This is a genomic window from Pseudomonas sp. XWY-1 (assembly GCF_002953115.1).
GTDB lineage: Bacteria > Pseudomonadota > Gammaproteobacteria > Pseudomonadales > Pseudomonadaceae > Aquipseudomonas > Aquipseudomonas alloputida.
This window is the reverse complement of record NZ_CP026332.1, coordinates 5,581,621-5,637,424: the sequence shown is the minus strand read 5'-3', so window position 1 is coordinate 5,637,424 and position 55,804 is coordinate 5,581,621. Positions and strand designations below refer to the sequence as shown.

The window sequence follows — 55,804 nt, the reverse complement described above, 5'->3', positions numbered from 1 at the left end:
CTGAGCCCTGTGGGGCAGGGGTATCACAGCCTTCAGGGTTGTGCTGAGCCCTGTGAGGCAGGGGTATCACAGCCTTCAGGGTTGTGCTGAGCCCTGTGGGGCAGGGGTATCACAGCCTTCAGGGTTGTGCTGAGCCCTGTGGGGTAGGGGTATCACAGCCTTCAGGGTTGTGCTGAGCCCTGTGGGGCAGGGGTATCACAGCCTTCAGGGTTGTGCTGAGCCCTGTGGGGCAGGGGTGTCACAGCCTTCAGGGTTGTGCTGAGCCCTGTGGGGCAGGGGTATCACAGCCTTCAGGGTTGTGGGGAGCCCTGTGGGAGCGGGCATGCCCGCGAAGGCTCCAGCACCGATTCAAAGCCATACCGCATCCCAATGTGGATAGTCCCTGATACTTCTGACCAATCCAGCCCTCAAGGGATTGGCAACAATGTACCGGGCTACATGAACCACACACTCTTCCCGCCGCAGCGCATGGTCCTGGTAACCCGGTTGCCATATCGGCTTGTGCCCGACACCGGCCTTGCGCAAGGCAATCGCTGTGCGTGATTTGAACTTGCGCATCAACGTTCCCAATGTCACTTCTTTCAGCTCAATCAGCCAATGCAGATGGTCCGGCATCACTACCCAGGCCAACGATCGGCAGTCCTGAATGTCATCTGAGACCCGAAGGTGTTTGACCACCAAACGGGCATGGTGGAAGTCGCGGAACAGTGGTTTGCGTTGATGCGTGATGGTGGTCAGCATGTAGAGCCGGCCGGGCTCGGAGAAGCGCCCACGGCGCAATCGGTGGGATTCGGCTAACGGCATTTTGATCTTCCTTGAATGTGAGCCTCCCCGTGAAAGGTAGCGGTTGGAGCGGGGATGGCCGATGCCTGATGGTTTCTGGATATGGCAGATACTGATACATGGCTGTGGAGGCCTCTTCGCGGGCACGCCCGCTCCCACAGGTACCGCGCAAGTCTCAGATAGTGCGCTCTCTCTGTGAGAGCGGGCGTGCCCGCGAAGAGGCCCCCGCAGGCACCAAAAATGCCAGCATGGCCCCCGCCAGTGATGTTTATCGAACCCTGAACTACGCTCACAGTCGCATCCCACAAATCATTTGTGCACAAGCAAGGAGCCAGCATGGCGTTGATGCGTCCGCTGTCGGTCGTCTGCCTGGGGCTGTTGTACATGCTCACCGGCTGTAGCAAGGAAGAGGTCCCCGAGACACTGCCTCGGGTGGGTGTGCAGCAGGTACAACCCACCGATTTCGCTGCCAGGGTCACTTTGACCGGCGACGTGCAGGCGCGGGTGCAGACCGATTTGTCATTCCGCGTCGGCGGCAAGATCATTTCGCGTAGCGTCGACGTGGGCGATCACGTCAAGGCCAACCAGGTGCTCGCCCGGCTTGACCCGAAAGACCTGCAGAACAATGTCGACTCGGCCAAGGCCGAGGTATTCGCCGCGCAGGCGCGGGTCACCCAGACCAGTGCGGCCTTCGTGCGCCAGCAAAAACTGCTGCCCAAGGGCTACACCAGCCAGAGCGAGTACGATGCTGCCGAGGCCGCGCTGCGCAGCAATCAGAGCGCACTCAAGGCCGCCCAGGCGCAACTGGCCAATGCCAACGAGCAACTCAGCTACACCGCACTGGTCTCCGAGGCCGCCGGGGTGATCACCGAGCGTCAGGCCGAGGTTGGCCAGGTGGTGCAGGCGACCATGCCGATCTTCAGCCTGGCCGTTGATGGCGACCGCGATGCGGTGTTCAACGTCTACGAGTCGCTGCTGGTGGCGCCGCCCAGCGATGCCGGGGTAGTCGTGAGCCTGCTGGACGATCCCAAGGTCCAGGCCCGTGGCTTCGTGCGCGAAATAACCCCCACCGTGTCGGCGCAAAGCGGCACCGTGCAGGTCAAGGTGGGGCTCAAGGACGTGCCGCCCGGGATGCAATTGGGGGCACCGGTTACTGCCACCACCAACGCCCAGGGCCGGCCCAGCATCGAGCTGCCATGGTCGGCACTGACCAAGGCCTTGCATGAGCCTGCCGTGTGGGTGGTGGGCGAGGGCGACAAGGTGGAACTGCGCAAGGTCGAAATCCGCCGTTACCTCACCGGCAAGATCGTGGTCGCCAGCGGCCTGAAAGGCGGCGAGACCGTAGTGGTCAACGGTGGCCAGTTGCTGCACCCCGGCATGCAGGTACAGAAGGTCGATGCCAAGGGCCCAGGGGGTGAGCTATGAAGCGTCTGTTGCTGATGCTCTCGGCTGCTGTGCTGCTGGTCGGTTGCAGTAGCGAAGAAGAGGCACCCGAGGCGATCCGGCCCGTGCTGTCGGTCAAGGTCGAACCTCAGGTGCAGTCGCAGCTGGGCCGCTTCGCCGGCAGTATCCAGGCGCGCTTCGAAAGCACCTTGGGCTTCCGGGTTTCCGGGCGCATTGCCCGGCGGTGGCTGGACGTGGGCGCCCAGGTGAAGCCGGGCGACACCTTGGCCACCTTGGACCCGACCGACCAGCAGAACCAGTTGCGCGCCGCCGAAGGCGATCTGGCCAAGGTGCAGGCACAGTGGATCAACGCCCAGGCCGATGCCCGTCGCCAGCAGCAGTTGTATGACCGTGGGGTAGGCGCCCAGGCACAGCTGGATATCGCCCAGACCAACCTGAAAACCACCAGTGCGGCGTTGGAGCAGGCGCGCTCCGCCGTCAGCCAGGCCCGTGACCAGCTCGACTACAGCACCCTGCGTGCAGACCACGCTGCCGTGATTACCGCGTGGCAGGCCGAAGCCGGGCAAACCGTTACCGCCGGGCAAGCCGTGGTGACCCTGGCCCGGCCGGACGTGAAGGAGGCGGTAATCGACCTGCCGATCGGCCTGGCCGAGCAGTTGAGCAAAGGCCTGACCTTCACCGTTGCCTCGCAACTGGACCCGACCATCAACACCACGGCCAGCCTGCGTGAACTGGAGCCCCAGGCCGATGCCACCACCCGTACCCGCCGCGCTCGCCTGACCCTGGCCAGCACACCGGCGGCCTTTCACCTCGGCACCGCCATCAGTGTGACCCTTAGCTCGGAAGTGTCCCCGCGCAGCGAACTGCCCTTGAGTGCCTTGCTCGAGCGCGATGGCAAGACCCAGGTGTGGGTGATCGATACGCAGAACAAGACCGTGGCCACCCGTGACGTGGCGCTGATCGACCGCACCGCTGACAGCATCGTGCTGAGCGCCGGTGTGCAGCCCGGTGAGCGTGTGGTCACCGCCGGCGTCAACAGCCTCAAGCCTGGCCAGAAGGTCACCTTCGACGAGGATGCGCAATGAAAGGAAGCTTCAACCTGTCCGACTGGGCACTCAAGCATCAATCGTTCGTCTGGTACCTGATGTTCGTTAGCCTGTTGATGGGGATTTTTTCCTACTTCAACCTGGGCCGCGAGGAAGACCCGTCGTTCACCATCAAGACCATGGTCATCCAGACCCGGTGGCCCGGTGCGACCCAGGACGAAACCCTGTACCAGGTTACCGACCGCATCGAGAAGAAGCTCGAAGAACTCGACTCGCTCGACTACACCAAAAGCTACACCCGCCCCGGCGAATCCACGGTCTACGTGTACCTTCGCGATACCACCAAGGCCAAGGACATTCCGGATATCTGGTACCAGGTGCGCAAGAAAATCCAGGATATTCGTGGCGAATTTCCCGCCGGTATCCAGGGGCCGGGCTTCAACGACGAATTCGGTGATGTATTCGGCTCGATCTATGCCTTCACCGCTGACGGCCTGACCCTGCGCCAACTGCGGGACTACGTGGAACAGGCACGGGCCGAGGTCCGCGATGTACCCAACATCGGCAAGATCGAGCTGGTCGGCACCCAGGACGAAGTGCTGTACCTGAACTTCTCCACCCGCAAGCTGGCAGCCCTGGGCATTGACCAGCGCCAGGTGATGCAGGCACTTCAAGCGCAGAACGCGGTAACGCCGGCCGGCATGATCGAGGCCGGCCCGGAGCGTATCTCGGTGCGTACGTCCGGGCAGTTTGCCTCGGAAAAAGACCTGCAAACCGTCAACTTGAGGATCAACGACCGCTTCTTCCGCCTGGCTGATATCGCCGACATCGAGCGCGGCTACGTCGACCCGCCTTCGCCAATGTTCCGTTACAACGGCCAGACAGCCATTGGCCTCGCCATCGGCATGAAGGCCGGCGGCAACATCCAGGTGTTCGGTGCGGCGTTGAAAAAGCGCATGGACCAGGTGGTCCAGGACCTGCCGGTGGGTGTCGGTGTACACACCGTTTCTGACCAGGCCGTGGTGGTCAAGCAGGCGGTCGGCGGTTTCACCAGCGCGCTGTTCGAGGCGGTGGTGATCGTGCTGGCCGTGAGCTTTGTCAGTCTTGGCGTGCGCGCCGGGCTGGTGGTGGCCTGCTCGATCCCTCTGGTGCTGGCCATGGTGTTCGTGTTCATGGAGTACAGCGGCATCACCATGCAGCGGATTTCGCTGGGTGCGCTGATCATTGCACTAGGCCTGCTGGTGGACGATGCGATGATTACCGTGGAGGTGATGGTCACGCGGCTGGAAATGGGGGAAAGCAAGGAGCAGGCGGCGACGTTCGCCTACACCTCCACAGCCTTCCCCATGCTTACCGGCACCTTGGTGACCGTGGCCGGGTTCGTGCCTATCGGCCTCAACGCCAGCTCTGCGGGTGAATACACCTTCACCCTGTTCGCGGTGATTGCCGTGGCCCTGATCGTGTCGTGGGTGGTGGCTGTATTCTTCGCGCCGGTGCTTGGCGTGCATATTCTCAAAGGCGACAAGCTCAAGGCTCACGAGGCTGAGCCTGGTCGGGTCGGGCGGGCATTTGAAGGTGGGTTGCTGTGGTGCATGCGCAACCGCTGGTTGACCATCATCGGCACCGTGGTGCTGTTCGCCCTGGCGATCTTCTGCATGCGTTTTGTGCAGAACCAGTTCTTCCCGTCCTCGGACCGCCCGGAAATTCTCGTCGACCTCAACCTGCCGCAGAACGCTTCGATCGAGGAGACGCGCAAGGTGGTCGACCGTTTCGAGGCGCGGATCAAGGACGACCCGGACCTGGTGCACTGGAGTACCTACATCGGCCAGGGCGCGATCCGCTTCTACCTGCCTCTCGATCAGCAGTTGCAGAACCCTTACTACGCGCAGCTGGTGATTGTCAGCAAGGGCTTTGAAGAGCGTGAGGCCATGATGGACCGCCTGCAGAAGATCCTGCACGAAGAGTTCGTCGGCGTCGGCACCAACGTGCAATCGCTGGAGATGGGCCCGCCGGTGGGCCGGCCGATTCAGTACCGGGTCAGCGGTGCCGACATCGACCAGGTGCGCAAACACGCCATCGAGCTGGCCACCTTGCTCGACCAGAACGAGCACATCGGCGAGATGATCTACGACTGGAACGAGCCGGGTAAGGTGCTGCGCGTGGAAATTGCCCAGGACAAGGCACGCCAGCTGGGGCTGTCGTCCGAAGATGTTGCCAATGTGATGAACAGCATCGTAAGTGGCGTGCAGATCACCCAGGTCAACGACAATATCTACCTGGTCGATGTGGTCGCCCGCGCCGAAGACAGCGAGCGTGGCTCGCCTGATACCCTGCAGAACCTGCAAATTCTTACCCCTAACGGCACGTCAATCCCGCTGCTGTCGTTCGCCACCGTGCGCTACGAACTGGAACAGCCGCTGGTGTGGCGCCGCGACCGCAAGCCGACCATCACCATCAAGGCCTCAGTCAATGGCGAGATCCAGCCCACGGACCTGGTGGCCCAGCTGAAGCCGAAGATCGACGAATTCGCCAGCAAGTTGCCGGTAGGCTTCGAAGTGGCTACCGGCGGTACGGTGGAGGAGAGTGCCAAGGCGCAAGGGCCGATCCGCAAGGTTATCCCGCTGATGCTGTTCCTGATGGCGACCTTCCTGATGATCCAGCTGCACAGCGTGCAGAAGCTGTTTCTGGTGGTCAGCGTGGCGCCGCTGGGGCTGATCGGGGTGGTGCTGGCGCTGGTGCCTACGGGTACGCCGATGGGCTTTGTGGCGATCCTCGGCATCCTCGCGCTGGCGGGTATCATCATTCGTAACTCGGTGATTCTGGTGACCCAGATAGACGAGTTCGAAGCCCAGGGCTTGTCGCCGTGGGATGCGGTGGTGGAGGCCACCAACCACCGGCGCCGGCCGATCCTGCTGACCGCGGCGGCGGCGAGCCTGGGCATGATCCCAATTGCACGCGAGGTGTTCTGGGGCCCCATGGCCTACGCCATGATTGGCGGGATCATCGTGGCGACCTTGCTGACGCTGCTGTTCCTGCCGGCGCTGTATGTGGCCTGGTACAAGATCCGCGAGCCGCAGAAACACTCCTGAAGGCCCCTATGGCCCCCTGTAGGAGCGGGTTTACCCGCGAATGCGATGGTGCATCGACCACCGCATTCGCGGGTAAACCCGCTCCTACAAGGGCATGTGTGCTTTTGAATGGTTATATAAAAATTCTTAAACAGTATTTTTAAGAATAACTCCGCCTCACTACTATTGCCCTCAAGCCAGGCGCACCCCCCCTTCAAACCTCTGCCCGGCGCCCTCACTCCAAGGAGAACGAGCATGAGTGCATCTCTGCGTAGCATCGACGGTCAGGACGAAGCCACCATCTTGCGTGAAATCCAGAGCGCCCTGCGCGACCTGCGTTTCGGTGCGGTGGAGATCACCGTGCACAACGCTCAGGTCGTACAGATCGAGCGCAAGGAGAAGTTCCGCCTGCAACAGCCCGGCAACAAGCCCGGCTGATCGGCGCCACAACATCCAAAACTAGAAAAAATGCCAATCGGGAGCTTCACCATGTCCATCCGCCGTTATGCGCTCGCCGCCCTGGCCAGTGCTGTTTTTGCCGGTTCCGCCATCGCCAAGGACTACGAACTGCTCAACGTGTCCTACGACCCGACCCGTGAGCTGTACCAGCAGTACAACGCCGAGTTCATCAAACACTGGCAACAGGCCCACCCGGGTGACAAGGTGAAAATCCAGCAATCCCATGGGGGGTCGGGCAAGCAGGCCCGTGCGGTGATCGACGGCCTGCGCGCCGACGTGGTGACCCTGGCCCTGGCCGGTGACATCGACGAAGTGGCCAAGCTTGGCAAGACCCTGCCCGAGAACTGGCAGACCCGCCTGCCTGACGCCAGCACCCCGTACACCTCGACCATCGTATTCCTGGTGCGCAAGGGCAACCCGAAAGGCATCAAGGACTGGGGCGACCTGATCAAGAAGGACGTGTCGGTCATCACCCCGAACCCGAAAACCTCCGGCGGTGCACGCTGGAACTTCCTCGCAGCGTGGGCGTACGGCCTGAAGGCCGGCGGTAGCGAAGAGAAGGCCAAGGCCTATGTGCAGGAGCTGTTCAAGCATGTACCGGTGCTGGATACCGGCGCCCGCGGTTCGACCATCACCTTCGTCAACAATGGCCAGGGTGACGTGTTGCTGGCGTGGGAAAACGAAGCCTTCCTGGCCCTGAAGGAAGACGGGGGTGCCGACAAGTTCGAGATCGTCGTGCCGTCGCTGTCGATCCTGGCCGAGCCGCCAGTGGCCGTGGTCGACAAGAACGCCGAGAAGAAGGGCAATACCGAGATTGCCACCGAATACCTCAAGCACCTGTACAGCCCGGCCGGGCAGAAGATTGCCGCCGAGAACTTCTACCGCCCGCGTGACGAGAAAGTCGCTGCGGAGTTCGGCAAGCAGTTCCCGAAACTGGACCTGGTGACCATCGACAAGGACTTTGGTGGATGGAAGACTGCACAACCGAAATTCTTCAATGATGGCGGTGTGTTCGACCAGATCTATCAGGCACAGTAAGGGCCAAAGGAAAGCGGGGCCGCGTTGCGGCCCATTCGCGGCACAAGGTCGCTTCCACAAGGAACCATGATCTCCTGTGGAGCGGCCTTGTGTCGCGAATGGGCTGCCAAGCAGCCCCAGGATTCAAAAGCTTGCACCGGCCCGGGAGCGTTTCCGGGCTTAGTGCGTTCAACCAGGGATATTTATGTCGCGTCGTATCTCCCCCGTCATACCCGGCTTCGGGCTGACGCTGGGCTACACCTTGGTGTACCTCAGCCTGATCGTGCTGATACCGCTGGCGGCCATGTTCATCCATGCCTCGCAGCTGACCTTCGAGCAGTTCTGGACCATCATCAGTGCGCCGCGGGTGATCGCTGCGCTCAAGCTGAGCTTCGGCACCGCCCTGTTCGCCGCCATCATCAACGGTGTGATCGGTACCCTGCTGGCCTGGGTGCTGGTGCGTTACACCTTCCCCGGGCGCAAGATCATCGATGCGATGATCGACCTGCCGTTCGCCTTGCCCACCGCGGTTGCCGGTATCGCCCTGACTGCCCTGTACGCGCCGCAGGGCTGGGTCGGCCAGTTCGCCACCGACCTGGGCTTCAAGATCGCCTACACCCCGCTGGGCATCACCCTGGCACTGACCTTCGTGACCTTGCCGTTCGTGGTGCGCACGGTGCAGCCGGTGCTGGCCGACATCCCGCGTGAAGTGGAAGAGGCCGCGGCCTGCCTGGGGGCCAAGCCACTGCAGGTGTTCCGCCACATCCTGGCGCCGGCCCTGTTGCCGGCATGGCTCACCGGCTTTGCCCTGGCCTTCGCCCGTGGCGTGGGTGAGTATGGTTCGGTGATCTTCATTGCCGGCAACATGCCGATGAAGACCGAGATCCTGCCGCTGCTGATCATGGTCAAGCTCGACCAGTACGACTACACCGGCGCGACCGCCATCGGCGTGTTGATGCTGGTGGTTTCCTTCATCCTGCTGCTGCTGATCAACCTGCTGCAGCGTCGCATCGAAACCCCTTGAAGGAGGCCGGCATGTCCAGTTCATCCCTGAGTGCAAGTGCCGCAGCCAACGCCGCCCGCCGTGGCAGCGCCACGTCACGGCGTATCCTGATCGGCCTTGGCTGGCTGGTGTTCGCCCTGTTCCTGCTGTTGCCGCTGGTGATCGTGGTATCGCAGGCGCTGAAGAACGGTTTTGGCACCTTCTTCGAGGCGATATTCGAACCCGATGCGTTGTCGGCGCTGAAGCTGACCCTGCTCGCCGTGGTTATCTCGGTGCCGCTGAACCTGGTATTTGGCGTAAGCGCTGCCTGGTGCGTGAGCAAGTACACCTTCCGTGGCAAGAGTATCCTGGTCACCCTGATCGACCTGCCGTTCTCGGTGTCGCCCGTGATCGCCGGCCTGGTCTACGTGCTGATGTTCGGCGCGCAAGGCCTGCTCGGGCCGTGGCTGCAGGACCACGATATCCAGATCGTGTTCGCCCTGCCGGGCATTGTCCTGGCGACCATTTTCGTTACCGTGCCGTTCGTGGCCCGTGAGCTGATCCCGCTGATGCAGGAGCAAGGCACGCAAGAGGAGGAGGCTGCACGGCTGCTCGGTGCCAACGGCTGGCAGATGTTCTGGCACGTGACCCTGCCGAACATCAAATGGGGCCTGATTTACGGCGTGGTGCTGTGTACCGCGCGGGCCATGGGCGAGTTTGGCGCGGTGTCGGTGGTGTCGGGCCACATCCGTGGCGTGACCAACACCTTGCCGCTGCATGTGGAGATCCTCTACAACGAGTACAACCACGTCGCGGCCTTCAGCGTGGCCAGCCTGTTGCTGATCCTGGCGCTCTTCATCCTGCTGCTCAAGCAGTGGAGCGAGAACCGTATTAACCGCCTGCGCCACAGCGCCGTGGAGGAATGATTCATGTCGATCGAAGTTCGTAACGTCAGCAAGCGCTTCAACAGCTTCCAGGCCCTGAACGCTATCAACCTGGACATCAACAGCGGCGAGCTGGTGGCTTTGCTCGGCCCGTCCGGCTGCGGCAAGACCACCCTGCTGCGCATCATTGCCGGCCTGGAAACCCCGGACCAGGGCAACATCGTGTTCCATGGCGAGGACGTTTCCGGCCATGATGTGCGTGACCGTAACGTCGGGTTCGTGTTCCAGCACTACGCGCTGTTCCGCCACATGAGCGTGTTCGACAACGTTGCCTTCGGCCTGCGCATGAAGCCCAAAGGCGAGCGCCCGAGCGAGAGCAAGATTGCCGAGAAGGTGCATGAGCTGCTGAACATGGTGCAACTGGACTGGCTGTCCGACCGCTACCCCGAGCAGCTTTCCGGTGGCCAGCGTCAGCGTATCGCCCTGGCCCGCGCCCTGGCGGTGGAGCCGAAGGTGCTGCTGCTGGACGAGCCATTCGGTGCGCTGGATGCCAAGGTGCGCAAGGAGCTGCGTCGCTGGCTGGCGCGGCTGCACGAGGATATCAACCTGACGTCGGTGTTCGTTACCCACGACCAGGAAGAAGCCATGGAAGTAGCCGACCGCATCGTGGTGATGAACAAAGGCGTGATCGAGCAGATCGGCTCGCCAGGTGAGGTGTACGATCAGCCGGCCAACGATTTCGTCTACCACTTCCTCGGTGACTCCAACCGCCTGGCCTTGAGCGAAGGGCATCACGTGCTGTTTCGCCCGCACGAGGTGTCGCTGTCGCGGCACGAGACCGAAGGGCACCATGCGGCCGAGGTGCGCGACATTCGGCCGTTGGGCGCAACCACGCGGGTGACCTTGAAGGTGGAAGGGCAGAGTGAGCTGATCGAGGCCGAAGTGGTGAAAGACCATGACAGCCTGACCGGGTTGGCGCGGGGAGAGACGTTGTTCTTCCGGCCGAAGGTGTGGCAGAAGGTGGCGGATATCTAAGTCGCACAAGGCAAAGAGAGCCCGGGCATGGTCCCGGGTTTTTCTTGCCTGAACGCGTGACAGGGCAGCTTTACAGCCTTTCTCAAGCGAGTGGCTGTAGCCTGCTTGTTATGCAATATGGGTATTAATAAATATCTTCTTATTCCTTTACGAATATTTCGCCCTCCCTATACTTGTCTCCAAGCACGCAAACTTACTGGAGGCGTCCCCATGCGCAATGAGTCGATTCGCTACCTGATTGTGCCGGGTTGGCAAGGATCGCCAGACAACCATTGGCAGAGTCACTGGCAGCGCACCCTGCCCAACAGTGCACGGGTTGAACAGCAAGACTGGCTCACCCCGCAGCGGCAGGACTGGGTGCACGCGCTGGAGCAGGCGATTGCCGCCGAGCGCTCGCCGGTGATCCTGATTGCCCACAGCCTTGGTTGCATCACTGTCGCCCATTGGGCAGCGCAGGCCAGCCCGGCCTTGCTGCGGCAGGTGCGTGGTGCACTGCTGGTGGCGCCGGCAGATGTCGAACGGCCCACGTGCGCACCCGTGCTGCGCAACTTTGCGCCGATCCCTACCGAGGTGCTGCCATTCCCTAGCCAGGTTGTCAGCTCGGACAACGACCCAGCCGTGAACGTGCCACGGGCGCTGTACCTGGCCCAGGCATGGGGCGCCGAAGCGGGTTTGCTGAGCAATGCCGGGCACATCAACGTCAAGTCCGGTCATGAGCGCTGGGAACAAGGCTTCGCCTACCTGTATCGCTTGCAGAGCCGGATCGAGCAGCGCGCACTGCGCCGCGCCTGATCGGCCTTACTGTTCACCCTTTGCCTGACGCCTGGCCATTACGGGCCTGGGGCGGGAGTTCGTCATGACGTTTCAAAACCCGTTCGGCCAGCCGCTGTTGACCTTCCCCGAGCTGGACAAGAGCCCGCTGAGCATTCGTGCCAAGGCGCTGGTGTTCATCGACCCGCGCTCGCAGCAGCTGCGCGAGGACCTTGAGCGCCTGGCGCCACAACCTTTGCCGGTGCTGATCCGTGGCGAAACCGGCACCGGCAAGGAGCTGCTGGCCCGGCAGATCCACCGTACCAGCGACCGTGGAGGGTTGTTCGTGTCCGTCAACTGCGCGGCCATCAGCCCCACCTACGCCGATGCCGAGCTGTTTGGCTATAGCGCCGGCAGCCATGGCGGTACGGCCAGCAGCCGCGCCGGCTGGTTCGGTACGGCCAGCGGCGGCACCTTGTACCTGGACGAGATTGCCGACTTGCCGTTGGCCATCCAGGGCAAGCTGCTGGCGGCCCTGGAAAACCGCGAGGTCACTCGGGTGGGCGCGCAGCAGCCACAGCCGGTGGATGTGCGTCTGGTAGCCGCCACCAGCATCGACCTGGCCTGTGTGGTGCGTGCAGGGCGCTTCAACGAGCGCCTGTACCAGTATTTGCGCGAGGGCGCGCTGGAACTGCCGCCGCTGCGCGAGCGGCCGGGCGATATCCTGCCGCTGGCCGAGTACTTCGCGGGCATCTACAGCGTGCGCCTGCAGCGGCCTGTGCCCTTGGTGAGCGAGGCGGCGCAGCGGGTGCTGGAGGCGCATTTCTGGCCCGGCAATACCCGCGAACTGGAGAACGTCATCCACTTTGCCTTGCTGGTCAATGACGGCGAAGAGATCCTGCCCGAAGACCTCGACCTGCCTGACCCCGCGCGTTAGATATCGCTCTTGGGTAAAGAGGCTGATGCCATTCTGTTTTTTGGAATAAGCAACTAAGTAAAAGATATTGTTGCGGAATAAAAAATTTGGGTATCGTCCGCCTCACGCCCACTGGTGAACCGGTTGGGCACCCGATTCGCCATCGTCGATGGCCCAGATTCAGAACAAGGACCACCATGAAGAAGACCCTGCTGACCACTGCCCTGGCTGCTGCCCTGTCGTTCTCCGGCCTGGCCGCTGCTGCCGAGAAACTGGTGGTTGCCGCTACCCCGGTACCGCACGCCGAAATCCTCGAATTGATCAAGCCGACCCTGGCAAAAGAAGGCGTGGACCTTCAGATCAAGGTCTTCACCGATTACGTGCAGCCGAACGTGCAGGTGGACCAGAAGCGTCTGGACGCCAACTACTTCCAGACCCTGCCGTACCTGCAGAACTTCAACGAAGGCAAGGGCACCCACCTGGAAACCGTGGTGGGTGTACACGTAGAGCCCTTCGGTGGCTACTCGAAGAAGGTCAAGGCCCTGAGCGAGCTGAAAGAAGGCGCAACCGTTGCCATCCCTAACGAGGGCAGCAACAGCGGCCGTGCGCTGCTGCTGCTGCAGAAGGCCGGCCTGATTACCCTGAAAGACCCGAAGAATGCCCTTGCCACCCCCAAGGATATCGCCGAGAACCCGAAGAAGCTGAAGTTCCGCGAGCTTGAGTCTGCCATGCTGCCCCGTGTGCTGGACCAGGTCGACCTGGACATGATCAACACCAACTACGCTCTGGAAGCTGGCCTGAACCCGGCTAAAGATGCACTGGTGATCGAAGGTGCCGACTCGCCTTACGTGAACTTCCTGGTCGCCCGTCCGGACAACAAGGACAGTGAGGCCATCCAGAAACTGGCCAAGGCCCTGACCAGCCCTGAAGTGAAGGAATTCATTGCCAAGAAGTACCAAGGTGCGGTGCTGCCGGCGTTCTGATTTCGCTAGCAACGCCTGATATGTGCCAACGCCGACACCTTGTGTCGGCGTTTTTCTTCAGCCCTGCCCGCACAGCACCGTAGAAGCCTTTTGCTGCGAAGCGGCCGCAAAGCAGCCTCTTACTTCGGGGGTACCAGCCGTAAGGTACTTTGCGCCGGAATCACCCCCATCTGTGCCCGCTGATACTGCCCCTGCACATACCCCTCGGCCTGGTCCGCGTAATGCCGGTCGAACGGCACGCCACTCTGCCCGACCGGGTTGATGGTCAGCGCCTGCCCGGCATCGGCAAAGTCGATCAGCCGCCGCGTCGACGGCCCATAGGTCACCGGCCATGGCGCAGAGCTGATCTTCGCCGAGAGGTTGTTCGGCACTTCATGGGTACCAGGTGCGGCGAAAGGCCCAACGTTGAACAGCAGGTTCAGCGGCTTTTTCACCCCAAGCGGATGGTTGTGGGTCAGGGTATGGGCCTTGCCCCATTGCCAGCTGGCTGGGTCCTTGCCGAGGGTGTCGCGCAAGTGGCCAAGGCTCTTCTGCCAGGCTTCGCGCACGATCGAGCTGCGGTCAGTGCGCTGGTTGGCGCCGCGGGTGTTCCACCAGGGCGACTCGGCATCGGCGGCCAGGCGTGGCAGCGCGGCATCGATGGCACGGGTGCTGATCAGCACCGGGAACCAGGTGTCGCCCAATTCGTCATGCAACGCGGCATAGGCCAGCTCGTAGAGGAACTGGTTGAACAGCGTGGCGCTGGTTGAGTCCAGTGGATAGTCGCCGCGCCAGGCAGCCAGCTGCTCGACCAGTTCCTCTTCCTCGTCACCCTGGGCGATCTGACGCAACGTCGCTAGCAGCGGTGCCAAGGTGCGCGGGCCGTAATCGCTGGCCGTATCGAGTTGCAGCGCCTGGCTGTTCTGCATGTCCCATTTCACCTCCGGGTTGGCCAGCTGGCGATCGAGCTGGCGGCCGCGGTCGGCGAGGTTGTAGTAGCCGGGTATCGGCACCACGGCGGGTGGCTGGTAGTTGGCCGAGACGATATAACCGCTGGCCGGATTCTCCTGTTGCGGGTTGACGCTGAAGGGGTAAAAGCCGGGTTTGTCGGCCTGGCTGCTGGCGCCGTCGAGGATGAACGCCGGGTTCACACCGTCCGGGCGAATCGGCAGTTTCGCTGCCGCCCACCAGCCGATATCGCCACGGGCATTGGCCCAGACGAAGTTCAGCCCCGGCGCCTGCACCTTGGCAGCCGCTTCGCGCATCTTGCCCAGGGTGTCGGCGCGATTGAGCTGGTAGAAGCCTTCGAGGATCGGGTTCTCGGTTTCGAGGAACGCCCACCACATGGCAATCGGCGTGGCCCCTGCCGTGGCGCCGAGGACTTCGTTGACGATTGGCCCGTGGGGTGAGCGGCGCAGGTTGATGGTGACCGGTTGCTCGCCTTTGATTGCAATCTGCTGCTCGGTCTTTTCCAGTGTGCGCCACTGGCCATCGACCATGACCTGGTCAGCGTTGGCAGGGTTGGTCTTTTCTGCGATCAGGTCGACGTCATCGTTCTGGAACATGGTCAGGCTCCAGCCGAAGTCACGGTTGTGGCCGAGCAGAGCGAATGGGTTGAGTGCCTGAAAATAGCCGTAGAGGTTGAAGCCGGGCGCTGACAGCTCGGCCTCGTACCACACCGCAGGTACGGCAAAGCTGATGTGCGGGTCGCCAGCCAGCAACGGCTTGCCACTGCGGGTGCGGCTACCCGCGACCGCCCAGGCGTTGCTGCCTTCGAACTGCGGGATGCCGGCATCGCCCAGCGCCTCATCGCTTAAGCGCGCAAGTGTTTCCAGGCTTTGCCAGTCGGCAGCGGCCAGTGGCGTGCCCAGTGCGCCCTCGGGTTGCCAGCCAAGGTCGAATATTTTCAGGTAGTCAGGCCCCAGCTGGTCGCGGATGTAGGTCAGAGCAGGCTCGGTGCGGAACGCGGCGGCAAAACTGTAGGCCAGGTAGCCGGCGATGCTCAGCGTGTCCTCGGCGGTGAACGGGCGCGGGGTGATGCCGAGCAGGTCGAATTCCGTGGGCTTGGGGTGGCTGGCCTGCCAACTGTTGACCCCGTCGAGGTAGGCTTGCAGGGCCTGCCATGCCGGCGCCTGCGGATCCTGCCGCTTGGCCATCAGCGCGGCCTGCTCGCGTATGCGCAGGCTACGGAACAGGGTGTCGGTGGGCAGCAGCTTGTCGCCGAGCACTTCGGCCAGCTCGCCACGGGCCAGGCGGCGCATGATCTCCATCTGGAACAATCGGTCCTGGGCATGCACGTAGCCCAGTGCGCGGTAAAGGTCCGGCTCGCTCTGTGCCTGCAGGTGTGGCACACCGCGTGCGTCGTAGCGCACGCTGACCGGCGCTTGCAGGCCGGCAACGGCGACCTCGCCCTCGCGCTGCGGCAGCTTGCCCTGAACGTACCAGTACCCGGCGGCGCCAGCGGCCACGGTGACTACCACCGCCAGCAGGGTCAGGCTGCGCTTCATTCAGACTCCTTGTGCATTCAAACGAAAAATGTGGTCCGATCATCGGCGGATTCGCGAACAGAGCATAGCCCCAGGAAGGAGTTTCCATGTCCCTCAGCGAAAAACACAAAATGCTCACCGGCCAGCTCTACCACGCTGGCTGCCCTGAACTGCAGGCCGAGCAGATCGCCAACAAGCACTGGATGCATCGCTACAACAACAGTGTCGAACTGCTCAACGACGCACGCCACGGGCTGCTTGTGGAGCACTTTGGCCAGGTTGGCGAAGGCGCGGTGATTCGCCCGCCGTTCTATTGCGACTACGGCTACAACATCAGCGTTGGCCGTAATACTTTCATGAACTTCAACTGCGTGATCCTCGACGTGGTGCCGGTGCGTATCGGCGACGACTGCCAGATCGGTCCCAACGTGCAGATCTATACCGCCGACCATCCGCTCGATCCTGAAGTGCGGCGCAGCGGGCTGGAGAGCGGGCGGCCGGTGACCATCGGCGACAACGTGTGGATTGGCGGTGCGGCGATCATCCTGCCGGGGGTGAGCATTGGCGATAATGCCGTGGTGGGTGCTGGGAGTGTGGTCACTCGCGACGTGCCGGCCGGAGTAACGGTGGTGGGCAACCCGGCGCGGGTGCGTGGGTGAAATCTAGAGGCCCTGCGGTGTTGGCCGCAGGGCTTAGGTCAGGCGGGTTTGAAGCCGGGTTTGCCGTTGGCGGCGCGCCAGGCTTTTACGCGGTTGACGACGCCTTGGGGGGAGTCATCGGCATCATCACCTGGATAATAAATGAGATCAGATCCTAGGGGATTCTCGATGATTTCTTCAAATTTGAGTGCCAAGTCGTCCAAATGTTGTCCAAGGGCTGCCCCCTTCAAGCCTGAGCGATTTTCAAAAAATTCGCCTACAAAGGCCAGAAACTCGCTCTCTGTGAAGTCTTCGATATGATTCTTGCTGATCATTCGCTTCCCCTCTTGTTGTGGTGGTCGATATGTCGGCGGGGTGTCATTACAACAATATTGTCCAAGTCATAGACAGCGCCGCCTTTGGCTATCTCTTCGACATGGTGCAGCTCGAATGTCGCTCGTTTTCCCACGCGCTCTTGGGCGGGAACACGGGGCGCGATACCTTCGGCCATTCTGAGCCGGTTACTTAATGTGAAGTACTGCCTAAGCTCCGGGTCTGCGGCTACTTCAATCCACAATGCCTCCCGAAGCTTATCAAAGCTGGTAAATCGCCGTCCTGTGAGTCTCTGCGCAATGCGCGAAGGAATAGGCGCCGCCCCATGCTGTGAGAATGCATCCTCCAGGAATTTGTCCTGTGTGAGTTGACCGTTTCCACTGGCCACCCCCGGCAAATTGCGCGGGTTGCGCAACATCACATAGATCGGCGCCAGTCCCGAGTCCGCAGGGAAGACGATGACGTAGTCATCAATGTGCAGGTCGGGCAACCCGGGGAATGTGCGGATATCCGGTTCCGGAGGAACGATGATGTTGCCCGGCAGGTGCGTCTGCAGGTCCTCGACAATGGTCGCGCCCGGGATGTAGGTGCCCCTCTCGTCGTCGTACTGGCCCAAGGTCGAGGGCGGTGTTGCGGGGTGCCAAAGCAGCGTGGCACCACCCGGGCCTTCAGCGGTAAAGCGATAGGCGCCGTGAGTGGGATCCCACTGAGCCTGGCGCACACGTACGTCACGCAGCACGCCGCTGCCATCAGTGGCTGCCAGGTACAGCTCGGTCTGGTTGCCTTGCGGGATGGCGTTCATCCGCAGCGGCAGCTCAAGGTTCTGGCCGACCTTGGGGTTTGCCTCCAGGGTCAGGTCCGCACCGGGCGTCATCATGGCCAGCGGGACGGTGACGCCCATGCGCTCGCCATCGCCCAGGCGCGTGGCGTAGAGCATCAGTGACGCATACCGAATGGCCGTCAGTGCAGCGCCCGTCAGCAGGCGTTGTGCAGTCTTGCCAATTGACTCGGCGAGGCTCTCCCAGATCAGTTCAAATTCGGCCGTGCCACCGCGCGAGGAACTCAATATCACCGGGTGGCGAGTGCTTGCAGTCCAGGCGTTGAAGGTAATCGGGGTATTGCTGGGTGTGTGTCCCGAGAGCGCCGCGAGTACTGCCTGCTCGTCGAAAGCCGCTTGCAGGGCGATGTCCGCCTGGTCTCGCAGCTGCCTCACAGTCGTTGCATCGGTAGATGACGTACTTGCATGCTCGGCCGCTTGAGCTTGCACTTGAGCTTGCAGGGCGAGCAACTCTGGCCGTCGATCTGCAGAGGTGCCAACTGCTATGACTCGCAGGGCGAAATCGATGCGGTGAGCTTCGACCTCTAACAGGCTATGAAGCCTGCCCCAGGTAGAGTAGGCCTGCACCAGCCGCGCTCGCGCCCTGAGCAGGCCGGAGGTTTCCTGTACCAGTTCGCGGCTGTGCTCCAGTGCCGCTTCCTCGGCAATGTCCTCATGCAGGTGGCGGGTGAAGGCAGCGAGCAAGTCCTGCAGTGCACTGCGCGCTATTTGGAACTCATGGCTGGCAGCAAGGATGCGGACCAGTGCTTGCTCGGTCTGATAGAGCGTTTGATCGATCTTCCGGTTGTTACCTTCTTTGAGTCTGGCTGCGGACAACGCACTTCGAAGTCGATGCTGGCGCTGTATCAACTCGCTGCTTTGCTGCTCTAGCAACTTGGCCTCGAACGCGGCCCGGTAGGATGCGAGCCACGCGGTGCGTGGATCTGCTGGCCCGTTGGGGGCGCGGGTGACAGCCAGGAACTCCTGAAAGGAGCGATGCTCCGGGGCTTTGCCATAGAAGCTGTTGGCTTGTTGGCGGGCAGCTTCCAGGCGTTGCCCAAGCTGCGTCTGAAGCTGGCTGATCGCCGCGATTCTTCGCTCGATTGCCTGGACCTCGCTCAGGCCGGCCAGTGAGCCGGCTTGAGCGAGAATGGCCTGGTCGAGATCCTGGTCAAGTGCGGCCTGGCGCTGCTCATGGGCTTGCTTGACCTGCCGCTTGTCGTTTTCGATCTGTGGAATCAGATCGATGACGAGGCTGCCTGGACGGAAGCTGGATACCAGCTGATAAGGTATGCGGTTGTGGCCCCAGAAAACGCCAGGGACGAAGATTGGGCGCGTGCCGTGGACATGGCTATCGGGCAGCTCGGTGAAGCCTTGTGGTGACATACAGTTTCTCCATTGATCTGTATGTCGCTACGGTAAAAATCCTCCCATGGGTCGAAGCTGTAGATATCTATGGGGTACCCACTATCTACCAAGGGCAGTAGCACCCTATTGCCAAGGTATTGGTTGCCTGCACCGGCCGGCCTTCAAGCAAGGCCTTGATGATGGGCTCCACGAAACTGTTGCTGGCGTTGCACACCGCACCTTCGCTGTAGGGGCCGAAGTAGGCCAGGTTGCCTTGCCGGTCCCAGATGGCCACGGCCGGAGAGGCAGGCAGGTGCTCGCTGCCGGGCAGGTGGGTGATGGGTTGCAAGCTGCCGATATTGGCCGGCAGCTGGCCGTGGCTGCCGGGTTTTTGCAGCACATGGAAGGTAACGTCGTGGCCAGCGAACTGGCTGATAAGGTCGCCCAGGTGCTGTTGGTTGCCGACGTTGCATGGGCAGGCCGGGTCCCAGAAATGCACCACGCGGATCGGGCCAGCACCGGCCAACTCGGCAGGTAGCTGTAACTGGCTGCCGTCGAACAGCGTGGCCTGGTTGTCGAACGGGCGCAGGTAGCGGGCCTGAAAGGCGCTATAGGCCTGCCAGAGGATTACGGCGCCGACCAACAAGGCGATGACCGTGCACAGCGGTTTGATGATTCGGCTATTCATGAAGAGTCGGTGGCCCTTGTGGTAGCAACTGTCTTGCTCAATTTCTAAAAGCTGGCGCGATCCCTGTGGGAGCGGCCTTGCGTCGCGAAAGGGCCGCGCAGCGGCCCCAGGATCTCGGCATCATGCATAGATCGCTGGGGCCGCTTTGCGGCCCTTTCGCGACACAAGGCCGCTCCCACAATTAGTTCGATGCTGGTTGTTCGAGGTGAGCAAGCTTGCCATGGCGCCGGCCAGAGCTGAAGATTCCAGATCAATACTTGCATCAATGTGGATGTACCCGATGCCCCCTGCCTTTCACCCCGACCGCCTGCGCACCAGCCTGGCGCCGTTCACCACTCGCCAGCCACTGTCGGCACAAGCGCAGGACTACCAGCGCTTCTATGGCCTGGACCTGCCGGCACACAGCTGGCTGGGCGGCTTCCAGGCGGCGGGGTTCGATCTGGTCGGGCAGGCCTGGCTACCCGAGCAGCCAAGCGCGACGTTGTTCCTGCTGCACGGCTATTACGACCACATGGGCCTCTACCGGCATGTGATTGCGTGGGCACTCAAGCAAGGTTTTGCGGTGATCAGTTGCGACCTGCCCGGCCACGGCCTGTCCAGCGGCGAGCGGGCCAGCATCAATGACTTTGCGGTGTACCAGCAGGTGCTGGAGGCCTTGTTCGAACAGGCGTACACGCTGCAACTGCCGCACCCGTGGCACCTTTGTGGGCAGAGCACGGGGGGAGCGATTGCCGTGGACCATCTGCTGCACCAGGGCGCACGCAGCCCCGTCGATGGCCAGGTCATCCTGCTGGCCCCGTTGGTGCGGCCATGTTCCTGGCGCTGGTCGAAGTTCAGTTATTGCGTGCTGCGCCACTTCGTCAATGGCATCGAACGGCGCTTCAGCGAGAACACCAACGACCCGGCCTTCCTGCCGTTCCTTGAGGCCGACCCGCTGCAACCGCGTCGCCTGCCAACGGCCTGGGTGGGCGCACTGATCGCCTGGGTCAAACGCATCGAGGCCGCGCCCCGCAGTGCGCGTCGGCCATTGATCGTGCAGGGGGAGGCGGATGGCACGGTGGACTGGCCCCACAACCTCGAAGTGCTCAAGGCCAAGTTTGCCGAGCCACAGATCCTGATGCTGCCCGAAGCCCGTCACCACCTGGCCAACGAGTTGCCGGGAATCCGCCAGCGCTACTTCGACTTCATCGACCAGCGCCTGGGCTGATCACTTCAGGTCGTTGGTGCTCTGGCCAACCACCAGGCCGGCACGTACAGCGGCCAGGGCCGCCTGGTAGTAAGCCTTGCCCTCGGGCGACTCGGCAAAGGTGGCGAACGCTTCCAGCTCGGCATCGGACAGGTCGCGGTAGACGTACAGCAGGGTGTTGTTCAGGTCTTCGCCAATCTGCCCCATCAACCGCTGGCGCTGGCCATCCAGCAGGCTCTGGGCCTGGCCGCCGCCGAACAGGCCGGGGATCATCGAGCTGAGGCTGTCGGCGGCTACACCGGCGATGGCAAGGCTGACTTCGGCGCCGGCTTCCCGCGCAGGCAGGGCTTGGGCCAGGTGGCCGATGATCAGCAGACGATCGTCGCTGGCCTGGATCTTGGGCAGGCCTTTGGCGTTCTTGGCCAGTTCGTCCTTGCGGGTGGCCTTGAGCTCGGCCGCCACCACTTTGCGCCCCAGCGGCGACTGGAAGAAGGCCAAGGCTGGTGCCGGGTCGGCCAGTGTGGCGCGCAGCTTTGCCTGGGCGCGACGGTCCACCGCCTGCGCCTGGAAGCGCTGGTTGCTGTTGTTGACCAGCGCCTGGTATACGGCGGGTGGCAAACTGTTGCGGTAGCGCTCCTGGGCAGCGGTCAGGGCATCGTTGAAGTGGGCGCGCTGGTCGGGCCAGCCGGCAGCCTTGTACAGTTGATCCAGGTTGTCTGCCCAGACAGGCATGGTGCAGATCATCAGCAGAATCAGGGAAAACAGACGGCGCATTCAGGACTCCTGTCGGCAGGTGGCTATTGTCCTTGGCCCGGCGCCGGTTTGTCGAGATATCCGCGTGTTTCTCGGCCAAGTGGCGCTGTGCGGCGACAGGGCGAATGGATATGATGCGCGCCATGCACATATCCCCTGAACACCCGATGCTTGCGGCCGTCGTAGACGATCTGGCCACCCATGGCTGGTCCCAGCAGGCGCACTTTCTGCCTGCCGACCTGGTGCGCGCACTTGCAGCCGAGTGCCGGCGCCGTGATGCCGAAGGCGAACTCAACCCCGCAGGGGTTGGGCGGGGAGCTACCCAGGAGGTGCGCGAAACCATTCGCGGTGACCAGATCCAGTGGATCGACCCGGGGCAGGCCGAGGCCTGCGACCAGTACCTGGCGGCCATGGATCAGCTGCGCCTGGCAATCAACCAAGGCCTTTTCCTGGGCCTGGAAGACTTCGAATGCCACTTTGCCCTGTATCCACCGGGGGCATTCTATCGCCGGCACCTGGATCGTTTTCGCGACGATGACCGGCGCATGGTCTCGGCGGTGCTTTACCTCAATGAAGGCTGGCAACCGCATGACGGTGGCCAGTTGCGCATGTTCCTGGCCGACGGTGTCGAGCACGATGTCGAGCCAGTGGCCGGTTGCCTGGTGGTATTCCTGTCGGGCGAAGTGCCTCACGAAGTACTGCCGGCCGGGCGTGAGCGGCTGTCATTGACCGGCTGGTTCAGGCGGCGTGGCAATGACCCGTTCTGATAGGCCCAAGGTGCTGGTGAGCGCCTGTCTGTTGGGGCAGCCAGTTCGCTATGACGGCCGGGCCAGCGGCCATCCCGATTTGTTGCAGCAGTGGCAGGCCGAAGGGTGCGTAGTGCCGTTGTGCCCCGAGGTAGCAGGCGGCTTGCCGACACCGCGGCCGCCAGCGGAGATCCCGGGAGGGCAGGGCAGCGCAGTGCTCGAGGGTGACACACAGGTGCTGACAGTGACGGGTGAAGATGTCAGTGCCGCGTTTCTGGCCGGAGCGCAGTTGGCGCTGGAACTGGTGCGGCAGCATGGCATTCGTGTAGCGGTGCTGAAGTCTGGCAGCCCTTCGTGTGGCAACCGGTTGACCTATGATGGCACCTTCAGTGGTGTGAAAGTGGCGGGGGAAGGGGTAACCACGGCGCTGCTGCGGCGGGCGGGAGTGCAGGTGTTCAGCGAGCTGGAACTGGACCAGGCGCAGCGGGCTTTGGCTGATATATCTGTTTGAACCTGTGCCGGCCCTTTCGCGGGTGAACCCGCTGATGGACACACATCGAGGGTTGGACCCAGGCCGCCGTGTAGGAGCGGGTTTACCCGCGAAAGGGCCAGGCCTGCTGGCCAATTTTCACCCGCCGTTCACCGTTGCCGCCGCTACCGTATTCGCGGGTAAACCCGCGCTCCTACACACATTGGTGGTGGACACACGTCGAGGGTCGGACCCAGGCCGCCGTAGGAGCGGGTTTACCCGCGAAGAGGCCGGCATAGGTTGCAAACAAGACCTCACTGCCCGCCTGCAGTCTCCTGCACACCCTTGAACCACTTCTGCTCAAGTTCGGCAGTCCGGCCACTGTCTTTCAAACGCTGCAACGCATTGTTTACAGCACTTTCAAAAGCCGGGTTGTCCTTCTGGAACGGGATCACCAGCTTCTTCTCGCCAATCGGCAGGCTTACATCGAGCGGGCCGTCGCCTGTGAGCGATTCACTCGACGGGGTGAATGTGATGTCGTACTTGCCACTCTCGACACCCGCCAGCACTTCGGTAGCCGGGGCTTCGACGAACTCGGCGCGCAAATCCAGTTCCTTGGCCAGGGCCTGGCCAAATTCGATGTCGAAACCTGTCAGGTGGTCGTCTTGCTTGAAGGCGTATGGCGAGTTCTCGGCCTGTACGGCAATGCGCAGTTCGCCCCGGTCGGCGATTTCGTCGATCAGCTCCGCCTGAGCCAATGGACTGATCAGTACTGCCAGCAGTACCCCTATGGTCGAACGCATGTATGCCCCTTTTCTTTTAGCAGTTTGAAATCGATCGCCACGGCTTTCTTCCTCGCCGTGATCGAGCGCAGCCTATGACCTTCAAGCCTCGGCATTGTTTAACCCTGACGGAAATATTTCTGTCAGGCAATGTGAACACCTTGGCGGTTATTTCAACTAAGGTGAACTACCGCCGCTTTTGGATGACAGCTGCGGTCAATAAGTGAACCACAGGAGAAGTGAATGAACAGCCTATTTTCGCGTGCTGCCGTTGCCGGTCTGCTGATGGGAGCGTCGGTGTTCGCCAGTGCCGCAGACGCCCTGAAGAGCCAGGAGCCGCCCAAGGAGGCGAAGGTCTTCATCGTTTCCCCCGCCGATGGTGCCACGGTCGACAAGACCTTCACCGTCAAGTTCGGTATCGAGGGTATGGGCCTCAAACCTGCGGGTGACCAAACCCCGCACACCGGGCACCACCATCTGCTGGTGGATGTCGACAAAGAGCCGGTGGCTGACATGCCGCTGCCGACCAGCCTGATGCCAGAGGCCGGCGTCGCACTGCCGAAGGGGCCGCAAGTGCTGCACTTCGGCAAGGCACAGACCGAAACCAGCATTACCCTGACCCCGGGCAAGCACACCCTGCAACTGATTCTGGGTGACCAGTATCATGTGCCGTTCAAGCCTAGCGTCGAGTCGAAGAAGATCACGGTTGAAGTGAAATAAAAAAAGGGAGGCCACCAGGGTAATGCCAGTCAGTTAAGCTGACTGGCATTTTTCATTTTCGGGTGGGGTACTTCGCTGGACGTTGCTTCACCGTTCGCGGAAACCATCGGTCAGGCCGTCGATGTGGCAAGACATATTGTGCCGCCGAAGCCTGCAGATCCGACAAAAATCCCGGCAAATTTCCGGGGTGGTTCAAGGATGTGCCATGCAGCAAGCCCAGTATTGCCCAGCTACAGGCAGTAAAACTCATCTCGCATGGGTACACACCAGGGCACTGTCGAGACATTTGCACCATCTGATAACGCAACAGGTTGTAGCCCAGCAGTACGCCCCATAGCTCTTGCGCAATCATCTCCGGCGTCTTGCTTCTCAGCGTATATTCACCACCTAAAAGCCCTTGCTTGATCTCTCGATATCCCAGTTCGATTTCCCAACGCTGACTGTAAAGGTCGACGATCTCATCACCCGGGAAACGCAGCGGATCGACCATTGAGGTCAGTACGCTCACCACCTTGCCTTTAATCGTCTTGCTTAACAGCCGTGCTCGAGTCTCCAGCGGCAGGCCGGGCCATTGCTTACGGGCTTGTGGCGAGGTGCGCAGAATGACTACGGCATCGTTGCGCCCAAGCTTGTGCTCGACTTCGTACTGGCTACCCTTCTTCAAAGGAATAAGCCAATGACGCTGCTCGCCTTGTGATTGCCAGTGATGCAGCAAACCCAACGAGTAGAAACCTTTATCGAACAGGGTCAGCGAGTGATCAGGCGTGGTAGCGATCAACTGTTCGGCCAGCTTCATTTCGCTACTGTGATAGCTCTCGAAAGTACTGCTTATCAGCAGATGGCTAGTCAGTTCCATCTGGCAGACCATTCGGACTTGAGGGTAACTGCCATCGCCATGCTGATTGGTCGCGCCGCCGTAGCACGCCCGATTTTCTGCGGTGTCGGGGGTATTCCAGACGACGCCATCCACACCCAAAAGTGTTAACCCCAACCATTGAGGGTGTTGGACTTCTGCATGCCATCGCTGCTGGGTGAGCGAAAACACCTCGCGAACCGCTTCGCTACCCAGCCGTTGCCGTCCCTGAACAACAGCGCTGGGCGCCACCAGCGGTCGCTTGCCCGGCAGCATGATGTCCATGTGATTCACGACATCCCAAGCCGACATCCGGCGGAACAACGCCATGCCGATGATGCACCAGACCAGGCTTTCCAACGGCAACCGGCGCTTACGTATAGTCGAGACACCTGCCGTTTCGAAGGCCTGTTTCACAATGTCTGGATCAAGCAAGGCTCCAAGCCCTTCGAGGGCATGTGGCCGCGATGCCATTTCATGAGTGAGGGACAGGGCTTTTGACAGGCGCATAAAAAATCCGATGCTCGTTTCCAAGCATCGGATTTTGCGGCCTATGGGCTAAAGGTCAATGCGTCAGTCTTAACTGACTGGCATTAGGCCACCAGGGCCTCCCTTTTTCATACCGCCAGCGACCTTAGAACAGGACGCGCGAACGGATGGTGCCTTTGACCTGTTGCAGTTTTTCCTGCGCCAGGTCCGAGTACTCGGCGTCAACATCGATTACCACGTAACCGACTTTCTCGTTGGTCTGCAGGAACTGACCGGAGATGTTGATACCGTTCTCGGCGAAGACCTTGTTGATCTCGCTGAGCACGCCCGGGATGTTTTCGTGAATGTGCAGCAGACGGTGTTTGCCTGGGTGCGCTGGCAGGGCCACTTCCGGGAAGTTGACCGAGGACACCGAAGTACCGTTGTCGCTGTACTTGACCAGTTTCTCGGCCACTTCCAGGCCGATGTTGGCCTGGGCTTCGGCGGTGGAACCACCGATATGCGGGGTCAGGATCACGTTGTCGAGGCCGCGCAGCGGGCTCTCGAACTCTTCGTCGTTGGAGCGTGGCTCGACCGGGAACACGTCGATGGCGGCGCCGATCAGGTGCTTGTCCTTGATGGCAGCGGCCAGGTGGTCCAGCTCGACCACGGTGCCACGGGCGGCGTTGATCAGGATCGCGCCCTTCTTCATCGAGCGGATTTCCTTCTCGCCGATCATCCACTGGGTGGATGGCAGCTCAGGCACGTGCAGCGAGACGATGTCGGCCAGGCTCAGCAGCTCGTTCAGGCTGGTGACCTGCACGGCGTTGCCCAGTGGCAGCTTGGTCAGCGGGTCGAAGAAGTACACCTGCATGCCCATGTTCTCAGCCAGTACCGAAAGCTGGGTACCAATCGAGCCGTAGCCGACGATGCCCAGTTTCTTGCCGCGGATTTCGAACGAGTTGGCCGCGCTCTTGATCCAGCCGCCACGGTGGCAGGAGGCGTTCTTCTCTGGGATGCCGCGCAGCAGCAGGATGGCTTCGGCCAGTACCAGCTCGGCGACCGAGCGGGTGTTGGAGTATGGCGCGTTGAACACGGCGATACCGCGCTCGCGGGCAGCTTCCAGGTCAACCTGGTTGGTACCGATGCAGAAGCAGCCAACTGCGACCAGCTTCTTGGCGCAGTCGAAGATCTCTTCGGTGAGCTGGGTACGCGAACGGATGCCGATGAAGTGGGCATCGGCGATCTTTTCCTTCAGCTCGGCTTCCGGCAACGAACCAGTGAGGTATTCGATGTTGGTGTAGCCGGCGGCCTTGAGGGTATCGACCGCGTTCTGGTGCACACCTTCAAGAAGAAGGAACCGGATCTTGCTCTTGTCGAGAGAAGTCTTGCTCATCTGCGTAAACCTGTATCCCGGAGATAAATTGGCGAGGGGTGATGCCAGGCGCGAGGGCAGCCTTAGCATGAACAGCGGGAGGGCTATGCTAGCATACGCGACACAATCTGAGCTTATCCCGACAGGTGAAGAGTGCTCAGGGTGACCATGAATAAGTCGAGAGTTCCAGCGATGACCCATCCCGCTGTTATTGAAGAACTGATGACCCTTGTCGACCCTGGCAAGGTCCTGACTGACCCGGTTTCCCTCGAAGCGTATGGCAAGGACTGGACCAAGCATTACCCGCCTGCGCCCAGCGCCATCGTCTTTCCCAAAACGATAGAACAGGTGCAAGCCATTGTGCACTGGGCCAATGCGCACAAGGTGGCGCTGGTGCCCTCTGGCGGGCGCACCGGGCTTTCTGCCGGCGCCGTGGCGGCCAATGGCGAGGTTGTCGTCGCCTTCGACTACATGAACCAGATCCTTGGCTTCAATGCTTTCGACCGTACTGTGGTTTGCCAGCCAGGGGTCGTCACCCGCCAGCTGCAAACCTACGCCGAAGAGCAAGGCCTTTATTACCCGGTGGACTTCGCTTCCAGCGGTTCCAGCCAGATTGGCGGCAATATCGGCACCAATGCCGGCGGGATCAAGGTGATTCGTTACGGTATGACCCGCAACTGGGTGGCCGGGCTGAAAGTGGTCACCGGCAAGGGCGAGTTGCTGGAGCTGAACAAAGACCTGATCAAGAACGCCACCGGCTACGACCTGCGCCAGCTGTTCATTGGTGCCGAGGGTACGCTGGGCTTCGTGGTCGAGGCCACCATGCGCCTGGACCGCGCACCGCGCAACCTCACCGCCATGGTGCTGGGCACACCGGACTTCGACTCGATCATGCCGGTGCTGCACGCCTTCCAGGGCAAGCTGGACCTGACCGCTTTCGAGTTCTTCTCCGACAAGGGGCTGGCCAAGATCCTCGCCCGCGGCGATGTGCCTGCGCCCTTCGCGACGGATTGCCCGTTCTATGCGCTGCTTGAGTTCGAGGCCAGCACTGAAGACGTGGCCAACGAAGCATTGGCTACCTTCGAGCATTGCGTCGAGCAGGGTTGGGTGCTGGATGGGGTGATGAGCCAGAGCGAAACCCAGCTGAAAAACCTGTGGAAGCTGCGCGAGTACCTGTCGGAAACCATTTCGCACTGGACACCGTACAAGAACGACATTTCCGTCACCGTCTCGAAAGTGCCTGCGTTCCTGCGCGATATCGACGCCATCGTCTCTGAACATTATCCGGACTATGAAGTGGTGTGGTACGGCCATATTGGTGACGGCAACCTGCACCTGAACATCCTCAAGCCTGAGCATATGAGCAAGGACGACTTCTTCGCTTCGTGTGCCAAGGTCAACAAGTGGGTGTTCGAGATCGTCGAGCGTTACAACGGGTCGATTTCTGCCGAGCATGGCGTGGGCATGACCAAGCGTGACTACCTGGGCTACAGCCGCTCCCCTGAAGAAATCGCCTGCATGAAGGCAATAAAGGCCGTGTTCGACCCTAACGGCATCATGAATCCGGGTAAGATCTTCGCACCTGAATAAAAAGCAGTATCCAGAAGGAGTCGGCCATGAGTTACCAGCACCAGTACGTAGACGGCACGCGCATTCACTTCCCCCTGGGCAAGGTGGTGTGCATCGGCCGTAACTATGCCGAGCATGCCAAGGAACTGGACAACCCGATCCCCACCGAGCCGCTGCTGTTCATCAAGCCAGGCAGCTGCGTGGTGCCGGCCGAAGGTGGCTTCAAGATCCCGGCCGAGCGTGGGTCGGTGCACTATGAGGTTGAAATCGCCGTGCTGCTGGGCAAGCCGCTGTCGACCCACCCGAGCGAGGAAGAGGTGCTGGACGCCATTTCCGGTTACGCACCGGCGCTGGACCTGACCCTGCGCGAAGTGCAGGCCAAACTGAAGGAAAAGGGCCTGCCTTGGGAGCTGGCCAAGTGCTTTGACGGCGCTTGCGTGCTGCCACCGTTCGTCTCGGCCGCCAGCTTCGAGGACGTGACAGACATCCCGGTGCGCCTGACCGTGAACGGCGAAGTACGCCAGGATGGTAACAGCGCGATGATGCTGAACCCGATCGTGCCGATGATTCAGTACATGGCAGCACATTTCTCGCTACAAGCGGGGGATGTGATCCTCACCGGTACCCCGGCCGGCGTCGGGCCGTTCAATGTCGGTGACGAGCTGGTGCTGGAGCTGCCGGGTGTGAGCCGCTTCGAAAGCCGGGTGCTTTAACTCGAAACCGCGTCGCCTTCTTCGCGGGTAAACCCGCTCCTACAGGGATTGCAGCGCCTTGGGAGCGGGCAGGCCCGCGAAGAGGCCGGCCCTGTTTACCGATTTTTCACACCCAATCCGGATAATGCGCGCACCTACGCCCATTTTCCCAGGATCACCGCATGCCATCCTCCTCCAGCGCCCCGGCAACTCCCAAGCGTCGCTTCTACCTGCGCTGGCCCTTCGGCCTGGCCGTGGCGGCGGTGATCGGCTATGGCGTGGCCGTGGCCATGCACTGGGATGACCGCGGTGCACTGTGGGTAAAAGAAAGCTTCGAAAGCACCGCCGAGCGCAGCGAAAGCGTGTGGCTGCCGGATTACCAGGTGGACATCGACGCCAAACCGCTGCCGGGCATGGACGATGATGAAGCCTCGGATGTGGCCTTCAACCCGCAGACCCGCACGCTGTTCGCGGTCATGGGCAAGAACCCGTTCCTGGTCGAGCTGAGCCTGGAGGGCGATGTACTGCGCAAGATCCCGCTCAACGGCTGGAACAACCCCGAAGGCGTCGCGGTGCTGGAAGACGGCAACCTGGCCATCACCGACGAGCGCCTGCATGACCTGACCGTGGTCAAGGTGGACGCGCAGACCACTGCACTGAATCACGATGACTTCCCGAGCCACGACCTGGGCCCTTCGATCAAGAGCAACAAGGGCTTCGAGGCCATCGCCTGGGACCCGCTGCGCCAGCGCCTGATCATTGGCGAGGAGCGCCCGCCCAAGCTGTATACCTGGAACACCGATGGCCGCAGCCCGCTCAAGGGTGAGAAGCAGCCGTTGCCTAGCGATGAACTCGACTTGCGCAACCTGTCTGCGCTGGGTGTCGACCCGCGTACTGGCCACTTGCTGGTGCTTTCGGCCGACTCCAACATGCTGCTGGAGCTGGACGAGCAGGGCCAGCAAGTCAGCTTCATGACGCTGCTGGGCGGCTTCAACGGGCTTGAAGGCACCATTCCGCGGGCGGAAGGGGTGGCCATGGACGACAAGGGCACCTTGTACATGGTCAGCGAGCCGGCGCTTTTCTATCGATTCCAAAAAAACTGACAACATCATCAGATTTGCCTGACGCTTGCATTAAGCTTTGCTTCAGCCATTCATGATTAGATTCGCCATCCTTGTGTCGAGTCTGTCCCTATGCGTCGTTTTGTTCGCCTGTTCCTTGTTCTGGCTGCCCTTGGTCTGTTGCTGCTTGGCTGGGCCGGGCAGGAGTTTCGCCTGTTCGAGCGTGGCTGGTTCAATCTCAAGACCTGGTGGCAGCCTGTGGAGCGCAGCATTGGCCTGGATCGCTACCGGGTGGTGCTGGAGGCGCAACCGATCGAAGGGCTGGATGATGACATTTCGGCGCTGACCTACGACCCCGACCGCAAAACCCTCTTCACGGTCACCAACGCCCGTTCGGAGCTGATCGAGCTGTCGCTGGATGGCCGTATCCTGCGCCGTGTGCCGCTGACTGGCTTCGGCGACCCGGAAGCTGTGGAGTACGTTGGGCCAAACAGCTATGTGATCACCGACGAGCGTCAGCAACGGCTGATTCGCGTACGTCTGGAAGACGACACGATGTTTCTCGATGCCGGTGATGCCGAACAGCTGACGTTGGGTATTGGCCTCAATGGCAACAAAGGCTTCGAGGGCCTGGCGTACGATTCGGCGGGCAAGCGCCTGTTCGTGGCGAAGGAGCGTGACCCGATGCTGATCTATGAGGTGCATGGCTTCCCTCATGACAATCCGGAAAAGCCCTACGCCGTGCATGTGGTGCAGGACCGCAAGCGCGATTCACGGTTGTTTGTGCGGGACTTGTCGAGCTTGCAGTTCGATGAACGCAGCGGGCATTTGCTGGCGTTGTCGGACGAGTCTCGGTTGGTGCTGGAGCTGGATGTACAGGGCCAGCCGCTGAGTACCTTGTCGTTGCGCAAGGGCTTCCAGGGGTTGCAGGCGACGGTGCCGCAGGCTGAGGGGATTGCGATGGATGAAGCGGGGACCATTTACCTGGTCAGTGAGCCGAACCTGTTCTATGTGTTCAAGCAGCCGGCTGACTGATCGCCTGTCAGGGCCTGTTCGTGGGTAAACCCGCTCCTACAGGGATCGCCACGGTTCCAGGCCTGTGGGGTACCTTGTAGGAGCGGGTTTACCCGCGAAGGGTTTTACTCGGCCTTCAGGCTCTTCACGCCTTCAGCGGTACCCAGCAGCAGCAGATCCGCCGGCCGCGCCGCGAACAGGCCGTTGGTCACCACGCCGACGATGGCGTTGATCTGCGCTTCCAGCTCCACCGGGTTGGTGATCTGCAGGTTGTACACATCCAGGATCACGTTGCCGTTGTCGGTGACCACGCCTTCACGGTACACCGGGTCGCCACCCAGCTTCACCAGCTGACGCGCCACGTGACTGCGGGCCATGGGGATCACTTCGACCGGCAGCGGGAAGGCCCCCAGTACTGGCACCAGCTTGCTGCCGTCGGCGATGCAGATGAAGGTCTTGGCCACGGCCGCGACGATCTTTTCGCGGGTCAGGGCTGCGCCGCCGCCCTTGATCAGGTGCAGGTGTGCGTCGCTCTCGTCAGCACCGTCCACGTAGAACTCAAGCTCGCTGACGCTGTTCAGTTCGTAGACCGGGATGCCATGGCCCTTCAGGCGCTGGGCAGTGGCTTCGGAGCTGGCGACTGCGCCGTCGAACGCGGTCTTGTGCTGAGCCAGGGCATCGATGAAGAAGTTGGCGGTCGAACCGGTACCGACGCCTACGACGCTCTTTTCATCCAGCTTGGGCAGAATGAAGTCGACAGCGGCCTGGGCGACGGCCTGTTTGAGTTGGTCCTGGGTCATGCGGGCTCCGGAAGGGGCAGGGCGGTTTCAAAGTTGCCTAGTATAACGGCTCGCACGGCTTTGCTGTGGTCGCCCGACGTAGCGCTGGGGTAGACTCCCAGCCCTCGTCCCGCGGCCCAGTGATGCTTTCCCGATGCTTGAACAGTACGTCAAGAAGATCCTCACCTCGCGCGTCTATGACGTTGCCGTCGAAACCCCGTTGCAGAGCGCCGGGCAGCTGAGTAAGCGCCTGGGCAACCAGATTCTGCTCAAGCGCGAAGACCTGCAGCCAGTATTCTCGTTCAAGATCCGCGGCGCCTATAACAAACTGGCCCAGCTGAGCCCGGAAGAACTGGCCCGTGGCGTGGTCACCGCCTCGGCCGGCAACCACGCCCAAGGCCTGGCCCTGGCCGCGCGCGAAATGGGCATCAAGGCTACCATCGTGATGCCCAAGACTACTCCGGAGATCAAGGTCGAAGGCGTGCGCTCGCGCGGTGGCAAGGTGGTGCTGCATGGCGATTCGTTCCCTGAAGCGCTGGCCTACTCGCTGAAACTGGTCGATGAAAAGGGCTTCGTCTACGTTCACCCTTACGACGATCCGCACACCATCGCCGGGCAGGGCACCGTCGCCATGGAAATCCTGCGCCAACACCCTGGCCAGCTGGATGCGATCTTCGTGCCGGTGGGCGGTGGCGGCCTGATCGCTGGCATTGCTGCCTACGTGAAGTACCTGCGTCCGGAAATCAAGGTAATCGGTGTCGAGCCGGACGATTCCAATTGCCTGCAGGCGGCCATGGCTGCCGGTGAGCGCGTGGTGCTGCCGCAGGTCGGGCTGTTCGCCGATGGCGTGGCGGTGGCGCAGATTGGCCAGCACACGTTCGATATCTGCCGCCACCATGTGGACGAAGTCGTCACTGTCAGTACCGATGAAATCTGTGCAGCAATCAAGGATATCTACGACGATACCCGCTCGATCACCGAGCCTGCTGGCGCGCTAGGTGTGGCGGGCATCAAGAAGTACGTCGAGCTATACGGCGTCAGCGGCCAGACCTTGGTGGCCATCGACTCCGGTGCCAACGTCAATTTCGATCGCCTGCGCCATGTGGCCGAACGTGCCGAGCTGGGTGAAAAGCGCGAGGCGATCATCGCCGTGACCATCCCTGAGCGCCCGGGTAGCTTCAAGGCCTTCTGCGAGGCTATCGGCAAGCGTCAGATCACCGAGTTCAACTACCGCAAGCACACCTCTGACGAAGCGCATATCTTCGTTGGGGTGCAGACCCACCCGGAAAACGACCCCCGCGCAGCGCTGGTGCAGCAACTGACCGAGCAGGGCTTCCCGGTTACCGATCTGACCGACAACGAACTGGCCAAGCTGCATATTCGTCATATGGTCGGCGGCCACTCGGCCGGTGCCAGCGACGAAATGGTGCTGCGCTTCGAATTCCCCGAGCGGCCGGGGGCGCTGTTCAACTTCCTCAACAAGCTGGGCGGGCGCTGGAACATCTCGATGTTCCACTACCGCAACCATGGCGCGGCTGACGGGCGCGTGGTGGCGGGGCTGCAGGTACCGGAGGACGAACGTCACCTGGTGCCGGCAGCGCTGGCCAAGATCGGTTACCCGTACTGGGACGAGACCGAAAACCCGGCCTACAAACTGTTCCTGGGCTGAGCGGCTAAGCTAGGGCTGATGGCCCTTTCGCGGGCTTGCCCGCTCCCACAGGTACTGCGCAGGCCTAAAGGCCTGAGATACCTTGGCAGGAGCGGGTAAGCCCGCGAAGAAGCTACCGCAAAATGCCCGTTTAAGGACGACCGAGAGATGGAACACCTGACCACGCTCAAGACCCTGCACATCATCGCCACCGCGCTGCTGCTTCTGGGCGCCCTGGGCCTGGCGATCTGGACCTGGCGCGCCCGCCGTCAGGGCGATGCCGAAGCCTACGCCAAGCTGCTGCGCCGGCCGTTGGTGTTTGTCTGGCTGGTGATGGGGCTGTGCCTGGTGAGCATGCCGTTCACCGGCTGGTGGCTGGTACATCTGGTGGGCTGGCCACTGGGGCAGACTTGGGTGTTGGCATCCAGTGTCATCTATACCTTTGGTGCGTTTGCCGTGTGGTGGCTACTGGTGCGGCTGAACCGGCTGCGCAAGGCCGAGGTAGTGGGGTTGCGGTTTACCTTGGCGCTGGCGGTGTTCAGTGGGGTTTGCTTCCTGTCCATTGCCGGGCTGATGGGGGCCAAGCCGGTCTGACAGCCTTGTGCTGTTTGTGCCGGCCTCTTCGCGGGTGAACCCGCTCCTACAGGTACAGCGCAGCCCTCAAGGCCTGTGGTGATTCCTGTGGGAGCGGGCGTGCCCGCGAAAAGGCCGGCACGCGAAACCTCAATCCCGTAGCGAGATCACCGGCCACCCACGCTTATCCGCCTCGGCCCGCAGGTCCGGGGCCGGGTCCACTGCTACTGCATGCGTCACCCGCTGCAACAACGGCAGGTCATTCATCGAGTCGCTATAGAAGTAGCTGTCCTCAAGATCAAAGCCGTTCTCCAGCATCCAGCGCTCCAGCCGCGTCACTTTGCCTTCACGGAAACACGGTATATCGGTACTACGCCCGGTATAGCGGCCGTCGCGCACCTCGCATTCGGTTGCCAGCAACACCCGCACCCCCAGGCGCCGGGCGATCGGTGCGGTGACGAAGCGGTTGGTAGCGGTGATGATCACCAGCTGGTCGCCCGCCTCGCGGTGCTGCTGCAGCAAGGCCAGGGCCTTGGGCAGGACGATGGGCTCGATGCAGTCGCGCATGAAGTCGCGGTGCCACTCGTCGAGCCGGGCCATGGGTGTTGCCGCCAGGATCTCCATGGAAAAGGCCAGGTAGGCCTGCAGGTCCAGGGTGCCATTGAGGTAATCCTGGTAGAAGCTGTCGTTGCGTTGCTTGTAGGCGACTGGGTCGAGAATGCCGCGCTCGCAAAGATAGTCACCCCAGGCATGGTCGCTGTCGCCACCGAGGAGGGTATTGTCCAGGTCGAATAAAGCCAGGCGCATCGCGGTCACTCGCATCAGCCACAGGGTAGGCCCGCAGAATACGGAGTTTTCACGCAGCTGCACATAAGCTTGGCGGGCGCGTTGCTGCGCTCGCAAGCTTTGTGGAACAATGCGTTGACATGCGTTTGCGAGGTTGCTGCCGTGATCGACCCGGATGGTTTTCGCCCCAATGTCGGGATCATTCTCACGAATGATGCCGGGCAGGTGCTATGGGCTCGACGGATCAACCAGGATGCCTGGCAATTCCCCCAGGGTGGTATCAACCCTGACGAGACGCCGGAAGACGCCCTGTACCGCGAGCTGAACGAAGAAGTTGGCCTTGAACGCGACGATGTAGAAATTCTTGCCTGCACCCGTGGCTGGTTGCGTTATCGTTTACCCCAGCGATTGGTACGTACCCACAGCCAGCCGCTGTGCATCGGCCAGAAGCAGAAGTGGTTCCTGCTGCGCCTGGTCAGCAACGAACAACGGGTGCGGATGGACCTGACCGGCAAGCCGGAATTCGACGGCTGGCGCTGGGTGAGCTATTGGTATCCGCTGGGCCAGGTTGTGACATTCAAGCGCGAGGTGTACCGGCGCGCCCTGAAAGAGCTAGCACCGCGTCTGTTGACGCGCGACTGACGACGGAGTTCGACCCCGAGCCATGCTCAATACGCTGCGCAAGATCGTCCAGGAAGTAAACTCCGCCAAAGATCTCAAGTCGGCGTTGGGGATCATTGTCTTGCGCGTCAAGGAAGCCATGGGCAGCCAGGTCTGCTCGGTCTACCTGCTCGACCCGGAAACCAACCGCTTCGTGCTGATGGCTACCGAAGGCCTGAACAAGCGCTCCATCGGCAAGGTCAGCATGGCCCCCAACGAAGGCCTGGTTGGCCTGGTCGGTACCCGGGAAGAGCCGCTGAACCTGGAAAACGCCGCCGACCACCCGCGTTACCGCTACTTTGCCGAAACCGGCGAAGAGAAATTCGCCTCCTTCCTGGGTGCGCCGATCATTCACCACCGCCGTGTGGTCGGGGTACTGGTCATCCAGCAAAAGGAGCGCCGTCAGTTCGACGAGGGCGAGGAAGCCTTCCTGGTCACCATGAGCGCCCAGCTTGCCGGGGTTATCGCCCACGCCGAGGCTACCGGCTCGATCCGTGGCCTGGGCCGTCAGGGCAAAGGTATTCAGGAAGCGCGCTTCGTGGGTGTGCCGGGTTCGCCTGGTGCCGCGGTGGGGCGTGCGGTGGTGATGTTGCCGCCGGCCGACCTGGAAGTGGTCCCGGACAAGACAGTCGATGACATCGACGCCGAACTCAAGCTGTTCCAGAACGCCCTGGAAGGTGTGCGCGACGACATGCGCAAGCTTTCGGCCAAACTGGCCACCCAGCTGCGCCCGGAAGAGCGTGCGCTGTTCGACGTCTATCTGATGATGCTTGAAGACGCAGCCCTGGGCGGTGAGGTGACCGAGGTCATCAAGACCGGCCAATGGGCCCAGGGCGCCCTGCGCCAGGTGGTTGGTGAGCACGTCAATCGCTTCGAGCTGATGGACGACGACTACCTGCGTGAGCGTGCCTCCGACGTCAAGGACCTGGGGCGCCGCCTTTTGGCCTACCTGCAGGAAGCGCGTTCGCAGTCGCTGGTGTATGCCGACAACACCATCCTGGTCAGTGAGGAACTGACACCGGCCATGCTCGGTGAAGTGCCGGAAGGCAAGCTGGTCGGCCTGGTCTCGGTACTCGGCTCGGGCAACTCCCACGTCGCCATCCTCGCGCGGGCCATGGGTATCCCCACGGTGATGGGCCTGGTCGACCTGCCATACTCCAAGGTCGACGGTATTGAACTGATCGTCGACGGCTACAAGGGCGAGGTGTTCACCAACCCCAGTGAAGTGCTGCGCAAGCAGTACAGCGAAGTGGTCGAGGAGGAACGCCAGCTGGCCCAAGGGCTGGATGCACTGCGCGAACTTCCGTGCGTCACCCCCGACGGCCATCGCATGCCCCTGTGGGTCAACACCGGCCTGCTCGCTGACGTGGCCCGTGCCCAGCAGCGCGGTGCCGAAGGGGTAGGCCTGTACCGCACTGAAGTGCCGTTCATGATCAACCAGCGCTTCCCCAGTGAGAAAGAGCAGCTGGCCATCTATCGTGAGCAACTGGCGGCCTTCCACCCGCTGCCGGTGACCATGCGTACCCTCGACATCGGTGGCGACAAGGCACTGTCGTACTTCCCCATCAAGGAAGAAAACCCGTTCCTCGGCTGGCGCGGCATCCGCGTCACCCTCGACCACCCGGAAATCTTCCTGGTACAGACCCGCGCCATGCTCAAGGCCAGCGAGGGCCTGAACAACCTGCGCATCCTGCTGCCGATGATTTCCGGCATTCACGAGCTGGAAGAGGCGCTGCACCTGATCCACCGTGCCTGGGGTGAAGTGCGTGACGAAGGTACCGATGTACCGATGCCGCCAGTGGGTGTGATGGTGGAAATTCCGGCGGCGGTGTACCAGACCAAGGAGCTGGCGCGGCAGGTGGACTTCCTGTCGGTAGGCTCCAACGACCTGACCCAGTATCTGCTGGCGGTGGACCGCAACAACCCGCGGGTCGCCGACCTGTACGATTACCTGCACCCGGCGGTACTGCAGGCGCTGAACACGGTGGTGCGCGACGCCCATGGCGAAGGCAAGCCGGTGAGCATCTGCGGCGAGATGGCCGGTGACCCGGCGGCGGCGGTCCTGTTGATGGCCATGGGCTTCGACAGCCTGTCGATGAACGCCACCAACCTGCCGAAGGTGAAGTGGATGCTGCGCCAGATCAATATGGGCAAGGCCAAGGAACTGCTGGCCGAGGCCTTGAGCCATGACAACCCGCAGGTTATCCACAGCTCGCTGCAACTGGCCCTGAAGAACCTTGGGTTGGCGCGGATGATTGGGCCTGGGGCTAATAAAACCCTGTGAGGGTGATGCTGCCTGTGCCGGCCTCTTCGCGGGTGAACCCGCTCCTACAACCGACCTGCGCCCACCAATGTGTACCCCCGATCAGTGTAGGAGCGGGTTTACCCGCGAAGAGGCCCGAACAGACAACATCAAATGTTCAGGCCAACAACTCAATTTCCCCCAAATGCCCGCCAAAAGGCCCGAAACTGCGCTCAACCAGCCGCCTTTGCCCCTGGTCATCCACAATGAGCACTGTGCTCGCCCGGGTCCCGTAATTCTGGCTGGCGATGAAGACGCTCGACAGCAACTTCTCGGTCGCCAACCCCACGCCTGTCTCGGGTAGGTCTCCATCAGCCGCGGGCTCGTTATCCGCGAGTAAAGCCAGCAGCCTGTGCGGCTCCGGCGTGTCCAGCAGGTTTTCCAGCCCGTCACGTGCCTTCACCAGCTTCGGCCACGGTGTATCCAGCCCGGCGTTCGAAAGCCCGTAAACCCCAGCCTTCAGCAGGCGCGGCGTGGCCTCACGGGCATGCAGATAGCCCAGTCGCTGCCCATCACCCACCAGCAGGTTGAACCCCGAGTACTGCCCGCTACGGCTGGCCACCTGGTCCAGGTAAGCCTCGACCCCTAGCTCGCCCTGCAGAAACGCCGCCACCAGCTCACCCCGCGAGCGAGGCCCCGGCGCCTGGCCCGGGTCGCGGATGTTGGTCAGCGCGGCAAAGCGCCCCTGTGGGCCTACGCCCAGCCAGGTACCGCCTGCCTCCAGGTCGCGCCCGGCATGCACCCCAGGTGCATCCTCCCAGGCCGCCAGGGGCTGAGTGGGGCGGGCATAGAATTCGTCGCGGTTGGCCGCCACGATCAGCGGCAGGGCGTGCCCCGGCCGCCAGGCAAATACGATCAGGCACATAGGTTGGGCCTCTGTGTTTTTTGGTCACTGTACCCACAGCAACGATGCGGATCCATCCTGACACAGAGTTCACTAGAGCCCCGAGCCCGGCTTCCGTTACCATGCCGGATTGATTTCTAGGGGACGCCGAATGGAATTCGTGCTCTATCTGTTGTTGGGCGCCTGTGCCGGTGTGCTGGCCGGGCTGTTCGGCGTGGGCGGCGGCATCATCATCGTGCCGGTGCTGGTGTTCAGCTTTACCCTGCAGGGTTTCGACGCTTCGGTGCTGACCCACCTGGCCGTCGGCACGTCATTGGCCACCATCGTCTTCACCTCGATCAACGCCGTGCGGGAGCACCACCGCAAGCGCGCGGTGCAATGGCCGATCTTCGTCTGGATGACCTTCGGCATCCTCCTGGGGGCCGGTGTCGGTGCCAAGACCGCTTCGCTGATCCAGGGCCCACTGCTGCAAAAGATCATCGGTGTGTTCGCCCTGGTCATCGCCGCGCAGATGGCCCTTGACCTCAAACCCAAGGCCAGCCGTGGCGTCCCCGGTAAACCTGGGCTGATCGGTGCAGGTGGCGTGATTGGCTGGGCCTCGGCCATTTTCGGCATTGGCGGTGGTTCGCTGACGGTGCCGTTCCTCACCTGGCGTAGCCTGCCCATGCAGCAGGCAGTGGCCACGTCATCGGCCTGTGGCCTGCCGATTGCTGTGGCCAGTGCCCTAAGCTTCATGCTGCTGGGTTGGCACGAGGAGCACCTGCCGCCCCACAGCCTGGGTTACGTGTACCTGCCGGCGCTGGTCGGCATTGCCGTGACCAGCATGTTCTTCGCCCGCTTCGGCGCGCGCCTGGCGCACAAGCTGTCGCCCCGTTTGTTGAAACGCCTGTTCGCAGCCCTGCTGTTCTGTGTCGGCCTCAGCTTTTTGATTTGAATCGAGAGGAAGTTCCATGCTGCCTTACCCGCAGATAGACCCCGTGGCCCTGGCCATCGGGCCGCTGAAAATCCATTGGTACGGCCTGATGTACCTGATCGGCATCGGCGGTGCCTGGCTGCTGGCCTCACGCCGGCTGAACCGCTTCGACCCCACCTGGAACCGCGAGAAGCTGTCCGACCTGGTGTTCTGGCTGTCGATGGGGGTGATTGTCGGCGGGCGCCTGGGCTATGTGCTGTTCTACGACTTGCACGCCTACCTGGCCAACCCGACGCTGATCTTCGAGGTATGGAAAGGCGGTATGTCGTTCCACGGCGGCTTCATCGGCGTGATGCTGGCGGCCTTGTGGTTCGGCAAGCGCAACAACAAGTCGTTCTTCGAGCTGATGGACTTCGTCGCCCCGCTGGTGCCGATTGGCCTGGGTGCCGGGCGTATCGGCAACTTCATCAACGCCGAGCTGTGGGGCAAACCCACCGACGTCCCATGGGCGATGATCTTCCCGCCGTTCAGCGACCCGGCCCAGTTGCCGCGCCACCCGTCACAGCTCTACCAGTTCGCCCTTGAGGGCGTGGCGCTGTTCGTCATCCTGTGGCTGTTCTCGCGCAAGCCACGGCCGACCATGGCGGTGTCGGGAATGTTCTCGTTGTGCTATGGCATCTTCCGCTTCGCCGTGGAGTTTGTCCGGGTGCCGGATGCACAACTCGGTTACATCGCGTTCGGCTGGCTCACTCAAGGCCAGTTGCTGTGCATTCCGATGATAGTCGGTGGCCTCGTCTTGATCTGGTGGGCTTATAATCGCAAGCCTACGGCGAAACCCGCCTGATTAATCCCACGGCAGGGGCCATCCCCCTGCCGTTTTTGCTACAGGTAAGCCATGAAACAGTATCTGGACCTGGTCCGCGACGTCATTGATAACGGCACGTTGCAGGGAAACCGCACCGGCATCCGCACCATCAGCCTGCCGGGCGCGATGCTGCGTTTCGACCTGCAGAAGGGCTTTCCGGCCATTACCACGCGCAAGCTGGCGTTCAAGTCGGCGATCGGTGAAATGGTCGGTTTCCTGCGTGGCGTGAAGAACGCCGGTGAGTTCCGTGAGCTTGGCTGCAAGGTCTGGGACCAGAACGCCAACGAAAACGCCCAGTGGCTGGCCAACCCGTTCCGTCAGGGCCATGATGACCTGGGCGAGATCTATGGCGTGCAATGGCGCCAGTGGCCGGGCTACAAGCGCATCCCGCTGAGCAACCCGGCGGCCATCGAAATGGCCGAGCAAGCCGGTTTCCGCCGCATTGCCCAGGACGAAGAGGACGGCGTCGCGTTCGTCATCCTGTACAAGGCGATCGACCAGGTGCGCCAGTGCCTGGACACCATCGCCAACGACCCGGGTAGCCGCCGCATCCTGTTCCACGGCTGGAACTGCGCGCAACTGGACGAAATGGCACTGCCACCGTGTCACTTGCTGTACCAGTTCCACCCGAATGTCGAGACCAGGGAAATTTCCCTGACCCTATACATCCGCTCCAACGACCTGGGGCTGGGCACACCGTTCAACCTCACCGAAGGCGCGGCGCTGCTGTCGCTGTTCGGCCGCCTGACCGGCTATACACCGCGCTGGTTCACCTACTTCATCGGCGATGCCCATGTGTATGAAAACCACCTGGACATGCTCAACGAGCAGCTCAAGCGCGAGCCGTTGGAAGCGCCGAAGCTGGTGATCAGCGACCGTGTTCCGGCATTTGCCGAAACTGGCAAGTATGAGCCGGAGTGGCTGGAGAAGATTGAGCCGAGTGATTTCTGGCTGGAAGGCTATGAGCACCATGCGCCGATGACAGCGCCGATGGCGGTCTGATAGATCTTCATTGTTCGAACTGGCCTCTTCGCGGGTGAACCCGCTCCTACGGGGTACTGCACAGGCCTAAGTCCTGCGCGGTCCATGTAGGAGCGGGTTCACCCGCGAAGCTTCTGGCTTAATGCCCATGACTCCGCCCCACATGCGAATGCTCGGTATCCGGCACCGATACCGCCCCGTTCGTCTCCAGTTGCTGCAAGATCGCGCATTCACTCCCCTGCGCGTTGCAGCGCCGCCGCAGCTCCACCAGCTGCTCCTGCAATGCCACCAGGCCATCGATCCGCGCCTGAACATGCTCGATATGCTCGTCGATCAGCGCATTGACGCTGCCGCACGCGTCGGCGGGGCTGTCGCGCAGGCGTAGCAGGCTGCGAATTTCGTCCAGGGTCATGTCCAGCGTGCGACAGTTGCGGATGAAGGTCAGCCGCTCCACATGGGCCTGGGTGTACAACCGGTAGTTGCCCTCGCTGCGCGCCGGCTCCGGCAGCAGGTTTTCACGCTCGTAGTAGCGGATGGTTTCCACCGCGCAGTCGGTGGCTTTGGCCAGTTCTCCGATCTTCATCGCGAAATCTCCAGCAAGTGGCTTGACCCTATAGTGGCTACAGGGTGTTCACTTGGCAACAGGCTCAATTTAAGGATGACCCCATGAACCAGCCTGTCAGCCACGAACACAAGCATCCGCACGATCACGATCACGCTCATGGTAATGACGACCATGGCCATGCTGCCCACGGCCACAGCTGCTGCGGCGCCAAAGCCGCGCCGCCGCTGGTGCAACTGAGCGAAACGGCCAGTGCCCAGGCACAACTCAGCCTTTTCCGCATCGAGGCCATGGACTGTCCCACCGAACAGACCCTGATTCAGGACAAACTGAGCAAGCTGGCCGGTATCGAACAGCTGGAGTTCAACCTGATCAACCGCGTGCTTGGCGTGCGTCACACCCTGGACGGCACCGCCAACATCGAGCGGGCGATCGACAGCCTGGGCATGAAGGCCGAGCCGATTGCCGCCCAGGACGACGGCAGCGTCAGCGTGCCACAACCGGCCAAGGCCCGCTGGTGGCCACTGGCATTGTCGGGCGTTGCCGCAATCGCCGCCGAAATCGTGCACTTTGCTGCACTCGCCCCGGAATGGATGGTGGCGGGCCTGGCACTGGCAGCGATTCTCGGTTGCGGCCTGGGTACCTACAAGAAGGGCTGGATTGCCCTGAAAAACCGGAACCTCAACATCAATGCGCTGATGAGTATCGCCGTGACGGGGGCCGTATTGATCGGCCAGTGGCCGGAAGCGGCTATGGTGATGGTGCTGTTCACCGTTGCCGAACTGATCGAAGCGCGCTCGCTGGACCGTGCGCGCAATGCCATCGGCGGCTTGATGCAACTGACCCCGGACATGGCTACGGTGCAGCAGGCCGATGGCCAGTGGCGCGAGCTGGAAGTGCGTGAGGTAGACATCGGCGCACTGGTGCGGGTGCGCCCGGGTGAGCGCATCGGCCTGGACGGTGAAGTGACCAGTGGGCAATCCAGTGTCGATCAGGCGCCGATTACCGGCGAAAGCCTGCCTATAGAGAAGGGTGTGGGCGACAAGCTATTTGCTGGCACCATCAACCAGGCGGGGGCGCTGGAATTTCGCGTCACCGCCGCTGCCGGGCAGTCGACACTGGCGCGGATCATCAAGGCGGTGGAGGAAGCGCAGGGCGCGCGGGCGCCCACCCAGCGCTTCGTCGACCGTTTCTCGCGCATCTACACCCCGGTGGTGTTCGCCATTGCCCTGGCCGTGGCGCTGATACCACCGCTGTTCCTGGCTGGCGCCTGGTTCGACTGGGTATACCGCGCCTTGGTGCTGCTGGTGGTGGCCTGCCCCTGCGCGCTGGTGATCTCGACTCCGGTGACCATCGTCAGTGGCCTGGCCGCCGCTGCGCGCAAAGGCATCCTGATCAAGGGTGGCGTGTACCTGGAGGGTGGCCGCCACCTGGATTTTCTGGCCCTGGACAAGACCGGCACCATCACCCATGGCAAGCCGGTGCAGACCGACGCCAAGGTGCTGGCGCCGCTGTTCGAAGACCGTGCGCAAGCCTTGGCGGCCAGCCTGGGCGAGCGTTCGGACCACCCGGTGTCCCGCGCCATCGCCGAGTTCGGCAAGCAGCAAGGCCTGGCCTTGAGCGAGGTCAGTGACTTCGCCGCCCTGGCCGGGCGTGGCGTGCGTGGTGTCATTGCCGGTGAGGTCTACCACTTGGGCAACCACCGCCTGGTCGAGGAGCTGGGGCTGTGTTCGCCAGCGCTGGAGGCCCAACTGGATGCGCTGGAGCGCCAGGGCAAGACCGTGGTCCTGCTGCTTGACCGCTCCGGGCCACTGGCACTTTTCGCCGTGGCCGACACGGTCAAGGACAGCAGCCGTCAGGCGATCGCTGAATTGCATCAGCTGGGTATCAAGACTGTCATGCTGACCGGTGACAATCCGCATACTGCGCAGGCCATTGCCGCCGTGGTGGGGATCGACCGCGCCGAGGGCAACCTGTTGCCGGCCGACAAGCTGAGAACCATTGAGGCGTTGTACGCCCAGGGCCATCGGGTGGGCATGGTCGGTGACGGCATCAACGACGCCCCGGCACTGGCCCGCGCCGAAATCGGTTTTGCCATGGCTGCTGCCGGCACCGACACCGCCATCGAGACGGCCGATGTGGCGCTGATGGACGATGACTTGCGCAAAATCCCGGCCTTCGTCAGGCTGTCGCGCCAAAGTGCGGCGATTCTCATGCAGAACATCGTCCTGGCGTTGGGCATCAAGGCGATATTTCTGGCGATCACCTTCGCCGGCATGGCCACGATGTGGATGGCGGTGTTCGCTGATATGGGCGTGAGCTTGCTGGTGGTGTTCAACGGCTTGCGCCTTTTGCGCAAATAGAGGACGTACATGCTGAGTTCCGAGCTGAAGGCCTTCTACATGGTGGCCCGTCTGGGCAGCATCACCCAGGCGGCGAAGAAGCTTGGCCTCAGCCAGCCCACGGTGACCACGCAGATCCGCAGCCTGGAAGGCCAGTACGCCGTGGAGCTGTTCTACCGCGGCGGGCGGCGCCTGGTGTTGAGTGAGGAGGGCTTACGCCTGCTGCCGATGGTCAAGGCGCTGCTGCAGCAGGAAGCCGACATCGAGTTCGAGCTGCGCAACAGTGGCCAGGCCCAGGGCAGCCTGCGCATCGCTGCCACTGCGCCTTACTACATTCTCGACCTGGTCAAGATCTATCGCGAACGCCTGCCGCAGGTTGAAGTGGCGGTGGAGATCGGCAACTCGCAGCAGGTGCTGGAAATGCTCGAGGATTACCGGGTGGACATTGCCGCGTCGTCGCAATGGGTGGAGGACGCACGGTTGGTGCGGCGGATACTGGGCACTGACCCTTTGGTGGTGGCGGTGCATCGCAACCATCCGCTGGCCCATCGCCAGACGGTGTCGATCGAGGTGGTGTCGGGGCATTGCCTGCTGATGCGCGAGAAGGGCTCGACCACACGCAAGCTGACCGAGCAGATGATGCAGGAGGCTGGGGTCAAGGCCAGCGCCATGATGGAAATCGGCAGCCGCGAGTCGATCCGCGAAGCGGTGCTGCGCAATATCGGCATCAGCGTGATTGCCCGCCATGAGGTGCCGCACAATCCCGAACTCCGGGTGCTGGCGCTGGAAAATGCGCCGGTGATGCATGAGTACCTGTATTGCCTGAAGGAGCGGCGCCAGGCCCGGTTGCCGGCGGCATTCCTGGGGGTGGCGCAGGAAGTGGCCGGTTCGCAGTTCTAGATTCGTGTTGGCTTGTTCGCGGGTAAACCCGCTCCTGCATTTCTGCAAACACGCATGCCTGCATTTCTGCGATCGCGCATGCCTGCATTTTCCGCGAACACGCATTCCGTTGTAGGAGCGGGTTTACCCGCGAAGAGGCCGGTACAGGCCACTACTAAATCTACCTATACCACTATCACCGGCTTTTGCCTTAAAGCCACAGAACCTTCGCACAGCCTACCTAGCATGGCCCCATCTCTTCGATGAGGCCATGCCATGAACCACACCACCCCCGGCGCACAGATAAAAGTGTGCAACATCCACAAGCGCTTCGGTGCCTTTACGGCGCTCAACGATGTCTCGCTGGACATCGCCGCGGGCGAACTGGTGTGCCTGCTCGGCCCATCCGGCTGTGGCAAGACCACGTTGCTGCGTTGCATTGCCGGCCTGGAGCGCCAGGATCGCGGTACGCTGTACATCGGCGAACGTGATATCTCCGATCTGTCCCCCCAGGCGCGCGACTACGGCATCCTGTTCCAGTCCTACGCGCTGTTTCCCAACCTTACCGTCGAAGCCAATATCGCCTATGGCCTGACGGGCAGTGGTCGCGAGCAGGCCCGTCAGCGGGTGGCCGAAATGCTCGAACTGGTAGGCCTGTCTGGCAGCGAGAAGAAGTACCCAGGCCAGCTCTCCGGTGGCCAGCAGCAACGTGTGGCCCTGGCCCGCGCGCTGGCACCGTCGCCATCGCTGCTGCTGCTCGATGAGCCGATGTCGGCGCTGGACGCCCGGGTGCGCGAGCACTTGTGCACCGAATTGCGTCAGCTGCAGCGCCAACTGGGCATCACCACGTTGATGGTTACCCACAACCAGGACGAGGCCATGTTGATGGCCGACCGCATCGCGGTGATGAACAACGGCCAGGTCGAGCAGTACGCCACCCCGCAGGAAATCTATGACCACCCGGCCACGCCGTTCGTGGCCGAGTTCGTCGGCCAGGGCAACTGGCTGCCGTTCCAGCGCAGCAGCGACAGCCATGCCCTGGTTGGCGACATGAACATGCGCCTGGCGCCGGGTTCAGCCCAGGCCAGCAGTGGCCGGCTGTTCTGCCGCCCGGAAGCGATCACGGTCAACCCGGTGGTGCACGAAGAAAACCTGTTCCCGGCCATGGTCCGCGAAATCACCTTCCTCGGTAACCGCTGCCGCATGAGTTTTGAACTCAAGGCCCTGCCAGGCCATGCCCTGCTGGCCGAGCTGGCCCCTGAGGCCATGCCGCGCCTGGGCTCGCAGGACATCTGGGTGGCGTTGCCGCCGCAGAGCCTGCAGGTGTTTGCCTGAGATGGCCGCGCCAATGTCCCTGCCGTTGAGCCAGGCCAAAGCCGCGCCGCGTGCTGGCATCGCCCTGGGTGACCGGCTGTTCGTCGTCGGCGGCAAGAGCCTGCTGCTGATCCTGTTGGTGCTGGCCGTGCTGATGCCGTTGCTGGCGATCTTCTGGCGTGGTTTCAGCGGTGAAGCGGGCCAGGGCGGTGGTTTGCTGGCGGCCCGTGAACTGTTTGCCAGCGCCAGCTTCCACTGGCTGCTTGGCAACAGCCTGTCGGTGGCCTTCACTGTCGCGGCCATTGTGGTACCGCTGGCCTATTTGTTCGCCTTTGCCCTGCAACGCACGTTGATTCCGGCCAAGGGCCTGTGGCGGGGGATTTCGCTGCTGCCATTGCTGGCACCGTCGATGCTGCCGGCCATCGCCCTGGTCTACCTGTTTGGCAACCAGGGCCTGCTGCGTGGGTTGCTCAGCGACAATATCTACGGCTTCTGGGGCATCGTGCTGGGCGAGGCCATCTATACCTTCCCGCATGCGCTGATGATTCTGCTGTCGGCACTGTCACTGGCCGATGCTCGCCTGTTCGATGCGGCCTCCAGCATGGGGGCAGGCTCGTGGCGTGCGTTCACCAGCATCACCTGGCCGGCCTCGCGCCAGGCGGTATTCGCGGCGTTCTGCCTGGTATTCACGCTGACTATCACAGACTTCGGTGTACCGGTCGTGGTGGGGGGCGACTACCAAGTGCTGGCGCTGGAAGCCTACAAGGCGGTGGTGGGCCAGCAACAGTTCGGCCGTGGCGCGCTGATCGGCATGGTGCTGCTGTTGCCGGCCCTGTTCAGCTTTACCGTCGACGCCTGGCTGCGTAGACGCCAGGGCGAGGCCATGGGCGGCCGTGCCCAGGTGTTCGAACCCAAGCCATCACGCGGCCGCGATGCCTGCTTCCTGACCATTGTGCTGCTGGTGTGCGCGGCGTTGCTGGTGGTGATCGGTATGGCGGTGTACTCCTCGCTGGTCACTTTCTGGCCCTACAACCTGTCGTTGTCGCTGCGCCACTACATGTTCGAAGACACTGCCGGTGGCGGCTGGCTGGCCTACCGCAATAGCGTGACCATGGCCATTGGCACCGCGCTGATCGGCAGCATCGTGATCTTCACTGGTGCCTACCTGATGGAGAAGACCCAGGGCCAACGCCTGCTCAACCATGCGCTGCGCCTGCTCAGCTTCATCCCCATGGCCGTGCCGGGCCTGGTACTGGGCCTGGGCTACGTATTCTTCTTCAACCTGAACGGCAACCCGCTGCATGTGCTGTACGGCGGCATGGGGTTGCTGGTGGTGTGCACCATTGCCCATTACCTGACCACCGCGCAGATGACCGCGACCACCGCTCTGCGCCAACTCGACGGCGAGTTCGAGGCCGCCGCGCTGTCGCTGAAAGCGCCGTTGTACAAGCACTTCCTGCGCGTGACCGTGCCGATTTGCCTGCCGGCGCTGCTGGACATCATCCGCTACCTGTTCGTATCGGCGATGACCACCGTGTCGGCAGCGATCTTTCTGTACAGCCCCGACACCATCCTGGCTGCCGTTGCCGTGCTGAACATGGACGACGCCGGCAACGTTGGCGGTGCCGCCGCCATGTCCACCTTGATCCTGCTGACCAGTGCCGGCGCTTCACTGTTGCTGGCTGCAGCCTCGCGCGGCCTGCTGCGCCGCTCCCAAGCCTGGCGCCAACGCGCCGCGACCGTCTGACCTGTAAGGAACCTACCCATGCACAAGCACCTTGCACTTGCCGTTGCCGTTTCCGCCGTGTTCAGCCTGCAGGCTTCGGCCGCCGATACCCAACTGACGGTCTACACCGCCCTGGAAGCCGAGCAACTGAAAACCTACAAGCAGGCCTTTGAGAAAGCCAACCCGGATATCGAGATCAAGTGGGTGCGTGATTCCACCGGTATCATCACCGCCAAGCTGCTGGCGGAGAAAGAGCGCCCGCAAGCTGACGCTGTGTGGGGGCTGGCGGCATCGAGCCTGGCCATCCTCGACCAGAACGGCATGCTCGAAGCCTATGCGCCAAAGGACCTGGGCAAGATCTCCGGCAATTATCGCGACGCCGCCAACCCGCCAGCCTGGGTCGGCATGGACGTGTGGGCCGCCACCATTTGCTTCAACACCATCGAGGCCGAGAAACAGGGCCTGAGCAAACCGGTGAGCTGGCAGGACCTGACCAAGCCTGAGTACAAAGGCAAGATCGTCATGCCCAACCCGGCCTCGTCCGGCACCGGCTTCCTGGATGTCAGTGCCTGGTTGCAGACCTTTGGCGAGCCGCAGGGCTGGGCCTACATGGATGCGCTGCACCAGAACATCGGCCAGTACGTTCATTCCGGCTCCAAACCGTGCAAGCTGGCGGCGGCGGGCGAGTTCCCGATCGGTATTTCGTTCGAATACCCGGCCGTTCAGCTCAAGCGCCAAGGCGCGCCGTTGGACATCGTGCTGCCAAAGGAGGGTTTGGGCTGGGAGATCGAGGCAACCGCAGTGATCAAAGGCTCGCCCAAGGCGGATGCAGCCAAGCGCCTGGCCGATTTCTCCGCCAGCCCGGCGGCCATGGAACTGTACAAGGAAAACTTCGCCGTACTGGCCGCGCCGGGCATCGCCAAGCCGCAGACCGAGCTACCGGCGGATTATGAGCAGCGGTTGATCAAGAACGACTTTGCCTGGGCCTCGAAGAACCGCGACCAGATTCTGGCCGAATGGCGCAAGCGCTATGACGGCAAGTCGGAGAAGGTGGCCCAGCAGTAACGCTTCACTATTGCAGGGCCGGCCTCTTCGCGGGTAAACCGTGAAAGGGCCGGCCCTGCTGGCCAATTTCCACCCGCCGTTCACTGTTGCTGCCGCTACCGTATTCGCGGGTAAACCCGCTCCTACACCGGATTGGTGGTGGGCGCACATCGGTGGTTGGACACAGGCCGCCGTGTAGGAGCGGGTTTACCCGCGAAGAGGCCGGCCCTGCTGGCCAATTTCTACCCGCCGCTCACCGTTGCCGCCGCTACCGTATTCGCGGGTAAACCCGCTCCTACACAGATCGGTGGTGGACCCACACGGGGGTGGACACAGCCCGTCGTAGGAGCGGGTTTACCCGCGAAAGGGCCGGCCCTGCTGGCCAATTTCCACCCGCCGTTCACCGTTGCCGCCGCTACCGTATTCGCGGGTAAACCCGCTCCTACGCCGGATTGGTGGTGGGCGCACATCGGTGGTTGTACACAGGCCGCCCGTAGGAGCGGGTTTACCCGCGAAGAGGCCAACCCTGCTGGCTCAAATCTGTGAAACCAGCGCCTCCAACTGCTCCTGCCGCTCAGCCTGATTCAGCTTGGCCCCGGGATTCAGGGTGGACCACTGCGGGTGCGCCCGCGCTTTGACCAACGCCTCCGGCAACTTGCCCTCACGCCAGGCCTTTTCATCCAGCTCACCCAGCCTGATGCTGTCCTGCGCCGCATGCCCGCGGTTATCCAGCGCCACCATCAACTGCTGCTGACGCAAGGCCAGCAGACGCAATACCGTGTCGTCCACGGTCAGCTCGCGCTTGCCCTTGAGCTTGCCCATCAACCGCGAACCATAGTTGCGCGCCGTCTGCAGCGCACCGCCGGCAATCGCCCCGGCCAGCGCCGCCGCGCCGAGGGTGAGGCCACCAACCAGCAAATCGACCCCGGCCCCCGCTGCCGCCCCCGCCGCCACGCCGCTGCCCAGGCGCACGCCCAGCAGTTTTAACGTCTCTGGATTGAACAAATCATCGCCCCAGCGGCCGTCCAGCAACGGCAGGTCGCTGGCATGGGCGTCCTCGCGGCGGAAGGCATACAGCTTGAGCAAGGCTTCGACGCAGCGTTGTTCTCGTTGGCGTATGTCCTGGCGCAGCGCCTCGATGGCCCGGGCTTCTGCCGCTGGTTCGGCCTCGACACTGCGCCGGCATGCAGCGCAATCGAGCAGCAGTTCGGCGATCAGGCGCTTGCCGCTGTGCCGGCGTGCCAAACGCTGTGCCTGCTGGTCGTCGATCAGCCGTTGCAGCGCCGGGCGGGCGTTTTCCAGCAGTAGCGCCAGGCTTTCGTACAAGCGGCGCTCGCCATCTTCCGGCGGGGCCACGCTGTCGAACCGTACCAATGCGTGAAGCCCAAGCCGGGCAAGGGCTTCACGCCATTCCGGCTCACGGTGCTGGCTGCTGGCGACGAAGTTGAGCACCGGCAGCAACGGCTTGCCGCAGTTGGCCAGTACTTCCAGTTCGTCGCGGTACTTGGCCAGCACCGGCTCGCGCGCATCGATCACATACAGCCCGGCATTACTGGCCAGCAGTTGGCGCAATACCTTGGCCTCCTGCTCGAAGCGTTGGCGCGCTTCGCTGCCCTGCAGAAAGCGCTCCAGCCGGGCCGGGCCGTCCAGGCGCTCGCCCGGGCGTTCCAGACGTTCAAGGTAGTCGAGCAGGGCGATGGCATCTTCCAGGCCGGGCGTGTCGTACAGCTCCAGCAAGGGTTCACCGTCCACAGACAGCCGCGCACCTTCCACATGGCGGGTAGTGCTGGGGCGGTGGGACACTTCGCCAAAACCGACGTCGCGGGTCAGGGTGCGCAGTAGCGAGGTTTTGCCGACATTGGTATGGCCGACCACGGCCAGTTTCAGTGGCTCAGTCATGGCCATGCTCCAGCCAGGTCAGCGGTGAGGTGTCGGCATGTTGCAGGCCAAGGCGGTCAAGGGCTTCGTGCCAATCGCCCAGGCGCTCGGCATCGAGGGGCTGGCCCGGTGCAGCCTGCAGCAGCCAGATACGGGTTGCGCCGGCATTGCGCGCCAGTTCGGCGAGCAGCGCCAAGCTGCCGCGGTCGGGCGAGCGGCGTGGGTCGCAGGCGATGGCCAGGCGTGCCGGTGGGAAGCGGCTGAGCTGCTCCAACAGCCGGTTGCGTGATTCGCGGCTGTCGAGCACGCCGGCATCGGTCACGCTTTTGGGCAGGGCCGGTGGCCAAGGGCGCTGGTCGTCCAGCTCCAGGCCCACCAGCAGGGCACCGCTGCTGCCGCTTTCCAGCTGCCCGGCGGCAAACTGTGGCAAGGCTTGCGGGGCAGCATCCTGCACGCCGATGCGCTCGCTGCGCGGCATCAGTGCCTCGCGCAGTTGCGCGTAGCCGGGCAGGCCCAGGTCCAGCGTCAGGCGTTCACGGCCCTGGCGCCAGCGCCACAGGCATAGCCCGGCCAGCAGCAGGCGGGGCAGCAGGCCGTATACCAGCACCACGCCGAGCAGCCAGCTGGCCCAGGCCTGGCGTGCCATGTCCAGGGCCGGCAAGCTGTCGCCGCTGGCGCGGATCATGGCTTCGTCGGGCACGGCGAAGCCTAGCAACGAGGGCAGGGCGCCCAGTGCTTGGGTCAGGTGAATGAACGGCTCGGCGGCGAGCAAGGTGGTTTCCCAGACAAAGCCATAGCGTCGGGTCGCCAGCAAGGCCAGCAGCATGCCCAGCGCGGTGAGCATCGCCAGCAGCCACAGACCGTGTACCAACAGGCCGAGCAGCCACCGGTTGAGGCGTTGACGTTGCAGCAGCACCAGCAGCGCTGGCGCCAGGTGCGCGGCCTTGGCATCGCGGGCAAAGCGTTCGCTTAGCCATAGCCACAAGCGGCCCAGCCCTGCGCCATGCTCGCCGCTCAGGGCAAAACCCATGGCCCAGCCCAGCAGCATCAGCAGGTTCAGCCCGAGCAGGCTGCCCAGCGCCCAGAACACATTCACCGGGCGCTGCCCGTCACCGAGGGCGGCCAGCCCCAGGCCTGCGCCGCTGAGCACGGCCAGCAGCAGCAGGGCCAGCAGCGCCAGGCGCGCGCCCTGCTTCCAATGGCGCAGGGCGCCGGTCATGTCATCGCGCTCGGCCAGGAACAGCGCACGTGTTTCGATGCGCGTGGCCAGGTCGCCACCTAGCTGGCGGGCGTGGCGGTTGGCTTCCTGGTCTTCCAGCGGGCCGGCATGTTCTTCGCGCAGGCGTACCGCTTCGGTGAGCCAGCGCTTGTCCAGTGGCGTGGGTGCAGTCACAAGGTCTTCCATTGCACAGGTCAAGGCAGAAGCATAACCCACACGCCCGGTGCTATCCTCGCCGGCATGAATACATCACTTCCCCTCAGCCTGATCGCGGCTTATGCCGAGAACCGCGTGATCGGCATCGACAACTCCATGCCCTGGCATTTGCCGGGGGACTTCAAATACTTCAAGGCCACCACCCTGGGCAAGCCGATCATCATGGGGCGCAAGACCTGGGACTCGCTGGGGCGGCCGCTGCCTGGGCGGCTGAACATCGTGGTCAGCCGCCAGCCGGGGCTTGAACTGGCGGGTGCCGAAGTGTTCGCCTCGCTTGAAGAGGCGTTGGTGCGGGCCGAGCAGTGGGCGCGCGAGCAGGGCGTCGGTGAGCTGATGCTGATTGGTGGCGCGCAGCTGTATGGGCAGGCGCTGGAGAAGGGGCTGGTCAGTCGCATGTACCTGACGCGGGTTGAGTTGGCGCCAGAGGGGGATGCGTGGTTCCCGGCGTTTGATGAAGGGCAGTGGAGGCTGACTTCTAGCGAGACACAGGCTGAGGAAGGTAAGCCGGTGTATCACTTCGAGGTTTGGGATAAGGGGTGAGATTGTTGGGGGCTGCTTTGCAGCCCTTCGCGGGTGAACCCGCTCCTACGGGGGACCGCAGGGGGTTTAGGTTTTGAGCAAGACACGAGCGGCCTTGTCGCGAAAGGGGCGCAACGCGCCCCCGGCAATCTATCAGGTGTGGCTCAGCTCGGCATGTTCATCACCGGCCAGCACTTCCTTGTCTGTCTCTTTCAGCAGCTGGCTGGTGACAACGCCCGCCGTCATCGAACCGTTCACGTTCAACGCCGTACGGCCCATGTCGATCAGCGGCTCCACCGAAATCAGCAGCGCCACCAACTCCACCGGCAAGCCCATGGCTGGCAGCACGATCAGCGCGGCGAAGGTGGCACCGCCGCCCACGCCGGCAACTCCTGCCGAGCTCAGCGTGACGATGGCCACCAGGGTGGCGATCCACAGTGGGTCGAAGGTGTTGATGCCCACCGCTGGCGCGACCATCACCGCCAGCATGGCCGGATAGAGGCCGGCGCAGCCGTTCTGGCCAATGGTGGTGCCGAACGATGCGCTGAAGCTGGCGATCGATTGCGGCACGCCCAGACGGCGGGTTTGTGCCTCGATGTTCAGCGGAATGCTGGCGGCGCTGGAGCGGCTGGTGAAGGCGAAGGTCAGCACCGGCCACACCTTGCGGAAGAAGCGCAGCGGGCTCACACCGGTGGCGGCGAGGATGATGCCATGCACCACGAACATCAACCCCAGGCCCAGGTACGACACCACCACGAAGCTGCCCAGCTTGAGGATGTCCTCCGTGTTGGAGCTGGCCACGACTTTGGTCATCAACGCCAGCACGCCATAGGGGGTCAGCTTCATCACCACCCGCACCAGGCGCATCACCCAGGCCTGCAGGGTGTCGATGGCCGACAGGGCGCGCTCACCCTTCTCGGCGTCGTCCTTGATCAACTGCAGCGCGGCCAGACCGAGGAACACCGCAAAGATCACCACGCTGATGATCGAGGTCGGCTTGGCCCGCGCCAGGTCGCCTACCGGGTTGCTGGGGATGAACGACAGCAGCAGTTGCGGGATGTTGAGGTCGGCGACCTTGCCCGCGTAGTCACTGTGGATAACCTGCATGCGTGCGCTTTCCTGGGCGCCGGCCACCAGGCCCTCGGCGCTGAGGCCGAACAGGTTGGTCAACACAATGCCGATCAGGGCGGCAATGGCCGTGGTCAGCAGCAGGGTGCCGATGCTCAGCACGCTGATGCGGCCCAGTGAAGAGGCATTGTGCAAACGTGCCACGGCACTGAGGATCGAGGCGAAGATCAGCGGCATGACGATCATCTGCAACAGGCCGACATAGCCGTTGCCGACCAGGTCGAGCCACGCGATGGTTGCCTTGAGCACAGGGTGGCCAGCGCCATAGATCGTGTGCAGCACAAGGCCGAAGACCACGCCCAGCACCAGGCCAAGCAGTACCTTCTTGGCCAGGCTCCAGTCGGTGCGGCGGGTTTGTGCCAGACCCAGCAACAGGGCCAGGAATGCCAGCAGGTTGAGTGACAGCGGCAGGTTCATTGAAGCTCCAGCAAAAAAAGCAGAAGTGGCATCGCCTCTGTGAGCGATTGCGAACGGAAATGCTAACAGCCTGAAAACAAACGAATTTATACCCAAATGGAATTTACATAGTCGTTTATGGAATAACGGGATGTCGCAGATTGCAATGAACAAGGCGTTTGCAGCTGCCTGGAGGTCGTTATCGGGGGCTTGCAGTGGGGATTGTTGCACTAGCGTTTCTGGGTCATTTCAGGAGATTCGTACATGAAAGTCGCTGTGAAAGCCGCCGCCATCGGCCTGTCCCTGCTGTTCAGTATCGAAACCTTCGCCACGGAGCTCAAACACTGGCCTGCCGACGCGGCCAAACAGCTCGACAGCATGATCGCCGCCAATGCCAACAAGGGTAACTACGCGGTGTTCGACATGGACAACACCAGTTACCGCTATGACCTGGAAGAAGCCTTGCTTCCGTTCATGGAAAACAAGGGGCTGCTAAGCCGCGACAAGCTCGACCCTTCGTTGAAGCTGATGCCGTTCAAGGACACTGCCGAGCACAAGGAAAGCCTATTCAGTTACTACTACCGGCTGTGTGAAATCGATGACATGGTCTGCTACCCGTGGGTAGCCCAGGTGTTCTCGGGCTTTACCTTGCAGGAGCTGAAGGTGCAGGTGGATGAGCTGATGGCTTCGACCAAGCCGATCCCCAGCACCTATTACGAAGGCGACCAGGTCAAGGCCATCGAGGTTCAGCCGCCCAAGGTCTTCAAGGGCCAGGCCGAGCTGTACAACAAGCTGATGGAGAATGGCATCGAGGTCTATGTGGTTTCGGCGGCCTCCGAAGAGCTGGTGCGCATGGTCGCCTCGGACCCCAAGTATGGATACAACGTGAAGCCCCAGAACGTGATTGGCGTGAGCCTGCTGCTCAAG

50 protein-coding genes (1 of these 50 cut by a window edge) are annotated in these 55,804 nt (G+C 62.4%); 34 read left to right on the top strand and 16 right to left on the bottom strand.

The genetic code is table 11. From position 1 onward, the window contains the following. Nucleotides 1–348 precede the first annotated feature (348 nt). A complete protein-coding gene (locus tag PRJ_RS26315) occupies nucleotides 349–804 on the bottom strand; it encodes a transposase (RefSeq protein ID WP_064491253.1) in 456 nt (151 codons plus the stop codon). Nucleotides 805–1,119: 315 nt separating this feature from the next. On the opposite strand from PRJ_RS26315, the gene PRJ_RS26310 reads away from it, so the two are divergent. From PRJ_RS26310 to PRJ_RS26250, 11 genes are all read left to right on the top strand, one after another. Beyond that, nucleotides 1,120–2,208 carry an efflux RND transporter periplasmic adaptor subunit gene (locus tag PRJ_RS26310; protein WP_104962760.1) on the top strand — a complete coding sequence of 363 codons (1,089 nt, stop codon included), beginning with the start codon at nucleotides 1,120–1,122 and terminating at the stop codon, nucleotides 2,206–2,208. Beyond that, entirely contained in the window at nucleotides 2,205–3,272 is a 1,068-nt protein-coding gene (locus PRJ_RS26305; protein ID WP_020192410.1) for an efflux RND transporter periplasmic adaptor subunit, read from the top strand. Before PRJ_RS26310 ends, PRJ_RS26305 begins: the two co-directional genes overlap by 4 nt. Beyond that, the gene (locus tag PRJ_RS26300) at nucleotides 3,269–6,322 is read left to right on the top strand and encodes an efflux RND transporter permease subunit (protein WP_104962759.1); all 3,054 of its coding nucleotides are present in this window, start codon (nucleotides 3,269–3,271) and stop codon (nucleotides 6,320–6,322) included. Before PRJ_RS26305 ends, PRJ_RS26300 begins: the two co-directional genes overlap by 4 nt. A gap of 234 nt (nucleotides 6,323–6,556) precedes the next feature. Next, nucleotides 6,557–6,739, top strand: coding sequence for a sulfur starvation response protein OscA (gene oscA / locus PRJ_RS26290; RefSeq protein WP_003248957.1), 183 nt, complete (start codon nucleotides 6,557–6,559; stop codon nucleotides 6,737–6,739). A 51-nt stretch (nucleotides 6,740–6,790) separates the two neighbouring features. Further along, the gene (locus tag PRJ_RS26285) at nucleotides 6,791–7,798 is read left to right on the top strand and encodes a sulfate ABC transporter substrate-binding protein (RefSeq protein ID WP_104962757.1); all 1,008 of its coding nucleotides are present in this window, start codon (nucleotides 6,791–6,793) and stop codon (nucleotides 7,796–7,798) included. Nucleotides 7,799–7,982: 184 nt separating this feature from the next. Then, nucleotides 7,983–8,801, top strand: coding sequence for a sulfate ABC transporter permease subunit CysT (cysT, locus tag PRJ_RS26275; RefSeq protein WP_003248961.1), 819 nt, complete (start codon nucleotides 7,983–7,985; stop codon nucleotides 8,799–8,801). An 11-nt stretch (nucleotides 8,802–8,812) separates the two neighbouring features. After that, entirely contained in the window at nucleotides 8,813–9,685 is an 873-nt protein-coding gene (cysW, locus tag PRJ_RS26270) for a sulfate ABC transporter permease subunit CysW (protein WP_104962756.1), read from the top strand. Nucleotides 9,686–9,688: 3 nt separating this feature from the next. Further along, nucleotides 9,689–10,678 (top strand): sulfate/molybdate ABC transporter ATP-binding protein, encoded by a 990-nt coding sequence (locus tag PRJ_RS26265; protein ID WP_003248965.1) that lies wholly within the window; start codon nucleotides 9,689–9,691, stop codon nucleotides 10,676–10,678. A gap of 210 nt (nucleotides 10,679–10,888) precedes the next feature. Further along, entirely contained in the window at nucleotides 10,889–11,470 is a 582-nt protein-coding gene (locus tag PRJ_RS26260; RefSeq protein WP_010955697.1) for an alpha/beta hydrolase, read from the top strand. Nucleotides 11,471–11,534: 64 nt separating this feature from the next. Beyond that, nucleotides 11,535–12,365: a sigma 54-interacting transcriptional regulator gene (locus PRJ_RS26255; RefSeq protein ID WP_104962755.1), complete on the top strand. Its 831-nt coding sequence runs from the start codon at nucleotides 11,535–11,537 to the stop codon at nucleotides 12,363–12,365. A 176-nt stretch (nucleotides 12,366–12,541) separates the two neighbouring features. Then, on the top strand, nucleotides 12,542–13,327 hold the full coding sequence (locus PRJ_RS26250) for a MetQ/NlpA family ABC transporter substrate-binding protein (RefSeq protein ID WP_019439108.1): 786 nt from the start codon (nucleotides 12,542–12,544) through the stop codon (nucleotides 13,325–13,327). A 119-nt stretch (nucleotides 13,328–13,446) separates the two neighbouring features. Here PRJ_RS26250 and PRJ_RS26245 read toward each other — a convergent pair whose 3' ends face one another. Continuing rightward, entirely contained in the window at nucleotides 13,447–15,813 is a 2,367-nt protein-coding gene (locus PRJ_RS26245; protein WP_104962754.1) for a penicillin acylase family protein, read from the bottom strand. 86 nt (nucleotides 15,814–15,899) lie between these two features. On the opposite strand from PRJ_RS26245, the gene PRJ_RS26240 reads away from it, so the two are divergent. Continuing rightward, a complete protein-coding gene (locus tag PRJ_RS26240; protein ID WP_104962753.1) occupies nucleotides 15,900–16,451 on the top strand; it encodes a sugar O-acetyltransferase in 552 nt (183 codons plus the stop codon). 38 nt (nucleotides 16,452–16,489) lie between these two features. Here PRJ_RS26240 and PRJ_RS26235 read toward each other — a convergent pair whose 3' ends face one another. The 3 genes from PRJ_RS26235 to PRJ_RS26225 all read right to left on the bottom strand — a co-directional run bounded on the left by PRJ_RS26235 (nucleotide 16,490) and on the right by PRJ_RS26225 (nucleotide 19,615). Beyond that, a complete protein-coding gene (locus PRJ_RS26235; RefSeq protein WP_014592770.1) occupies nucleotides 16,490–16,765 on the bottom strand; it encodes a bacteriocin immunity protein in 276 nt (91 codons plus the stop codon). After that, complete coding sequence (locus tag PRJ_RS26230; RefSeq protein ID WP_104962752.1) at nucleotides 16,762–18,966, bottom strand: S-type pyocin domain-containing protein; 2,205 nt, start codon at nucleotides 18,964–18,966, stop codon at nucleotides 16,762–16,764. Before PRJ_RS26230 ends, PRJ_RS26235 begins: the two co-directional genes overlap by 4 nt. A gap of 85 nt (nucleotides 18,967–19,051) precedes the next feature. Then, nucleotides 19,052–19,615, bottom strand: coding sequence for a DUF6436 domain-containing protein (locus PRJ_RS26225; protein WP_104962751.1), 564 nt, complete (start codon nucleotides 19,613–19,615; stop codon nucleotides 19,052–19,054). A 280-nt stretch (nucleotides 19,616–19,895) separates the two neighbouring features. On the opposite strand from PRJ_RS26225, the gene PRJ_RS26220 reads away from it, so the two are divergent. After that, a complete protein-coding gene (locus PRJ_RS26220) occupies nucleotides 19,896–20,822 on the top strand; it encodes an alpha/beta hydrolase (RefSeq protein ID WP_104962750.1) in 927 nt (308 codons plus the stop codon). Here the strand turns inward: PRJ_RS26220 and PRJ_RS26215 are convergent, their stop codons facing one another. Further along, complete coding sequence (locus tag PRJ_RS26215) at nucleotides 20,823–21,575, bottom strand: DUF2059 domain-containing protein (protein WP_104962749.1); 753 nt, start codon at nucleotides 21,573–21,575, stop codon at nucleotides 20,823–20,825. It lies immediately after the preceding gene. A 113-nt stretch (nucleotides 21,576–21,688) separates the two neighbouring features. On the opposite strand from PRJ_RS26215, the gene PRJ_RS26210 reads away from it, so the two are divergent. Continuing rightward, entirely contained in the window at nucleotides 21,689–22,321 is a 633-nt protein-coding gene (locus tag PRJ_RS26210; RefSeq protein WP_049588366.1) for a 2OG-Fe(II) oxygenase, read from the top strand. Next, nucleotides 22,308–22,811, top strand: a complete 504-nt coding sequence (locus PRJ_RS26205; RefSeq protein WP_104962748.1) for a DUF523 domain-containing protein — start codon at nucleotides 22,308–22,310, stop codon at nucleotides 22,809–22,811. The genes PRJ_RS26210 and PRJ_RS26205 overlap by 14 nt, the downstream gene beginning before the upstream one ends. A gap of 272 nt (nucleotides 22,812–23,083) precedes the next feature. On the opposite strand, the gene PRJ_RS26200 is transcribed toward PRJ_RS26205, so the two are convergent. Next, nucleotides 23,084–23,572 carry a transporter substrate-binding domain-containing protein gene (locus PRJ_RS26200; protein WP_104886929.1) on the bottom strand — a complete coding sequence of 163 codons (489 nt, stop codon included), beginning with the start codon at nucleotides 23,570–23,572 and terminating at the stop codon, nucleotides 23,084–23,086. Between the two features lie 222 nt (nucleotides 23,573–23,794). On the opposite strand from PRJ_RS26200, the gene PRJ_RS26195 reads away from it, so the two are divergent. Then, nucleotides 23,795–24,271: a DUF4399 domain-containing protein gene (locus tag PRJ_RS26195; RefSeq protein WP_010955687.1), complete on the top strand. Its 477-nt coding sequence runs from the start codon at nucleotides 23,795–23,797 to the stop codon at nucleotides 24,269–24,271. A gap of 52 nt (nucleotides 24,272–24,323) precedes the next feature. Here PRJ_RS26195 and PRJ_RS26190 read toward each other — a convergent pair whose 3' ends face one another. Then, nucleotides 24,324–25,634: an IS4 family transposase gene (locus tag PRJ_RS26190; protein ID WP_104960600.1), complete on the bottom strand. Its 1,311-nt coding sequence runs from the start codon at nucleotides 25,632–25,634 to the stop codon at nucleotides 24,324–24,326. A gap of 124 nt (nucleotides 25,635–25,758) precedes the next feature. Then, complete coding sequence (gene serA / locus PRJ_RS26185) at nucleotides 25,759–26,988, bottom strand: phosphoglycerate dehydrogenase (RefSeq protein ID WP_020189953.1); 1,230 nt, start codon at nucleotides 26,986–26,988, stop codon at nucleotides 25,759–25,761. A 171-nt stretch (nucleotides 26,989–27,159) separates the two neighbouring features. On the opposite strand from serA, the gene PRJ_RS26180 reads away from it, so the two are divergent. From PRJ_RS26180 to PRJ_RS26165, 4 genes are all read left to right on the top strand, one after another. Beyond that, a complete protein-coding gene (locus tag PRJ_RS26180; RefSeq protein ID WP_020189952.1) occupies nucleotides 27,160–28,557 on the top strand; it encodes an FAD-binding oxidoreductase in 1,398 nt (465 codons plus the stop codon). 26 nt (nucleotides 28,558–28,583) lie between these two features. Further along, nucleotides 28,584–29,249 carry a fumarylacetoacetate hydrolase family protein gene (locus PRJ_RS26175; RefSeq protein ID WP_104962747.1) on the top strand — a complete coding sequence of 222 codons (666 nt, stop codon included), beginning with the start codon at nucleotides 28,584–28,586 and terminating at the stop codon, nucleotides 29,247–29,249. Between the two features lie 161 nt (nucleotides 29,250–29,410). Then, nucleotides 29,411–30,331, top strand: coding sequence for an SdiA-regulated domain-containing protein (locus PRJ_RS26170; protein WP_104962746.1), 921 nt, complete (start codon nucleotides 29,411–29,413; stop codon nucleotides 30,329–30,331). Nucleotides 30,332–30,421: 90 nt separating this feature from the next. Further along, nucleotides 30,422–31,324, top strand: a complete 903-nt coding sequence (locus PRJ_RS26165) for an SdiA-regulated domain-containing protein (RefSeq protein ID WP_104886931.1) — start codon at nucleotides 30,422–30,424, stop codon at nucleotides 31,322–31,324. Nucleotides 31,325–31,428: 104 nt separating this feature from the next. Here the strand turns inward: PRJ_RS26165 and rpiA are convergent, their stop codons facing one another. Beyond that, a complete protein-coding gene (gene rpiA, locus PRJ_RS26160) occupies nucleotides 31,429–32,103 on the bottom strand; it encodes a ribose-5-phosphate isomerase RpiA (protein WP_003249004.1) in 675 nt (224 codons plus the stop codon). Between the two features lie 133 nt (nucleotides 32,104–32,236). On the opposite strand from rpiA, the gene ilvA reads away from it, so the two are divergent. Together ilvA and PRJ_RS26150 are read left to right on the top strand one after the other, a co-directional pair. Further along, nucleotides 32,237–33,751, top strand: a complete 1,515-nt coding sequence (gene ilvA, locus PRJ_RS26155) for a threonine ammonia-lyase, biosynthetic (RefSeq protein ID WP_003249006.1) — start codon at nucleotides 32,237–32,239, stop codon at nucleotides 33,749–33,751. Nucleotides 33,752–33,898: 147 nt separating this feature from the next. Beyond that, on the top strand, nucleotides 33,899–34,324 hold the full coding sequence (locus tag PRJ_RS26150; RefSeq protein ID WP_012054018.1) for a DUF2269 domain-containing protein: 426 nt from the start codon (nucleotides 33,899–33,901) through the stop codon (nucleotides 34,322–34,324). A 129-nt stretch (nucleotides 34,325–34,453) separates the two neighbouring features. Here the strand turns inward: PRJ_RS26150 and PRJ_RS26145 are convergent, their stop codons facing one another. Further along, the gene (locus PRJ_RS26145) at nucleotides 34,454–35,110 is read right to left on the bottom strand and encodes an HAD family phosphatase (RefSeq protein WP_010955680.1); all 657 of its coding nucleotides are present in this window, start codon (nucleotides 35,108–35,110) and stop codon (nucleotides 34,454–34,456) included. Nucleotides 35,111–35,251: 141 nt separating this feature from the next. On the opposite strand from PRJ_RS26145, the gene PRJ_RS26140 reads away from it, so the two are divergent. Together PRJ_RS26140 and ptsP are read left to right on the top strand one after the other, a co-directional pair. Next, on the top strand, nucleotides 35,252–35,731 hold the full coding sequence (locus PRJ_RS26140; protein ID WP_003249017.1) for an RNA pyrophosphohydrolase: 480 nt from the start codon (nucleotides 35,252–35,254) through the stop codon (nucleotides 35,729–35,731). Between the two features lie 22 nt (nucleotides 35,732–35,753). Continuing rightward, complete coding sequence (gene ptsP / locus PRJ_RS26135; protein ID WP_003249020.1) at nucleotides 35,754–38,033, top strand: phosphoenolpyruvate--protein phosphotransferase; 2,280 nt, start codon at nucleotides 35,754–35,756, stop codon at nucleotides 38,031–38,033. A gap of 136 nt (nucleotides 38,034–38,169) precedes the next feature. Here the strand turns inward: ptsP and PRJ_RS26130 are convergent, their stop codons facing one another. Next, on the bottom strand, nucleotides 38,170–38,916 hold the full coding sequence (locus tag PRJ_RS26130; RefSeq protein WP_014861378.1) for an NRDE family protein: 747 nt from the start codon (nucleotides 38,914–38,916) through the stop codon (nucleotides 38,170–38,172). Nucleotides 38,917–39,046: 130 nt separating this feature from the next. On the opposite strand from PRJ_RS26130, the gene PRJ_RS26125 reads away from it, so the two are divergent. Genes PRJ_RS26125 through PRJ_RS26115 form a run of 3 tightly spaced genes read left to right on the top strand, consistent with a single transcriptional unit; the run spans nucleotide 39,047 to nucleotide 41,675 of the window. Continuing rightward, the gene (locus tag PRJ_RS26125) at nucleotides 39,047–39,829 is read left to right on the top strand and encodes a sulfite exporter TauE/SafE family protein (protein WP_064613749.1); all 783 of its coding nucleotides are present in this window, start codon (nucleotides 39,047–39,049) and stop codon (nucleotides 39,827–39,829) included. A 16-nt stretch (nucleotides 39,830–39,845) separates the two neighbouring features. After that, complete coding sequence (lgt, locus tag PRJ_RS26120; protein WP_010955678.1) at nucleotides 39,846–40,652, top strand: prolipoprotein diacylglyceryl transferase; 807 nt, start codon at nucleotides 39,846–39,848, stop codon at nucleotides 40,650–40,652. A 51-nt stretch (nucleotides 40,653–40,703) separates the two neighbouring features. Beyond that, entirely contained in the window at nucleotides 40,704–41,675 is a 972-nt protein-coding gene (locus PRJ_RS26115; RefSeq protein WP_010955677.1) for a thymidylate synthase, read from the top strand. A gap of 118 nt (nucleotides 41,676–41,793) precedes the next feature. On the opposite strand, the gene cadR is transcribed toward PRJ_RS26115, so the two are convergent. Continuing rightward, nucleotides 41,794–42,237: a cadmium resistance transcriptional regulator CadR gene (cadR, locus tag PRJ_RS26110; protein ID WP_019439122.1), complete on the bottom strand. Its 444-nt coding sequence runs from the start codon at nucleotides 42,235–42,237 to the stop codon at nucleotides 41,794–41,796. Between the two features lie 83 nt (nucleotides 42,238–42,320). On the opposite strand from cadR, the gene PRJ_RS26105 reads away from it, so the two are divergent. The 5 genes from PRJ_RS26105 (at nucleotide 42,321) to PRJ_RS26080 (ending at nucleotide 49,542) form a co-directional block, all read left to right on the top strand. Beyond that, a complete protein-coding gene (locus PRJ_RS26105) occupies nucleotides 42,321–44,579 on the top strand; it encodes a heavy metal translocating P-type ATPase (protein ID WP_104962745.1) in 2,259 nt (752 codons plus the stop codon). A 9-nt stretch (nucleotides 44,580–44,588) separates the two neighbouring features. Beyond that, the gene (locus PRJ_RS26100) at nucleotides 44,589–45,458 is read left to right on the top strand and encodes a LysR family transcriptional regulator (protein WP_010955674.1); all 870 of its coding nucleotides are present in this window, start codon (nucleotides 44,589–44,591) and stop codon (nucleotides 45,456–45,458) included. A gap of 255 nt (nucleotides 45,459–45,713) precedes the next feature. Continuing rightward, entirely contained in the window at nucleotides 45,714–46,772 is a 1,059-nt protein-coding gene (locus tag PRJ_RS26090; RefSeq protein ID WP_104962744.1) for a putative 2-aminoethylphosphonate ABC transporter ATP-binding protein, read from the top strand. A gap of 1 nt (nucleotide 46,773) precedes the next feature. Beyond that, nucleotides 46,774–48,498 carry a putative 2-aminoethylphosphonate ABC transporter permease subunit gene (locus PRJ_RS26085; protein ID WP_104962743.1) on the top strand — a complete coding sequence of 575 codons (1,725 nt, stop codon included), beginning with the start codon at nucleotides 46,774–46,776 and terminating at the stop codon, nucleotides 48,496–48,498. Nucleotides 48,499–48,516: 18 nt separating this feature from the next. Next, nucleotides 48,517–49,542, top strand: coding sequence for a putative 2-aminoethylphosphonate ABC transporter substrate-binding protein (locus tag PRJ_RS26080; protein WP_014592747.1), 1,026 nt, complete (start codon nucleotides 48,517–48,519; stop codon nucleotides 49,540–49,542). A gap of 513 nt (nucleotides 49,543–50,055) precedes the next feature. Here PRJ_RS26080 and PRJ_RS26070 read toward each other — a convergent pair. After that, complete coding sequence (locus tag PRJ_RS26070) at nucleotides 50,056–51,420, bottom strand: GTPase/DUF3482 domain-containing protein (protein WP_014592746.1); 1,365 nt, start codon at nucleotides 51,418–51,420, stop codon at nucleotides 50,056–50,058. Then, complete coding sequence (locus tag PRJ_RS26065; protein ID WP_020192726.1) at nucleotides 51,413–52,804, bottom strand: DUF2868 domain-containing protein; 1,392 nt, start codon at nucleotides 52,802–52,804, stop codon at nucleotides 51,413–51,415. Before PRJ_RS26065 ends, PRJ_RS26070 begins: the two co-directional genes overlap by 8 nt. A gap of 54 nt (nucleotides 52,805–52,858) precedes the next feature. On the opposite strand from PRJ_RS26065, the gene PRJ_RS26060 reads away from it, so the two are divergent. After that, the gene (locus tag PRJ_RS26060) at nucleotides 52,859–53,374 is read left to right on the top strand and encodes a dihydrofolate reductase (protein WP_104962742.1); all 516 of its coding nucleotides are present in this window, start codon (nucleotides 52,859–52,861) and stop codon (nucleotides 53,372–53,374) included. Nucleotides 53,375–53,506: 132 nt separating this feature from the next. On the opposite strand, the gene PRJ_RS26055 is transcribed toward PRJ_RS26060, so the two are convergent. Further along, nucleotides 53,507–54,898, bottom strand: coding sequence for an L-cystine transporter (locus PRJ_RS26055; protein WP_104962741.1), 1,392 nt, complete (start codon nucleotides 54,896–54,898; stop codon nucleotides 53,507–53,509). A gap of 243 nt (nucleotides 54,899–55,141) precedes the next feature. On the opposite strand from PRJ_RS26055, the gene PRJ_RS26050 reads away from it, so the two are divergent. Next, nucleotides 55,142–55,804 carry the 5' portion of a phosphorylcholine phosphatase gene (locus tag PRJ_RS26050; protein ID WP_104962740.1) on the top strand. The gene runs 393 nt beyond the window's last position, so 663 of the gene's 1,056 nt are visible here — the first part of the coding sequence; its start codon is at nucleotides 55,142–55,144; its stop codon lies off the right edge, out of view.

Excerpts from the sequence above, each read along its gene's own strand:
- PRJ_RS26315 (WP_064491253.1), bottom strand. The coding sequence starts at position 804 with ATGCCGTTAGCCGAATCCCACCGATTGCGCCGTGGGCGCTTCTCCGAG.
- PRJ_RS26310 (WP_104962760.1), top strand. The coding sequence starts at position 1,120 with ATGGCGTTGATGCGTCCGCTGTCGGTCGTCTGCCTGGGGCTGTTGTAC.
- PRJ_RS26305 (WP_020192410.1), top strand. The coding sequence starts at position 2,205 with ATGAAGCGTCTGTTGCTGATGCTCTCGGCTGCTGTGCTGCTGGTCGGT.
- PRJ_RS26300 (WP_104962759.1), top strand. The coding sequence starts at position 3,269 with ATGAAAGGAAGCTTCAACCTGTCCGACTGGGCACTCAAGCATCAATCG.
- oscA (WP_003248957.1), top strand. The coding sequence starts at position 6,557 with ATGAGTGCATCTCTGCGTAGCATCGACGGTCAGGACGAAGCCACCATC.
- PRJ_RS26285 (WP_104962757.1), top strand. The coding sequence starts at position 6,791 with ATGTCCATCCGCCGTTATGCGCTCGCCGCCCTGGCCAGTGCTGTTTTT.
- cysT (WP_003248961.1), top strand. The coding sequence starts at position 7,983 with ATGTCGCGTCGTATCTCCCCCGTCATACCCGGCTTCGGGCTGACGCTG.
- cysW (WP_104962756.1), top strand. The coding sequence starts at position 8,813 with ATGTCCAGTTCATCCCTGAGTGCAAGTGCCGCAGCCAACGCCGCCCGC.
- PRJ_RS26265 (WP_003248965.1), top strand. The coding sequence starts at position 9,689 with ATGTCGATCGAAGTTCGTAACGTCAGCAAGCGCTTCAACAGCTTCCAG.
- PRJ_RS26260 (WP_010955697.1), top strand. The coding sequence starts at position 10,889 with ATGCGCAATGAGTCGATTCGCTACCTGATTGTGCCGGGTTGGCAAGGA.
- PRJ_RS26255 (WP_104962755.1), top strand. The coding sequence starts at position 11,535 with ATGACGTTTCAAAACCCGTTCGGCCAGCCGCTGTTGACCTTCCCCGAG.
- PRJ_RS26250 (WP_019439108.1), top strand. The coding sequence starts at position 12,542 with ATGAAGAAGACCCTGCTGACCACTGCCCTGGCTGCTGCCCTGTCGTTC.
- PRJ_RS26245 (WP_104962754.1), bottom strand. The coding sequence starts at position 15,813 with ATGAAGCGCAGCCTGACCCTGCTGGCGGTGGTAGTCACCGTGGCCGCT.
- PRJ_RS26240 (WP_104962753.1), top strand. The coding sequence starts at position 15,900 with ATGTCCCTCAGCGAAAAACACAAAATGCTCACCGGCCAGCTCTACCAC.
- PRJ_RS26235 (WP_014592770.1), bottom strand. The coding sequence starts at position 16,765 with ATGATCAGCAAGAATCATATCGAAGACTTCACAGAGAGCGAGTTTCTG.
- PRJ_RS26230 (WP_104962752.1), bottom strand. The coding sequence starts at position 18,966 with ATGTCACCACAAGGCTTCACCGAGCTGCCCGATAGCCATGTCCACGGC.
- PRJ_RS26225 (WP_104962751.1), bottom strand. The coding sequence starts at position 19,615 with ATGAATAGCCGAATCATCAAACCGCTGTGCACGGTCATCGCCTTGTTG.
- PRJ_RS26220 (WP_104962750.1), top strand. The coding sequence starts at position 19,896 with ATGCCCCCTGCCTTTCACCCCGACCGCCTGCGCACCAGCCTGGCGCCG.
- PRJ_RS26215 (WP_104962749.1), bottom strand. The coding sequence starts at position 21,575 with ATGCGCCGTCTGTTTTCCCTGATTCTGCTGATGATCTGCACCATGCCT.
- PRJ_RS26210 (WP_049588366.1), top strand. The coding sequence starts at position 21,689 with ATGCGCGCCATGCACATATCCCCTGAACACCCGATGCTTGCGGCCGTC.
- PRJ_RS26205 (WP_104962748.1), top strand. The coding sequence starts at position 22,308 with ATGACCCGTTCTGATAGGCCCAAGGTGCTGGTGAGCGCCTGTCTGTTG.
- PRJ_RS26200 (WP_104886929.1), bottom strand. The coding sequence starts at position 23,572 with ATGCGTTCGACCATAGGGGTACTGCTGGCAGTACTGATCAGTCCATTG.
- PRJ_RS26195 (WP_010955687.1), top strand. The coding sequence starts at position 23,795 with ATGAACAGCCTATTTTCGCGTGCTGCCGTTGCCGGTCTGCTGATGGGA.
- PRJ_RS26190 (WP_104960600.1), bottom strand. The coding sequence starts at position 25,634 with ATGCGCCTGTCAAAAGCCCTGTCCCTCACTCATGAAATGGCATCGCGG.
- serA (WP_020189953.1), bottom strand. The coding sequence starts at position 26,988 with ATGAGCAAGACTTCTCTCGACAAGAGCAAGATCCGGTTCCTTCTTCTT.
- PRJ_RS26180 (WP_020189952.1), top strand. The coding sequence starts at position 27,160 with ATGACCCATCCCGCTGTTATTGAAGAACTGATGACCCTTGTCGACCCT.
- PRJ_RS26175 (WP_104962747.1), top strand. The coding sequence starts at position 28,584 with ATGAGTTACCAGCACCAGTACGTAGACGGCACGCGCATTCACTTCCCC.
- PRJ_RS26170 (WP_104962746.1), top strand. The coding sequence starts at position 29,411 with ATGCCATCCTCCTCCAGCGCCCCGGCAACTCCCAAGCGTCGCTTCTAC.
- PRJ_RS26165 (WP_104886931.1), top strand. The coding sequence starts at position 30,422 with ATGCGTCGTTTTGTTCGCCTGTTCCTTGTTCTGGCTGCCCTTGGTCTG.
- rpiA (WP_003249004.1), bottom strand. The coding sequence starts at position 32,103 with ATGACCCAGGACCAACTCAAACAGGCCGTCGCCCAGGCCGCTGTCGAC.
- ilvA (WP_003249006.1), top strand. The coding sequence starts at position 32,237 with ATGCTTGAACAGTACGTCAAGAAGATCCTCACCTCGCGCGTCTATGAC.
- PRJ_RS26150 (WP_012054018.1), top strand. The coding sequence starts at position 33,899 with ATGGAACACCTGACCACGCTCAAGACCCTGCACATCATCGCCACCGCG.
- PRJ_RS26145 (WP_010955680.1), bottom strand. The coding sequence starts at position 35,110 with ATGCGCCTGGCTTTATTCGACCTGGACAATACCCTCCTCGGTGGCGAC.
- ptsP (WP_003249020.1), top strand. The coding sequence starts at position 35,754 with ATGCTCAATACGCTGCGCAAGATCGTCCAGGAAGTAAACTCCGCCAAA.
- PRJ_RS26130 (WP_014861378.1), bottom strand. The coding sequence starts at position 38,916 with ATGTGCCTGATCGTATTTGCCTGGCGGCCGGGGCACGCCCTGCCGCTG.
- PRJ_RS26125 (WP_064613749.1), top strand. The coding sequence starts at position 39,047 with ATGGAATTCGTGCTCTATCTGTTGTTGGGCGCCTGTGCCGGTGTGCTG.
- lgt (WP_010955678.1), top strand. The coding sequence starts at position 39,846 with ATGCTGCCTTACCCGCAGATAGACCCCGTGGCCCTGGCCATCGGGCCG.
- PRJ_RS26115 (WP_010955677.1), top strand. The coding sequence starts at position 40,704 with ATGAAACAGTATCTGGACCTGGTCCGCGACGTCATTGATAACGGCACG.
- cadR (WP_019439122.1), bottom strand. The coding sequence starts at position 42,237 with ATGAAGATCGGAGAACTGGCCAAAGCCACCGACTGCGCGGTGGAAACC.
- PRJ_RS26105 (WP_104962745.1), top strand. The coding sequence starts at position 42,321 with ATGAACCAGCCTGTCAGCCACGAACACAAGCATCCGCACGATCACGAT.
- PRJ_RS26100 (WP_010955674.1), top strand. The coding sequence starts at position 44,589 with ATGCTGAGTTCCGAGCTGAAGGCCTTCTACATGGTGGCCCGTCTGGGC.
- PRJ_RS26090 (WP_104962744.1), top strand. The coding sequence starts at position 45,714 with ATGAACCACACCACCCCCGGCGCACAGATAAAAGTGTGCAACATCCAC.
- PRJ_RS26085 (WP_104962743.1), top strand. The coding sequence starts at position 46,774 with ATGGCCGCGCCAATGTCCCTGCCGTTGAGCCAGGCCAAAGCCGCGCCG.
- PRJ_RS26080 (WP_014592747.1), top strand. The coding sequence starts at position 48,517 with ATGCACAAGCACCTTGCACTTGCCGTTGCCGTTTCCGCCGTGTTCAGC.
- PRJ_RS26070 (WP_014592746.1), bottom strand. The coding sequence starts at position 51,420 with ATGACTGAGCCACTGAAACTGGCCGTGGTCGGCCATACCAATGTCGGC.
- PRJ_RS26065 (WP_020192726.1), bottom strand. The coding sequence starts at position 52,804 with ATGGAAGACCTTGTGACTGCACCCACGCCACTGGACAAGCGCTGGCTC.
- PRJ_RS26060 (WP_104962742.1), top strand. The coding sequence starts at position 52,859 with ATGAATACATCACTTCCCCTCAGCCTGATCGCGGCTTATGCCGAGAAC.
- PRJ_RS26055 (WP_104962741.1), bottom strand. The coding sequence starts at position 54,898 with ATGAACCTGCCGCTGTCACTCAACCTGCTGGCATTCCTGGCCCTGTTG.